Annotated in this window: 47 protein-coding genes and 1 pseudogene (2 of these 48 only partly in view); 19 read left to right on the top strand and 29 right to left on the bottom strand. The window is 57.9% G+C overall.

What is annotated here, in order from left to right; genetic code table 11:
* The 3 genes and pseudogenes from GF1_RS10805 to GF1_RS10815 all read right to left on the bottom strand — a co-directional run.
* Positions 1 to 31, bottom strand: the 5' end (the start) of a protein-coding gene (locus tag GF1_RS10805) for a formyltransferase family protein (protein ID WP_267926564.1). It extends 551 nt beyond the left edge of the window; 31 of the gene's 582 nt are visible here — the first part of the coding sequence; its start codon is at positions 29 to 31; its stop codon lies beyond the left edge, outside the window.
* Positions 32 to 379: 348 nt separating this feature from the next.
* A pseudogene (locus GF1_RS10810) lies at positions 380 to 955 on the bottom strand (IMP cyclohydrolase); the annotation flags it as partial.
* 21 nt (positions 956 to 976) lie between these two features.
* The gene (locus GF1_RS10815) at positions 977 to 1375 is read right to left on the bottom strand and encodes an RNA-binding S4 domain-containing protein (protein ID WP_267926566.1); all 399 of its coding nucleotides are present in this window, start codon (positions 1373 to 1375) and stop codon (positions 977 to 979) included.
* Positions 1376 to 1559: 184 nt separating this feature from the next.
* Here GF1_RS10815 and folE2 point away from each other — a divergent pair, with 184 nt between their 5' ends.
* Positions 1560 to 2303 (top strand): GTP cyclohydrolase FolE2, encoded by a 744-nt coding sequence (gene folE2, locus GF1_RS10820; protein ID WP_267926567.1) that lies wholly within the window; start codon positions 1560 to 1562, stop codon positions 2301 to 2303.
* 72 nt (positions 2304 to 2375) lie between these two features.
* Here folE2 and GF1_RS10825 read toward each other — a convergent pair whose 3' ends face one another.
* Positions 2376 to 3842: an NAD-dependent succinate-semialdehyde dehydrogenase gene (locus GF1_RS10825; RefSeq protein ID WP_267926568.1), complete on the bottom strand. Its 1467-nt coding sequence runs from the start codon at positions 3840 to 3842 to the stop codon at positions 2376 to 2378.
* A 255-nt stretch (positions 3843 to 4097) separates the two neighbouring features.
* Here GF1_RS10825 and GF1_RS10830 point away from each other — a divergent pair, with 255 nt between their 5' ends.
* The gene (locus GF1_RS10830; protein WP_267926569.1) at positions 4098 to 4511 is read left to right on the top strand and encodes a PilZ domain-containing protein; all 414 of its coding nucleotides are present in this window, start codon (positions 4098 to 4100) and stop codon (positions 4509 to 4511) included.
* A gap of 14 nt (positions 4512 to 4525) precedes the next feature.
* Here the strand turns inward: GF1_RS10830 and GF1_RS10835 are convergent, their stop codons facing one another.
* Positions 4526 to 6079, bottom strand: coding sequence for a GAF domain-containing protein (locus tag GF1_RS10835; protein ID WP_267926570.1), 1554 nt, complete (start codon positions 6077 to 6079; stop codon positions 4526 to 4528).
* 123 nt (positions 6080 to 6202) lie between these two features.
* On the opposite strand from GF1_RS10835, the gene GF1_RS10840 reads away from it, so the two are divergent.
* Together GF1_RS10840 and GF1_RS10845 are read left to right on the top strand one after the other, a co-directional pair.
* A complete protein-coding gene (locus GF1_RS10840) occupies positions 6203 to 7555 on the top strand; it encodes a replication-associated recombination protein A (RefSeq protein ID WP_267929138.1) in 1353 nt (450 codons plus the stop codon).
* Positions 7556 to 7741: 186 nt separating this feature from the next.
* Positions 7742 to 9160, top strand: coding sequence for a UshA-like (seleno)protein (locus tag GF1_RS10845; RefSeq protein WP_267929139.1), 1419 nt, complete (start codon positions 7742 to 7744; stop codon positions 9158 to 9160).
* Between the two features lie 102 nt (positions 9161 to 9262).
* On the opposite strand, the gene ltrA (GF1_RS10850) is transcribed toward GF1_RS10845, so the two are convergent.
* Both ltrA (GF1_RS10850) and GF1_RS10855 read right to left on the bottom strand, forming a co-directional pair.
* The gene (gene ltrA / locus GF1_RS10850) at positions 9263 to 10531 is read right to left on the bottom strand and encodes a group II intron reverse transcriptase/maturase (protein WP_267926063.1); all 1269 of its coding nucleotides are present in this window, start codon (positions 10529 to 10531) and stop codon (positions 9263 to 9265) included.
* A 787-nt stretch (positions 10532 to 11318) separates the two neighbouring features.
* On the bottom strand, positions 11319 to 12242 hold the full coding sequence (locus GF1_RS10855; protein WP_267926571.1) for a manganese-dependent inorganic pyrophosphatase: 924 nt from the start codon (positions 12240 to 12242) through the stop codon (positions 11319 to 11321).
* Positions 12243 to 12671: 429 nt separating this feature from the next.
* On the opposite strand from GF1_RS10855, the gene GF1_RS10860 reads away from it, so the two are divergent.
* Positions 12672 to 13655 carry a hypothetical protein gene (locus GF1_RS10860; protein WP_267926572.1) on the top strand — a complete coding sequence of 328 codons (984 nt, stop codon included), beginning with the start codon at positions 12672 to 12674 and terminating at the stop codon, positions 13653 to 13655.
* 379 nt (positions 13656 to 14034) lie between these two features.
* Here the strand turns inward: GF1_RS10860 and GF1_RS10865 are convergent, their stop codons facing one another.
* Positions 14035 to 14754, bottom strand: a complete 720-nt coding sequence (locus tag GF1_RS10865) for a Bax inhibitor-1/YccA family protein (protein ID WP_267926573.1) — start codon at positions 14752 to 14754, stop codon at positions 14035 to 14037.
* 111 nt (positions 14755 to 14865) lie between these two features.
* On the opposite strand from GF1_RS10865, the gene GF1_RS10870 reads away from it, so the two are divergent.
* Positions 14866 to 15642 (top strand): ATP-binding protein, encoded by a 777-nt coding sequence (locus GF1_RS10870; protein WP_267926574.1) that lies wholly within the window; start codon positions 14866 to 14868, stop codon positions 15640 to 15642.
* Between the two features lie 48 nt (positions 15643 to 15690).
* Here GF1_RS10870 and GF1_RS10875 read toward each other — a convergent pair whose 3' ends face one another.
* From GF1_RS10875 to GF1_RS10885, 3 genes are all read right to left on the bottom strand, one after another.
* A complete protein-coding gene (locus GF1_RS10875) occupies positions 15691 to 16437 on the bottom strand; it encodes an arginyltransferase (protein ID WP_267926575.1) in 747 nt (248 codons plus the stop codon).
* A gap of 117 nt (positions 16438 to 16554) precedes the next feature.
* Positions 16555 to 17904 (bottom strand): NADP-specific glutamate dehydrogenase, encoded by a 1350-nt coding sequence (gdhA, locus tag GF1_RS10880; protein WP_267926576.1) that lies wholly within the window; start codon positions 17902 to 17904, stop codon positions 16555 to 16557.
* The gene (locus GF1_RS10885; protein WP_267926577.1) at positions 17897 to 20896 is read right to left on the bottom strand and encodes a PEP/pyruvate-binding domain-containing protein; all 3000 of its coding nucleotides are present in this window, start codon (positions 20894 to 20896) and stop codon (positions 17897 to 17899) included. Before GF1_RS10885 ends, gdhA begins: the two co-directional genes overlap by 8 nt.
* Before the next feature lie 713 nt (positions 20897 to 21609).
* Here GF1_RS10885 and extKL point away from each other — a divergent pair.
* Positions 21610 to 22830, top strand: coding sequence for a multiheme c-type cytochrome (seleno)protein ExtKL (gene extKL, locus GF1_RS10890; RefSeq protein WP_267926578.1), 1221 nt, complete (start codon positions 21610 to 21612; stop codon positions 22828 to 22830).
* 73 nt (positions 22831 to 22903) lie between these two features.
* Here the strand turns inward: extKL and mobB are convergent, their stop codons facing one another.
* The 3 genes from mobB to mqnB form a co-directional block, all read right to left on the bottom strand.
* Positions 22904 to 23983 carry a molybdopterin-guanine dinucleotide biosynthesis protein B gene (mobB, locus tag GF1_RS10895; RefSeq protein ID WP_267926579.1) on the bottom strand — a complete coding sequence of 360 codons (1080 nt, stop codon included), beginning with the start codon at positions 23981 to 23983 and terminating at the stop codon, positions 22904 to 22906.
* Positions 23980 to 24825 (bottom strand): 1,4-dihydroxy-6-naphtoate synthase, encoded by an 846-nt coding sequence (locus GF1_RS10900; RefSeq protein WP_267926580.1) that lies wholly within the window; start codon positions 24823 to 24825, stop codon positions 23980 to 23982. Before GF1_RS10900 ends, mobB begins: the two co-directional genes overlap by 4 nt.
* 114 nt (positions 24826 to 24939) lie before the next feature.
* Positions 24940 to 25638 carry a futalosine hydrolase gene (mqnB, locus tag GF1_RS10905; protein ID WP_267926581.1) on the bottom strand — a complete coding sequence of 233 codons (699 nt, stop codon included), beginning with the start codon at positions 25636 to 25638 and terminating at the stop codon, positions 24940 to 24942.
* 130 nt (positions 25639 to 25768) lie between these two features.
* Here mqnB and queA point away from each other — a divergent pair, with 130 nt between their 5' ends.
* Positions 25769 to 26878 carry a tRNA preQ1(34) S-adenosylmethionine ribosyltransferase-isomerase QueA gene (queA, locus tag GF1_RS10910; protein WP_267926582.1) on the top strand — a complete coding sequence of 370 codons (1110 nt, stop codon included), beginning with the start codon at positions 25769 to 25771 and terminating at the stop codon, positions 26876 to 26878.
* 253 nt (positions 26879 to 27131) lie between these two features.
* Here the strand turns inward: queA and ltrA (GF1_RS10915) are convergent, their stop codons facing one another.
* The 4 genes from ltrA (GF1_RS10915) to GF1_RS10930 all read right to left on the bottom strand — a co-directional run bounded on the left by ltrA (GF1_RS10915) (position 27132) and on the right by GF1_RS10930 (position 33839).
* Positions 27132 to 28400: a group II intron reverse transcriptase/maturase gene (gene ltrA, locus GF1_RS10915; protein ID WP_267926583.1), complete on the bottom strand. Its 1269-nt coding sequence runs from the start codon at positions 28398 to 28400 to the stop codon at positions 27132 to 27134.
* An 822-nt stretch (positions 28401 to 29222) separates the two neighbouring features.
* Positions 29223 to 30491 carry a group II intron reverse transcriptase/maturase gene (gene ltrA, locus GF1_RS10920; protein WP_267926583.1) on the bottom strand — a complete coding sequence of 423 codons (1269 nt, stop codon included), beginning with the start codon at positions 30489 to 30491 and terminating at the stop codon, positions 29223 to 29225.
* An 822-nt stretch (positions 30492 to 31313) separates the two neighbouring features.
* On the bottom strand, positions 31314 to 32582 hold the full coding sequence (gene ltrA, locus GF1_RS10925) for a group II intron reverse transcriptase/maturase (protein WP_267926322.1): 1269 nt from the start codon (positions 32580 to 32582) through the stop codon (positions 31314 to 31316).
* 957 nt (positions 32583 to 33539) lie between these two features.
* Positions 33540 to 33839, bottom strand: a complete 300-nt coding sequence (locus GF1_RS10930) for an FmdB family zinc ribbon protein (protein WP_267926584.1) — start codon at positions 33837 to 33839, stop codon at positions 33540 to 33542.
* A gap of 339 nt (positions 33840 to 34178) precedes the next feature.
* On the opposite strand from GF1_RS10930, the gene GF1_RS10935 reads away from it, so the two are divergent.
* From GF1_RS10935 to rpsA, 6 genes are all read left to right on the top strand, one after another.
* Positions 34179 to 34655 (top strand): Ros/MucR family transcriptional regulator, encoded by a 477-nt coding sequence (locus tag GF1_RS10935; RefSeq protein WP_267926585.1) that lies wholly within the window; start codon positions 34179 to 34181, stop codon positions 34653 to 34655.
* Between the two features lie 143 nt (positions 34656 to 34798).
* Positions 34799 to 35587: a glutamate racemase gene (murI, locus tag GF1_RS10940; RefSeq protein ID WP_267926586.1), complete on the top strand. Its 789-nt coding sequence runs from the start codon at positions 34799 to 34801 to the stop codon at positions 35585 to 35587.
* Positions 35580 to 36272: a LolA family protein gene (locus tag GF1_RS10945; protein WP_267926587.1), complete on the top strand. Its 693-nt coding sequence runs from the start codon at positions 35580 to 35582 to the stop codon at positions 36270 to 36272. Before murI ends, GF1_RS10945 begins: the two co-directional genes overlap by 8 nt.
* Before the next feature lie 5 nt (positions 36273 to 36277).
* Positions 36278 to 38089: a RiPP maturation radical SAM C-methyltransferase gene (locus GF1_RS10950; protein ID WP_267926588.1), complete on the top strand. Its 1812-nt coding sequence runs from the start codon at positions 36278 to 36280 to the stop codon at positions 38087 to 38089.
* A gap of 14 nt (positions 38090 to 38103) precedes the next feature.
* Positions 38104 to 38628, top strand: a complete 525-nt coding sequence (locus GF1_RS10955) for a YfcE family phosphodiesterase (protein WP_267926590.1) — start codon at positions 38104 to 38106, stop codon at positions 38626 to 38628.
* Positions 38629 to 38879: 251 nt separating this feature from the next.
* Positions 38880 to 40049: a 30S ribosomal protein S1 gene (rpsA, locus tag GF1_RS10960; RefSeq protein ID WP_267926591.1), complete on the top strand. Its 1170-nt coding sequence runs from the start codon at positions 38880 to 38882 to the stop codon at positions 40047 to 40049.
* A gap of 8 nt (positions 40050 to 40057) precedes the next feature.
* On the opposite strand, the gene rlmB is transcribed toward rpsA, so the two are convergent.
* The 8 genes from rlmB to pal form a co-directional block, all read right to left on the bottom strand.
* Positions 40058 to 40870 carry a 23S rRNA (guanosine(2251)-2'-O)-methyltransferase RlmB gene (gene rlmB / locus GF1_RS10965; protein ID WP_267926592.1) on the bottom strand — a complete coding sequence of 271 codons (813 nt, stop codon included), beginning with the start codon at positions 40868 to 40870 and terminating at the stop codon, positions 40058 to 40060.
* On the bottom strand, positions 40870 to 41478 hold the full coding sequence (gmk, locus tag GF1_RS10970; RefSeq protein ID WP_267926593.1) for a guanylate kinase: 609 nt from the start codon (positions 41476 to 41478) through the stop codon (positions 40870 to 40872). Before gmk ends, rlmB begins: the two co-directional genes overlap by 1 nt.
* Positions 41471 to 41773, bottom strand: coding sequence for a DUF370 domain-containing protein (locus GF1_RS10975; RefSeq protein ID WP_267926594.1), 303 nt, complete (start codon positions 41771 to 41773; stop codon positions 41471 to 41473). Before GF1_RS10975 ends, gmk begins: the two co-directional genes overlap by 8 nt.
* Before the next feature lie 121 nt (positions 41774 to 41894).
* On the bottom strand, positions 41895 to 42791 hold the full coding sequence (locus tag GF1_RS10980; RefSeq protein ID WP_267926596.1) for a YicC/YloC family endoribonuclease: 897 nt from the start codon (positions 42789 to 42791) through the stop codon (positions 41895 to 41897).
* A gap of 303 nt (positions 42792 to 43094) precedes the next feature.
* Complete coding sequence (locus tag GF1_RS10985) at positions 43095 to 43940, bottom strand: DUF3786 domain-containing protein (protein WP_267926597.1); 846 nt, start codon at positions 43938 to 43940, stop codon at positions 43095 to 43097.
* Positions 43941 to 43954: 14 nt separating this feature from the next.
* Positions 43955 to 44494 (bottom strand): OmpH/Skp family outer membrane protein, encoded by a 540-nt coding sequence (locus tag GF1_RS10990; protein ID WP_267926598.1) that lies wholly within the window; start codon positions 44492 to 44494, stop codon positions 43955 to 43957.
* 150 nt (positions 44495 to 44644) lie between these two features.
* Positions 44645 to 45913 (bottom strand): group II intron reverse transcriptase/maturase, encoded by a 1269-nt coding sequence (ltrA, locus tag GF1_RS10995; protein WP_267926322.1) that lies wholly within the window; start codon positions 45911 to 45913, stop codon positions 44645 to 44647.
* Positions 45914 to 46783: 870 nt separating this feature from the next.
* Positions 46784 to 47311, bottom strand: a complete 528-nt coding sequence (gene pal / locus GF1_RS11000; protein WP_267926599.1) for a peptidoglycan-associated lipoprotein Pal — start codon at positions 47309 to 47311, stop codon at positions 46784 to 46786.
* A gap of 348 nt (positions 47312 to 47659) precedes the next feature.
* Between pal and glgP the strand changes: the two genes are divergently transcribed.
* From glgP to GF1_RS11015, 3 genes are all read left to right on the top strand, one after another.
* Complete coding sequence (gene glgP / locus GF1_RS11005) at positions 47660 to 49855, top strand: alpha-glucan family phosphorylase (RefSeq protein ID WP_267926600.1); 2196 nt, start codon at positions 47660 to 47662, stop codon at positions 49853 to 49855.
* Positions 49856 to 49925: 70 nt separating this feature from the next.
* Positions 49926 to 50351 (top strand): hypothetical protein, encoded by a 426-nt coding sequence (locus tag GF1_RS11010; protein WP_267926601.1) that lies wholly within the window; start codon positions 49926 to 49928, stop codon positions 50349 to 50351.
* A 90-nt stretch (positions 50352 to 50441) separates the two neighbouring features.
* Positions 50442 to 51731, top strand: a complete 1290-nt coding sequence (locus tag GF1_RS11015) for a radical SAM family protein (protein ID WP_267926602.1) — start codon at positions 50442 to 50444, stop codon at positions 51729 to 51731.
* Here the strand turns inward: GF1_RS11015 and GF1_RS11020 are convergent.
* Positions 51712 to 52743 (bottom strand): tRNA dihydrouridine synthase, encoded by a 1032-nt coding sequence (locus tag GF1_RS11020; protein ID WP_267926604.1) that lies wholly within the window; start codon positions 52741 to 52743, stop codon positions 51712 to 51714. The genes GF1_RS11015 and GF1_RS11020 overlap by 20 nt on opposite strands.
* 154 nt (positions 52744 to 52897) lie before the next feature.
* Between GF1_RS11020 and GF1_RS11025 the strand changes: the two genes are divergently transcribed.
* Both GF1_RS11025 and GF1_RS11030 read left to right on the top strand, forming a co-directional pair.
* Positions 52898 to 53305 carry a Fur family transcriptional regulator gene (locus GF1_RS11025; RefSeq protein ID WP_267926605.1) on the top strand — a complete coding sequence of 136 codons (408 nt, stop codon included), beginning with the start codon at positions 52898 to 52900 and terminating at the stop codon, positions 53303 to 53305.
* 262 nt (positions 53306 to 53567) lie between these two features.
* Complete coding sequence (locus GF1_RS11030) at positions 53568 to 54845, top strand: multiheme c-type cytochrome (RefSeq protein WP_353740461.1); 1278 nt, start codon at positions 53568 to 53570, stop codon at positions 54843 to 54845.
* A 136-nt stretch (positions 54846 to 54981) separates the two neighbouring features.
* Here GF1_RS11030 and tyrS read toward each other — a convergent pair whose 3' ends face one another.
* On the bottom strand, positions 54982 to 56196 hold the full coding sequence (gene tyrS / locus GF1_RS11035) for a tyrosine--tRNA ligase (RefSeq protein WP_267926607.1): 1215 nt from the start codon (positions 56194 to 56196) through the stop codon (positions 54982 to 54984).
* Positions 56197 to 56252: 56 nt separating this feature from the next.
* Positions 56253 to 57671: the 3' portion of a ribonuclease Y gene (gene rny, locus GF1_RS11040; protein WP_267929140.1), read on the bottom strand. It continues 105 nt past the right edge of the window; the window shows 1419 of its 1524 coding nt (coding positions 106–1524); the start codon falls outside the window, past its right edge — the gene reads right to left on this strand; the stop codon is at positions 56253 to 56255.

Consider the following 57671-nt stretch of genomic DNA (forward strand, 5'->3'; position numbering starts at 1 on the left):
TACCGGAGAGCAGCACTGCCATTTTCTGCATGTTCGCAAAATCTCCCTTGTCAATACTGACCAACGACCTGGTTCCTGGAAAGGGTGGTACGGAAAGCACCCCATAACCACCTCCCTTAAGCCGGAACCGGTTACCTGTCAGGCCGTTGAAAACCTGCTGCGCTTGCTAGTGCCTGTCCAGAAATGGTATTTTCGCCCGGTCTCTGCGTTATGCTCAAAAAATAATGCTCGGAATATTACACATATGCCTGCGCTTATTTTTTTCGCATTCCTTGATCTCGAACAAAAATCCTCATTTCTGGCCAGGCACTCGCTACGTTTTTAAAACGGTCTGCTATTCCCCTGAAAAATAGGGATTCGTCTCAACGTCAACCTGCTCCAGCCAGCGGGCGATGGCTGTGTCGTAACTGGAGGTCAGCTGGAACACCTTGACCGCCAGCTTGAAGCGAGTCTTCAGGGTGGTGTTGCCGGTGGCCCTGATCTCGGAGAGCACCTGAGCATAGTCGGCGGGATCGACGATCACGGTCACATCCCGAAAGTTCTTGGCCGAGGCGCGCAGCAGTGTCGGGCCGCCGATGTCGATGTTTTCAATGGCATCGGCCAGGGTGCAGTCGGGATCGGCCACGGTCTTTTCAAAAGCGTAGAGGTTCACGGCAACGATATCAATGGGTTTGATCCCATGCTCGGCGCACTGCTTCTGGTGCTCGGGGTTGTCACGCTGATAAAGGATACCGCCGTGTACCAGGGGATGGAGGGTCTTGACCCGTCCGTCGAGCATCTCGGGAAAACCGGTGAATTCAGACACATCAGTCACAGAAATACCACTGTCCCGCATCTTTTTGGCCGTGCCACCGGTGGAGAGGATCTCCACACCCAGTTCGGTCAGCTCCCTGGCAAAATCTTCAATGCCCGATTTGTCCGTCAGGCTGATCAACGCGCGTTCTACCTTCTTCATGGTTGTATAACTCCTCTTCTCCTAATCCTTTCGTAGAAATTGCCGAATCCGCCGCCGTTCCCGCTTGTCGGGACGTTTGGCGGGCCTGGCAGCAGGCGCCCGGATGAGTCGGCGCTCTTCGCGCTCCTGTTCCCGACGCTCGAGAGATTCCGGTGTTTCCTCGTACAGGGTCCGGGCGACACTGGCCGGTCCCCGGCGGCCGCTCAAACCCAGGATATCGACCGTGAACTCAAGCTCACCCCGGCGGATCACCAGCCGGTCACCCACGGCCACCGTCCGGGCCGGCTTGACCCGCTGACCGTTGAGATGAACGTGACCGCCGCTCACGGCCTTTGCGGCCAGTGATCTGGTCTTGAAAAAGCGGGCGGCCCAGAGCCATTTATCGATCCGTACCTTCTCTTTATCTGTTTCCCTTTTCACACATAATCCTCTGTAAGGTTCCAGAAACAGCAACGTACCATATTTTTTCTGTGGTATCAAACATACCGGACGGGTTCGGTCTGAAATCCCGGGCCCCGTCACCCGGACAGGCAGAAACAGGGAGGGGATGGTAGTGGATTCAGGTTGTCGTAAAAGAAAAAATGCGGTAAGTCAGGCTCCAGTTATGAAACTGCAAAATGTCGGCATAAAAGACTTCACCTGCCCTGTCCGAATCCGGGAGAAGGATGGTACCAGGCAACAGACCGTGGCCACCATCAGCCTCCAGGCGGCCATGCCACACCGGTTCCGGCAGTCCTGTGTCAGCGTGTTCACCGCGGCCCTGGCCAGGTACCGCAAGGACATGCATGCGAGTATCTTTCCGCAGCTTCTGGGCGAAGTACGCGATCAGCTCCAGGCCCAGACCGCGGAAATGCGCATGGATTTTCCCTTTTTCATTGCCAAGCGGGCGCCGGTCACCGAGACAAGCTCTCTCATGGAGTATGACTGCGCCTTCACCGGCCGCACCAACGACAGAAGAGAGGATGAGCTGCTGCTCACGGTCCGGGTGCCTGTGACCACGCTCTGTCCCTGCTCCAAGGAGATCAGCGAAGCTGGAGCCCATAACCAGCGGGCCGAGGTGACCCTGACCGTGCGGCCGAAAAAATTCATCTGGCTGGAAGAGTTAATCGAGCTGGTGGAACGATGCGGCTCCTGCGAGCTCTACGCCCTGCTCAAGCGACCGGATGAAAAATATGTGACCGAAGCGGCCTACCACAATCCCATGTTTGTCGAAGATGTGGTCCGGATGGTCTCCCAGGAAACCATGAAACTGGACGGTATCGACTGGTTTTCCGTCGGGGTGGAAAGTTTCGAATCCATCCACAAACACAGTGCCTATGCTTATGTGGACTCCGACGACCTGGAGTAATTCCGGCCAGGGCCGGGAAACAGGGCCCGGTCGGCAAACGATCCCAGGCCCCTTGCCCCTGGCTTGACCCGTCTAGGCCCCTGTCTCCAGTCCTCCCAGGCAGAGATACTTGATTTCCAGGTACTCATCGATGCCGTACTTTGAGCCTTCCCGACCAATACCCGATTCCTTGATGCCGCCAAAAGGGGCCGCCTCGCTGGACATGATACCGGTATTGATCCCCACCATGCCATACTCAAGGGCCTCGGCCACCCGCCAGACCCGTCTCACATCCTGACTGTAAAAATAGGACGCCAGACCATAGGGGGTATCGTTGGCCATGGCCACGGCTTCCTCCTCGGTATCAAAGGCAAAGAGCGGCGCCACCGGACCAAAGGTCTCCTCGTGGAAGATCCGCATCTCCGGCGTCACATCAAGGAGAATGGTGGGCTCGAAGAAAAAACCATTGCCCTGAATCCGTTTGCCGCCGCAGGCGATCCGGGCGCCCTTCTCCACTGCGTCCCGAATCTGTTCCTCAACCTTCATCACCGCACCCAGATCGATGAGCGGGCCCTGGTTGACCTGCTCATCAAAGCCATTGCCCACCCGGAGCTGCTCCTGGACCGCAGTGACCAGCTTTTCGGCAAAAGGTTCGTAGACTCCGCGCTGAACAAGCAGCCGGTTGGCGCACACGCAGGTCTGACCAGAGTTGCGATATTTCGAGGCCATGGCTCCGGCCACGGCCGCATCCAGGTCCGCGTCATCAAAGACCAGAAACGGCGCATGGCCGCCAAGCTCGAGCGATATCTTCTTGACCGTGGAGGCACAGGCCTGCATCAGCATCTTGCCCACCTCGGTGGAGCCGGTGAAGCTGAGTTTACGGACCGTGGGATTGTCCGTCATCTCGGCGCCGATTTCCCGGGCCGGGCCGGTGAGAACGTTGAACACCCCGGGCGGGATACCGGCCTCCTCGGCCAGCCTGGCCAGGGCCAGGGCGGAAAAGGGTGTCTCGGCCGCCGGCTTGACTACCACCGTACAGCCAGTGGCCAGGGCCGGCGCCACCTTGCGGGTGATCATGGCTGAGGGGAAATTCCACGGCGTGATGGCCGCACAGACCCCCACAGGCTCCTTGAGAACAATGATCCGCTTGTCCCGCTGGCCCATGGGAATGGTGTCGCCGTAGACCCGCTTGGCCTCTTCGGCGAACCATTCCACATACGAGGCCCCGTACAGGACCTCGCCCACCGCTTCGGCCAGCGGTTTACCCTGTTCCGTGGTCATGATGGTGGCCAGGTCATCCTGGCTCTCGACGATCAGGTCATACCAGCGCCGGAGAATGCGGGCCCGTTCTTTGGCTGCCTGCTGACGCCAGAGTCGCCAGGCCTTCTCCGCCAGGTCAATGGCCTGGGATGTCTCTTTCCGGCCCAGGGCCGGAACCTGGCCGATACACTCGCCGGTGGCGGGATTATGCACCTCAATGACGCTGCCATCCTCGGCATCAACCCACTTACCGCCGATATAACACTGCTGTCTGAAAAGTTCCGGTTTTTTTAAATTCATCGGTAATCCCTGTTATTCTTCCCACACCGCCGGCCAGCTGTTACTGACCGCGGACCTGTTATTTTAATTTGTGAGAGCAGGTAAATGTGGTACTCTTTAAAGAAGAAAGACTCTTTTTCCTGCCGTCAGCCCGACTCCAGAGGAGATCCGGTTGCCGCAATTAAAGGTACGGAACCGTTCATGGTACCATTTCATGACACCTTTTCAAGCTTTGCGTGAGCAAGCGAGCAGGCCAGCCCGGAGATTCGCCCTTTCATGAATACAGATCTGCGCCGATCAAAACGGGACAGCGTCTACCTTCCCATCTCCGTGTCGGCACAGGACGGCATCAGCGGCGGCCAGCTGGCCGGGCCGTTTTCCGGCCGGATCATCGACATCTCGCTCCACGGCGCCTGTCTGCTCATGACCCAGGTCATGCGTGGTTCCTACCATGTCTTTCACACCACCCGGGAAAACGATTCCTCCCTCCTGCTGCTCCATATCGATATTCCACCGGAAATCATCGACCTGGCCCTGCCGGCCCGACCTGTATGGCTGGACATTTTCCGCCAGGATCAGATCCGTGCCTTCAAGATGGGGGTCGAATTTCTGACCAGTCCGGACGGGGAACAGATGAAACGTCTGCAGCGGATAATGCAGCAGTACCGGCGGGATTCCGACATGTGGTAGCCCCTGCCTGTCAGCTACCTGGCAGAGACCCTGTCTCCATGGACCGCGTAGACACCAATCTCCTGATCCACTCCCCGCAGCCTGAGGGCGCCGGCATGTTCCACCGCCACGTGGGGCTCGATTTCCCGGCGAACGATGTCGGTGACATAGACCTGGCAGGCCGTTGATTCGGCAGCCAGGCGCTGGGCGATGTTCACCTGGCTGCCGATAACCGTGTAGTCAAGGCGGCGGGACGACCCCACATTGCCCAGGAACATCTCACCCCGGGTGATACCGATCCCCAGGTCCACGTTATCGAATTCCGAACAGCGGCTGGCCCACTGCGCCCGCAGACCACCAAAACGGCTCCTGATGGCCAGCGCGGTTCGCACCGCGCTCAGACAGGCGTTCTCCAGAAGGATCGGAGCCCCGAAGACCGCCAGGACCGCGTCTCCCATGAACTTGTCAACGGTTCCCCGGTGCTGAAAGATAGCATCGGTGAAAATCTGGAAAAAAGCATTGAGAAAGGAGCGCAGCTCGGTCAGTTCCATGTGCTGCACCAGGGCGGTGAAATTCCTGATATCGGCAAACAGCACCGTGACGTCACGAATCTCGCCCAGATCAAGCAGGTTGGAATCAGTGGCAAGGAGAAGATCGGCCACCTCCGGCGCCACGTACTGCTCAAAGAGGGTGCGCATCCGGATCTTTTCCGCCATGATCCGGGTGGCACGGACATTCTCCAGGGCCATGGTGGCCTGGCTGCAGATAACGGCCAGCATCTCGATATCCGCTTCGGTGTAGGGGGTGCCACTCTCGGTTCGGCTGATGTTGAGCACCCCCAGTACCCGGTCCCGCACCTTGAGGGGAAAAGAAATGGCGGCGACGATGTCTGGCCGCTTGAGGAGCGGGGCAAAAATCGAGTCGTTCTGGTTTTCCCGGTTGAGAAGCACAGGCCGGCCCCGGGCATAGACCCAGCCGGCGATCTGATCTCCAGGCAGGATACGGATGGAACGGGCCAGAACCTCATCCATGCCCCGGCAGGCGGCGATCCGCAGGCAGGCCTCTTCCTCGTCAAAGAGCATGACCGAAATCTGGGCCGCGCCGGTCTGTTCCACCACCACGTTGAGCAGGGAATCGAGCACATCCTCTTCGCTGGCAGACTGAAGAAACTTCTCCCCCAGACTGTACAGGGGTACCAGGGTCCGCAACCGGGTGTTTTCCTCCTGCAGCCGAACCAGGGCCATGGCCCGTTCCACCTGGGCCCGCAACTGCTCTCCGCGCACCGGTGTCTCAATGATCCCCGAGAAACCGGCATCCAGGGCCCGGCGCAGCAATCCCTCGCCCACTGGGTTGCCAATCAGCAGTCCGCTCAGATGGGGATGCTCGGTCCGGGTTGCCCCAAACCAGTCGATCCCTGAAGTGGCATCGAGTTCTGCCTCGACAAGGGCCAGGTAGATATCTTTCTGCTCACAGAGCAGCGTGGCCTCCCGGGCATCATGACACGGGGTCACCGCATATCCGTCCAGGGATTCGAGAAGGAGACCGGTGTCGGTGCCAGCTGCGGTCAGCAGCAGAATATCTGATTGCATAAAAACACTCGTGAACACGTAACCATGGTATATTATTTCATCTTACCACCGGGCATGGGGCAAGGCAAGCTGCATGGCCATAAGATATCCCTGCTTGACGCCTTTTCCAATCCAGCCCATAATATGGCCATGGCAAAATCCACCCTTACAGACATACCGCTGGCAGAGCGCATGCGGCCGGGCACCCTGGAGGAATTCGTCGGCCAGGAACACCTGGTCGGGCCGGGACGCCTGCTCCAGCAGCTCTTCGACCAGGGCCGGATTCCCTCCCTGCTCCTCTGGGGCCCTCCCGGTTCGGGCAAGACAACCCTGGCAACCATTCTCGCCTCCCGGGTCACAGCCGAGTTCATTTTTTTCTCCGCCGTTCTTTCCGGGGTCAAGGAGATCCGGAAAATCGTTGAGGAGGCCCGAAAACGCCAGGAAGCGGGACAGAGCACCATTCTCTTTGTCGACGAGATCCACCGCTTCAACAAAAGTCAGCAGGATGCCTTCCTGCCCCATGTGGAAAGCGGGCTGCTCGTCCTCATCGGGGCGACCACCGAGAACCCCTCCTTTCATGTCATCGCCCCCCTGCTCTCCCGCTGCCAGGTCCTGGTACTCAACCCCCTGGAACCGCAGCATATCAAGATCCTTGTCCAACGGGCACTCAGTGATCCCCGGGGTCTTGGCCACCTCCAGCTCACCATCGAGGAGGAAGCCCTGGACCTGCTGGCCCGGGCCGCGGACGGCGACTGCCGCCGGGCCCTGAACTGTCTTGAGACAGCGGCCACCCTGGTGAGCCGGGGAGAGAAGAAGGGCTCCACAACGCAGGCACAGGACAGTATTTCCCTGGAACTGGTGGAGGAGGCCCTGCAGCACCGCGCCCTGCGCTACGATACCGGCGGCGAGGAACATTACAATCTCATCTCGGCCATGCACAAGAGCCTGCGCGATTCCGACCCGGACGGGGCCATGTACTGGACAGCGCGGATGCTCGAAGCCGGGGAGGATCCGCTCTACATTGCCCGGCGGCTCATCCGCTTTGCCTCGGAAGATATCGGCAACGCCGATCCCCAGGCCCTGCAGGTTGCCCTCAACTGCCGGGAAGCCTACCACATGCTGGGCACACCGGAAGGAGAACTGGCACTCCTCCAGGCCGTAGCTTATCTGGCCACCGCACCCAAGAGCAACGCCATCTACCGGGCCCAGAAACTGCTTAAAAGAGATATCAGAAAAACCGGTTCCCTCCCTGTCCCCATGCATCTTCGCAACGCGCCCACCGGGCTGATGCGCGACCTGGGATATGGCAGCGGCTATCAGTATGCCCACGACCGACCGGACGGACTGGTGGACCAGGAACATCTGCCGGACCGGTTACAGGGTACGGTGTACTACGACCCCAGTAACCGGGGCTACGAGGCCATCATCCGGGACCGGCTGCTGAAATGGCGCAAAATCCTCAAACAACGGGCACAAACCCATGCAAAGAAAAAATAGCTGGCTTCTCCTGCTGTTCACCCTGCTTTCGGCCTGCCTCCTCCCGGTGGCCGGCCACACCCGGCAGGCGGCCGGGGGCAGCTCCTTTTCTTTTACAGCAACGACATCCGGGGCGAGACCGAGCCCTGCGGCTGAAAGTCCAAACAACTGGGCGGGCTGTCCAGAAAAAGCTACCAGCTGCAGGCACTGGCAAAACAGAAAAACAGGCCTTCGCTGTTCCTGGAAGGCGGCGCCCTGCTCTTTGACAGAACCTGGGTACCGAAACAGCTGCTGGAACCGGGAAAGATCACGGCCAGGGCCATTGCCCGGACCGAGGTGCTCATGGGCTGCCAGGCAGCGGGCATCGCCCCGCAGGACCTGGCCGCCGGATCCGATTTTCTCCGCACCCTGGAAAAGGAAACCGGACTGCGCTGGCTATCGGCCAACCTGGTCGACCCCGGAACCGGCCAGCCGCTCTTCACCCCTTTTCTCATCACCGAAGCCGGGACCCTGCGGATCGGGGTTGTAGGCCTCAGTGCTCCTCCCCCGGCGACTGTCGAACCGTCAGACGCCTGGCAGGTTGTTGACTGGCGCAAGATCCTGCCACCGCTGGTGCAAACCCTGGAGAAGGAAACCGACATGATCATCCTGCTCTCCAGCTATCCACCGGCGGAGAATGAAGAGATCGCCCGGAGCTTTGACGCCCTTCACATCCTGCTCCAGGCCGGACACGGGACCGCCAACATGGCCCCGAAGAACATCAACAACACCCTGATCCTCCAGACCGGCAGCCGCGGCAAGTACCTGGGCATGCTGGAAATCAACTGGAACAGCAGTAAAAAATGGGGCCGCAGCCTGAAAGAACTGCTCCGCGAGACCACCCGGCAGCAGGACCGCATCTCCTGGCAGATCGGCAGGCTGAAAAAACGCTACCCGGCCGACGTTCTGGCGACAAACAGCCGTTACCGGGAACTGGTGCGGCAACTCCGGGAGACAGAAGAAAAACTCAGACAACTGGAGCAGAGAAAAAAACAGGGAAGGCTGGAATTCTGCAGCTTCACCAACCGGTTCATCGCCCTCAAACCGAATATTCCGCAGGATCCCAGGGTCCAGGAGATCATAGATGAGGCCCGGCGGGCCGCCAACCGGTTGAACCGGGAGATCGCCCGGGCCGAACGGCGCCGGCCGGCAGCAAAGATGGCCATCTCAGCCCCGGTCCAGGCCCTGCGCTCCCTGTCCGGCTGGAAGACCTGCCGCACCTGCCATCCGCAGCAGACATCCTTCTGGCAGCAGACCGGCCATGCCAGGGCCTGGCAGAGCCTGGAGGAAAAGAACCAGCAGCATAACCCGACCTGTCAGAAGTGCCACGTCACCCTGCCCTCCTACAGCCTGGATCCGCAACTGACAAGGGCAATTCTCGTGCGGATGGATTCGGAGCTGAAAAACGTGGGCTGCGAGGCCTGTCACGGCCCGGCCCGGCGCCACGGCAACACTCCGGACCAGTTCAAACCCACCTTGCCCGGGGAGGCCACCTGCCGGCAGTGCCACCAGGGCGACCATGACGACAACTTTGTCTTTGCCGACAAGATCCAGCGGATCCGCTGCCCGACGACCAAAAATCCATAGACCGGACATCGAGTAGGGTGAGGCAAGGTAATTAAGCTTGCCTCATCCCTCTCACAGAACCGTACGTACGGGCCTCGTATACGGCTCCTGTTTATTTTTCCTTCATACTGAAACAGAAATTCCGGTCTGTACAGATGCGAGGTCAAAGAGCCCCATTTCCCCATGCAGGCAGCTGTTGGGAAGGGCATAATGGCTCAGTGGACTTGCTGCATTGGCCCAGGAGTTCATCTTGATACTTTTGAACTCTCCTCTATAGCCCAGCTGTCTCAGTCTGCGGTGTAGCCTGCACGGCTTTTTCCACAGCTTCAACTGAACAGCACGCAGCCGTCTTCTGATCCACCTCATCAGCCGAGAAAACTCACCCTTGCAGTTCGCTATCCGAAAGTAGTTGGCAAAACCCCTCAGCAACCGGTTGAGGTCGGCTATCACCTTCTCAAGGTTCACCGGGGAGTTACGCCGGGTCATCGCCTTGACCTTTGCCTTGAAGGCCCTCACCTTGCCTCGCTGTATTCGGGTCATCACGGAGTGGATACAAACTCCAAGAAATTTAATCCCTTTGAGGCTGTGGCTTATATGGGTCTTTTCCTGGTTGACGGTCAACAGCAGTTCTTCTTCAAGATAACGACTGGCCTGGTTCAGTGCATTTTCGGCTGCGCTCTTTGACTGGCACAGGATCAGGATGTCGTCCGCATAGCGGACGATGCGGTGGCCACGATTCTTCATAAACTGATCGAAGGAATCAAGGTATACGTTGGCAATCAACGGGCTGATAACTCCGCCCTGCGGACTGCCGACCTCGCTGGCCTGCCAACCATCTCCTGTCAGAACACCGCTTTTCAAAAACTTCTCCAGCAGACCAAGAATACTTCCATCGCTGACCCGGCGACGGAACGAGGCAAGGATCAGGTCATGGTTCAACGTGTCGAAGCATTTCGACAGATCCATGTCCACTACCCATTTCCGCTCGTACGTCCGGATGAACATCGTGGCTTTGCTGATTGCCTGGTGACAACTCCGACCAGGACGGTAGCCGTAGCTCGACGGATGGAAATCGCGGTCAAATATTGGTTGAAGTATATCCAGCAGGGCCTGCTGTACCACACGGTCACGGACTGCAGGTATGCCGAGTAGCCGTTTCCCGCCGTTCGGCTTCGGGATCTCCACCCGTCGCACGGCCAGCGGCTGGTAGCTCTTGTCCTGCAGTTCCGTCAGGAGATGATCGATATTGGTCGCAAGTGATCCGGCAAAATCATCGATGGACTGGCCGTCTATACCGGCAGCTCCTTTCGAGGATTTCACCTTGTAGAATGCCTTGACCAGGTTCTCCCGGCTCAGCATTCGATCATATAGGCTGTACCAGACGTCAACCATGCTCCTGTCCTGCGTTTCCCTTCCTCTATTTCCACGTGGAGACTTCGGTTCTTCAATGGGCGCGACCGCTTTCTATCCTCATGGGCAATATACGATCAACACTCCCATCTACTCCGATGAACGGCCAAAATCGGCAGAGGACCTGTCACGGCATACCGCCGATAGCGTGCCCCGTCCCGTCGGACGGCTTGTGTTCAGTCTGCCAGGTGTCCATAGATTCCGGAAAACCTTCAAATAAACTTCATCCCTTCGCAACAGATATGGCTTTTGGCTCATAACTGCCCCCAACGAACCAGGCCGTTGGGTCATCCCGGTTTTATCCTCCACACTGTTACCAGGCTTCACAGGCCGGAATTTCATCACTACTACGGAATCATCTGCCACCTCACACCGCTTCGATCCGCCTTGGATTTCTCCTTGTGCTTCTCTTTTTCCGCTTAATGCGGAAACAGTGCAAGGCTTCCCCGGTTAAGGCGAACTCCCTGTGAGCGACCACATCCTCAATCACGTATCAGGACTGACCAGGTATCGGGCTTCGCGCTATTTAGGACGCTTACCCTCCTGATACGCCGAATCAGGTTCGCTTGCGCTATGTGCCGCTCACTTCCTATCGCTTCCTTCAGACCCTGCCGTTACCAGCAACGCCCTTACGATTCGGATTGTCTTCCCCCTGGTCAGGGTGACGCCTGCTTAACACAGGCTGGGTTTGCCCGCCATGCCGGGCAAACAAAAAAAGGGGGATGGCCCGAGCCATCCCCCTTTCTTATTCCGCAGTTTGTCCGGGGAGTTAGCAGCCGAATGCCTTCTGCAGGTTCGGAATGGTCTGCTTCTTACGGCTCATCATGCCCTCGATCCACATGGAATCGCCTTCGAGCTTGGTGCCGAAAGCCTTCTCAATCAGGGCCGGATCATCGGAAACGACCAGCAGGTCGGTCCCTTCCTTCACGACATCGGTGAGCATCAGCAGGATGGTGTGGTGTCCGCCGGCCGCTTTCTGCTCCTTCATGGCATTGAGCAGGTCTTCGCGGATATCAGCAACCTGATCCAGGGTGGCAAGCTCCAGCTGACCACAGCCGACCTTGTTGCCGTTCATGTCAAAGTCCTTGTAGTCACGGTTGAGCAGGTCCTTGGCCGGAACGCCCTCAACACCACTCTTGGCCTTGAGCATATCCATGAACAGGCCGTCGGTATCCTCGACACCGGCGATCTTTTTGAGCTCTTCCACGGCCTGCTTGTCTTCATCGGTGCAGGTGGGCGACTTGAAGTTAACCGTATCGGACAGGATGGCAGCCAGCATCAGACCGGCAACCTTGGGATCAATGGCGACCCCTTCGATGTTGTAGAGCTGGGTCAGAACAGTGCCGGTGCAGCCCACGGGCTTGACGCAGCAGAAAATCGGATTATTGGTGGTTACATCACCGATCTTGTGATGGTCGACAATGGCAACAACCTCTCCGTCGCCGAGGTTGTCCGGGGCCTGGGCCAGATCGCTGTGATCAACCAGAGCGACCTTCTTGCCGGCGGCATCGGTCATGGTCTCGGGAACGGCAACACCGAAACGTTCGAGTACGACCACGGTTTCGGGGTTCAGCTCGCCCTGAACAACGGGAATGAAATCCTCACCCTTGGCCTTCATCAACTCGGCATAGGCAATGGCAGCGGTGACAGAGTCCGTATCCGGATTTTTGTGACCTACGACATAGACAGACATGGTAAAATCCTCCTTCGTTCGATGAATTAGTGTGTACGCAAAACGTAAAAATGACCTCCAGACATGCTGCCACTTCTCTGAATGAGAATTCATTATATGACAACATAAAACAGGTGAATCTTAGTCCTTTCCAGATGCAGCGTCAAGGGGAAAAAGGTTAGAATCCCGTTAAGATAAACCGCATCAAACAGACACATAATTAATTGTGAACCAGGAAAAGATCTGTCCGCCAATCCGGAGATCGATTTCCCCGTGCCCCTGGCGCAGCGGCTGTCAACCCGCCATTGCGGTCGCCTGTACCTGCAGGGGCCTGAAGGGTGATTTTTTTCCTTTTCCCTTCTTGGCCGGGATTTGCTACATTAGGGCGTAGCAGCACCTTGTATACTTTCTCCTGAATCCCGTTCAGGTCCCCATCGTTTCAGGTATCCCATGAGCGAAACCGAACCCGGAAAACAGAAGTCCTCCCGCCGGAAAAAATCCTCCCCATGGCCGATCATCTGGCTTGGTTGTCTTCTCCTGGCCGGACTTGCTGTCGCTCTTGGCTGGTACCTGATCAGGGAACAGAAAACCGCCACCCTGGTGGCGCGGCTCGAAGAACCTCTGGAAACACCCCCTGTGGAACAGGTACCAGAGCCACCTTCCCCGAAAACCCTGACAGTGCCGGAACCCCCGGCACCTGCCCTGGAATCCGGAGCGGCGCCACAACCACCCCGAACAGGGGAAGAAAAAATACAGATCCAGCCATCTCCAGCCGTCGAACTCCCGCCGCCAGCCCCTGTTCTGACAAAAGAGGAGCAGGAGTGCAGGGAACTTGCCCTGAGGCTGCACGATTTCTTCACCAGCCTGGACGAGAAGGAGTACATCAGGGAATTCCAGCTTGGCAAACCCTCCCAGGAGTATTTCCGCGCCCTGGCAGACAAGCTGCTCGACAATCCACCGGTGGTCTCCCGGGAATATGACGACCTCTACACCATGCTCAAGAACATGGCCCATTTCTTCCGGATCATCGGCAAAAACAACATCCTCCTTCTCAAGGCCATCTTTGACCGCGAAGGAGACCGGGTGGAAGACGTGGCCGCGGATCTCTACCGCTGGGCGACCCTCCAGTGCGAAAGCGACCGGTTCTCCTTTGTCCTGCCCCTGGACAAGCTCTATGAGTATGCCGGTTTTTTCCTCAACACCATCGGCGGGCGTTCCTATCTCTTCCGGCGCGACTCGCAGCTGCGGCTGCTGGTGAACTACTACTCCACCCTGATCATCGACTGGGCTAACCGGGAAGATGCCAACCGCTACGGCCTTGACATCCGGCAGATCCTGCCCCAGCTGATCCAGGAAATCGAAACCAGTAACCAGCTGGTGTACAAGGAGAGGTATCTCGACAGGCTCTATGAGCTCCTGGAACAGTACCAGTAAGGAAGAACACAGGGAGATTACTGTCCGGTAGAGAAGCCGGTGGTCCGGGCGCGGACAGGAGATGAAGACGGGACAGGGAGTACAGAAACCAAAAGAAAATCTGATTACCACTGAAATTCAGCCACCGATGAATGAAGGTGTCGGGGCTTGCTTGTTGCACGGGTGTCTGTGGCCTGGATGGCCACAGTCAAGCCCCCAGGGACGGGTTTATGGCGTCCCGTAAAACAAGCGAGGCCCGGCACCGGTTTCAATGCTGAAGATTGATGGTAATCACAAAAGAAAAAGGCCGGGAATTCCCGGCCTTTTTCCTGTATATGGCTCTGCTGACTGGCTGGTCAGCGAGCCAGCCAGTCAGTAGGAATAGAGTCGGAGACCAATTTCAGTCCCTGCTGCTGCCGAAAAAGCGAAGCAGCATGAGAAAGAGATTGATGAAGTCAAGATACAGGGCCAGGGCGCCGATGATGGCCCCCTTGCGGATGGCCGACTCGCCCTGCTCCATAATGCCCTGTTCGCCCATCAGCTTGATCTTCTGCACATCCCAGGCCGTCAGACCGACAAAGACCAGGACCCCGATGACCGAAATGGTCCAGTAAAGGCTGGAGCTGTTCAGGAAGATATTGACGATAGAGGCCAGAATGATACCGATCAGGCCCATGAACAGAAACGACCCCATGCCCGAAAGGTCCCGTCTGGTGACCATTCCGTAAACCGCCATGGCCCCGAACATGCCGGCGGTGATCAGAAAGGTCCCGCCGATGGAGGCCCGGGTGTAGGCCAGGAAGATGGTGGACAGGGTCAGGCCGTTGAGCACCGAATAGCCCAGAAAGAGCCCGGTGGCGGTCGTGGCCTGGATCTTGTCGATCCGGGCGGAAAGGAAGAAGACCAGTCCCAGTTCCGCGAGCAGCAGTATCATAAACAGGGGTGTGCCGATAATGGACATGGCCAGCCCGGACTGGGCGGTGAAAAACGCCACCAGGCCGGTCAGGCCGAGGCCGATGGCCATCCAGTTGAAGACCTTGGCCAAAAATATGGTCGAGGCCTCCTGCCGCGCTTGCGCTACAGTTATTGTGCTGGTACCGTACTGCGTATCAGTTTGCATGGTGAATAAGCTCCTTAAATGTACACATCGTTTTGTTGCAGGAATATTACACTCTGTGGAACTATTTTAACCACTCCTGCACGAAAGGCAACAAACAGTTTCAGGTGACGCATGAAGATAGCTATCAGCGGTAAGGGCGGAGTCGGCAAAACAACCATCATGGCCCTGCTGGCCCGGGAATTGCGCCGGACCGGACGGGAGGTTCTGATCATCGATGCCGATCCGAGCCCGCATATGGCCGAGACCCTCGGCATCAGGGACATTGAGCGGGCCCGGCCCATTGCCGACATGACAAAACTGCTGGCCGAGCGGGCCGGCAAGACCCCTGGTTCCCCCTTCTACCAGCTCAATCCCCAGGTGGACGACCTGCTCAGGGATTTCATGATTGAACAGGACGGATTAAAGCTCATGGTGCTTGGCGCCGTGCAGACCGCCGAAGGCGGCTGCGCCTGTCCGGAAAACCATGTTCTGCGCAAGATGCTCAAGAAGCTGCTGCTGACCGCCAACCAGGCCGTGCTCCTGGACATGGAGGCCGGGGTGGAGCATCTGGGTCGGGGCACGGTGGCCGGCGCTGACCAGCTGCTCATCGTGGTGATCCCGTCCCGCTCCAGCATCCGCACGGCCCTCAAAATCCGCAAGCTGGCCGAGGATGTCCAGATTCCGCGGATCTCCTTTGTCGGCAACCTGGTCCGGGACGAAGAAGATAAAACCTTCCTGCGCCAGGGGTTGGGCGAGGAACCGGTGGCCTTTTTCCCCGATGCCGCCGCCATCCGCCGGGCGGAAAGGGCCGAGAAGCCGATCATCGATATCGAAGACGAACTGGACAGGGCTCCGCAGCAGCTCCTCGAGGCCATCCTCAATGGTTGCGGAGAATCAGGCGACGTGTGACTCCACCCTGCCCCCGCGTCCTCAGGGAAAAGAGGTCCTGCCCCTCCATCAGGTCTTGCCGGGATCGTTTTCCTGCCAGCAGCCGTCCCTTAAAATCTGGTGCGGTTTGAAGGAGGCCTTGTAGCGCATGGCCTGGACCTGTTCTATCCAATAGCCGAGATAGAGGGTGGTGATGCGGTGACTGCGACAGAAATCGATCAGGTAGAGGATATTGAAGGTGCCTGGACTGCGCCGGCTTTCCTCGGGATCAAAGTAGAAATAGACTGCGTTAAGCCACTGATCCGAGGCATCGACAACGGCCACGCCGAGAAGGCGGTCACCGATCCGGTAGCGGATCTCGAAACAACGGGTCAGCGAAGTGAGAAAAAATCCGGAGTAGTAGCTCTGCCCGTCACTCCTGCCGTCGGGAAAACGGACCTGGAGGAAACGGTCCAGCAGGGCCAGGTTCTCCGCGCTCATGGTCAGCGGTGCCACCCCGGCGGCCACATCCTGGTTCTTTTTCCACACCCGTTTCTGGTTCCGGTTGGGCCGAAACAGGAGCGGGTCCAGACGGATGGGCACGCAGCTGCTGCAACCTGGACAGCGCATGCAGTACATGCAGTTACCGTTGCGGCGGAAACCGTTTTCCAGGAAACGGCCCATGGTTGCATCGTCAAGGGGACCGAACAGGGCCTGATGGTATACCGCCTGATGCTCGAGTCCGTACGGGCAGCGTGTGGAGATATCGACGAAATACCTCTCCAGTTCCGCACCGATTCCCGTGTTGCGGCTGCCTGTATTTTCCCGAACCGTCATGCCTCTTTTCCCATCGCCCCGGGAGGGCAACGCACAGCCTGGGACGAAAATATGATTCACGATCAAAAGATTTCAGGCGATGGTATCGCTTAAGGGGATACCATCGCCTGCGCCCGTCTAAACCAGCCCCTGGTCCAGCATGGCATTGACCACCTTGGTGAAGCCGGCGATATTGGCTCCGGCCAGGTAGTTTTCCTTCATGCCGTACTCCTCGGACGCGTGGAGACAGGTCCGGTGAATGGAGTGCATGATCTGCCGCAGCCGGCTATCCACCTCTTCCCTGGGCCAGCCCAGCCGCATGGAGTTCTGGGCCATCTCCAGCCCGGACACCGCGACGCCGCCGGCATTGGCCGCCTTGCCCGGACCGTACATCACGTTGTTGTCGAGAAAGACATCGATGGCCCCGGGAGTGGACGGCATGTTGGCCCCCTCGCTGACCAGGGTCACCCCGTTGTTGACCAGGTTCTGGGCATCACGCTCGCACAGTTCATTTTCTGTCGCACAGGGCATGGCGCAGTCAGCCTTGTGACTCCAGAGCGGATTATGGTCAAGGGAGGGATCATGTTCAGTATACACAGCCTGGGGATATTTCTCCACGTATTCACGAATCCGGCCCCGGCGGATGTTTTTCAGCTGCTTGACAAAGGCCAGCTTGTCCGCATCGATCCCTTCTTCATCATAGATATACCCCGAAGAATCGGACATGGTCACCACCCTGCCCCCCATCTCCAGGATCTTTTCCGTGGTGTACTGGGCCACATTGCCTGATCCTGAAACCAGACAGGTCCTGCCCTCCAGGGTCTGGCCCCGCTCCTGGAGCATTTCCGAAGCAAAATAGACCACCCCGTAGCCAGTGGCCTCGGGCCGGATCAGGCTGCCACCCCAAGCCAGGCTCTTGCCGGTCAAAACCCCGGTAAACTCGTTGGAAAGTTTTTTATACATTCCGAACAGGTAGCCAATCTCCCGGGCCCCGACCCCGATATCACCGGCCGGAATATCGGTGTTGGGGCCGATATGGCGGAACAACTCGGCCATGAAGGCCTGGCAGAAACGCATGACCTCGCCGTCCGAGCGACCCTTGGGGTTGAAATCCGAGCCCCCCTTGCCGCCCCCCATGTTGAGGGTGGTCAGCGAGTTTTTGAAGACCTGCTCAAAGGCAAGGAACTTGATGATGGACAGGGTCACGGAGGGATGAAAGCGGAGCCCACCCTTGTAGGGACCGATAGCGCTGTTCATCTCCACCCGGAACCCCCGGTTGACATGGACCTGTCCCTGATCATCCATCCAGGGGACCCGAAACATGATAACCCGTTCCGGCTCGGTGATCCGGTCGACCACCGCCTGTTTTCGATATTCCGGGTTTCGTTCCAGTACGGGACGAACACTTTCCAGCACCTCCTGTACAGCCTGATGGAATTCAAGCTCATGGACATCGCACTGGTAGACCCGTGGTTTTACCTCATCCATTGTTTTCTCCTTGTGTCATATTATCACCTGCAGCAAGTACCACCGCCCTGGCGCTACGCCCGTCCACTTTCAACTCAAAAGGCGCAGCGGCGCGAACGTGACGTACATAGCCGGTTTCCCGTACAGTCTCGAGCCCGTGGATCCAGGTCCAGTCGACACCCCCCTGTTCTCCCGCCTTCCCACCGGCGCAGTCACTGTTCTCCACCATCAGATAGGGAATACCAAGGGACGTGATGTTCTGAAAAAAATGGGACCCCTGGGACGGTTCGGCCTGAAGGCCGCAGCCCTGGAGTTCGACAATGATCCCGACCCCGGAGATGTCCCCCCAGAGGACCGGAATACCCAGCCAGGGATCGGCGGTCCCCCAGCGTCCCGGCCCGATCAGCAGGTAGGGACGCTGCTCCCGGTGCAGCTCCCGGTTGATACGGCCAACTTCTGCGGCGATCTCCCTGGTGGCGGCGGCATCGAACTTCTCAGGGATCACGTAGACGATATCTGCAATGCCGGTGTAGAGACCATGCCCCAGGGCCTGGGACGAGCGGAGTATTGCCTCCTTCCATTCCCGGTCGGATATCTGCACTCGACGGCTCTCGCCGGTGGTGACAATGGGACGGATCTGGAGAAAATAGAACACGCTTCTGGCCGGGTCTTCGTCCAGGTCCACGGCAAATTCTATTTCCACCTCGCAGCCCATGCCCTCACGGCCAAAGGCGAGCAGTTCCCTGAGAATTTTCGGCAGCGGATAATGACCGTACTTGAGAATGGAGGCAAAGGTCAGGACCTTGGGACCGGGGAGATCGGCGTCCCGGATACGGTGTTCGTCCGGGAAATAGGTGGACGAGAGGATGCGGACCGGAAATTCATCGGCAGCCTCATCGATACTGCGGCGAACCAGATTATTCCTGCGCAGGGAGAACAGGGCATTACGGGAACAGTCCAGGCTGTAGAACCAGGTCTGGCCGTTCTGCAGCATGTCGTCCACGGTGGAAAACTGGGGCAGGTGTTCAGGCCAGGCCGGGGAAAAGCGCAGACACCGTTCGCCCTCGACAACGGTCTTGCCGAACCCGAGCGCCACGTGGACGATACCGTCCTCGGGGCGCATGGGCGCTATCGGATAGTAGTTGAAGGACTGGGCCACGCCGGAGATGGCGGGATAGTAGTAATCACCATAGCGGCGGCCGGCTACCTGCTGGATAATGACCGCCATGGAATCCTTGCGGGTCTGGCCGATGGAGCGGGAAAAGGCCCGCGGTCCCTCGAACCAGGTGGAGGCGTAGACCAGCTTGACCGCCCGCACCAGCTGACGCAGCCGCTCTTCGAAATCCTCACTGTCGTTGATCAGCATGAAGGTATTGTAGAGCCCGGCATAGGGACGGAACTGCGCATCCTCAAGCATGCTCGACGAACGGACCGACAGGGGATAATGGATCCGGGCAAGCCAGGCCCGCAGATCTTCCTCAAGCCAGTCGGGCAACCTGGCCTGGAGGAACTGCTCTGCCACCAGCGAGTCATCGGGTTCGTCGGGCGGTGAGAGGCGATTGATCCGGACGAAATCGTCAAAACCGTCGTTGGTTATGACGCAGGTCTGGGGAATGGTCACCGGCATGGCGGCCAGGGCCGATTTCTGGTGAATAGCCTGCTGGAGTTCCGAGGCGACAAAGGCGATCCCCCGGGCCTTGCCGCCCATGGAACCGTGACCTATGCGGACGAAATCGGTGATATCCGGGTCAAAACCGTTGCGGGAAAACTGGGCTACCACCCCTTTCTGGCGCAGTTTACGCAGGGCATGGACCTTGGAGACCAGGTCCTCGCGCAGATCTTCCCCGTTCTCGATCCCGGAAAAATGGTGTTTATGCAGCCTGGATGCCAGGGCGATCTCGGCCCGGGCCATGACCCAGTTGGAAAAATGGTTATGGGCCGCATGGTAGCGCAGCGAAGCTTCGGGCACCGTGCGGAGCATGTTTTCAAACTGGCGCAGGGACGAGGCCCGGCCCAGTACCGTTCCGTCGGGCATGCGGAAGACAAAGTCGCCAAACCCCAGATAGGTGAGGAAAAAATTATGAATTTCCTCACGCAGATTGCTGGAACTCTTACTGATAAACCCGGCCGGGATCATGCGGGCCAGGGCATTGTTTTTCTCTTCGGTACTGAGCATGAGAAGAGCCAGGTCCTTCATCTCCCGGCGCAGGATACGAACCAGCTCGAACCCGGCTCCGTCGGTCAGCTTCCCGCCCATGGGGAAACGGACATCGGAGATAACGGCAAAGATGTAGGGTCGGTAGCGGACAAAGAGCTCCATGGCCTCTTCGAACGAGGAGGCGCACAGGATCTTGGGCCGGGCCCGCATCTTCAGGAGCCGATGCTGTTCGTTGAGACCTTCGGCCAGGACCGACTGGGTCTGAAGGACCACCTCGTTATAGAGAATGGGCAGGATGGTGGAACGGTGCAGCGGGGAATCTTCGACCAGGAGGATGATACGGACCATGGCTCTCCTGGTGTCATAATCCACGTTCACCCGGTCCTCGGTATTCTTGATGATGGCCAGCAGCAGGTCGGAATCACAGCACCAGACATAGGTGTTATCGATGGCTGAGTCATTACCGTTCATGCCGCCGGGCAGGGTATCGCGTACCGAATGGGCCAGGAGGATAACCGGCAACTCGGGATGGTGTTTCTTGACCTGGTCACCGAAACTGTAGCCATCCATGCCGCCGAGATGGGGCATGGTCACCACCAGGTCGAAACGGTCGGACTCCAGCAGTTTCAGGGCCTGTTCACCGGTGGGGACCCGGGTGATGCGGGGCGGCTCGCTCAGGTTGAGCCCGTGGTATTCGTTGATGATCCGCGAGGCCAGGCTGCCGTCCTCTTCCATGATGTAGGCATCATAGGGGCTGGAGACCAGCAGGATCTCCCGCACCTTAAACGCCATCAGTTCATGGTAGATCTTGAAATGCGGATCAAATCCGCTGATATACTGACCACCTGACACCATTATATCCTTACCCCGGGGAGTAAAAAATCAACCTGTCCCCGACCCCCGACGGGCTCCTGACATTCTCTTACTACAGCCCATTTGCATCTGTCGAACGTTTTTCAACCGGATCCATATTTTTCTCTTTCCGCAACAGCCGTTACAAATGAAAATGTGATTACCATCAATCTTCAGCATTGAAACCGGTGTCGGTCTCTCTTGTTTCACGGGACGCCATAAACCCGTCCCTGGGGGCTTGACTGTGGCCATCCAGGCCACAGACACCCGTGCAACAAGCGAGGCCGACACCTTCATCCATCGAAGGCTGAATTTCAGTGGTAATCAGAAATAAAAATGTGATTATCACCTGAGCTCAGCTGTCACCCAGCTGAGGAGTAACATCGCTTCTTCTCTCTACCTGTAGAAAAAATTGATTGCTCAGAGATACGCTCTTACAAGTAACTCTTTCCAGGGCAGAGCGGCGATATTCCTTCTTCAGGCTGAGTTCCAGTGGTCATCAAAAATGAAAATGAGATTTTTTCCTTGATCCGGGAAGCGAAATAGAGAATGATTATTATATCCTGTTTTGAATCACCACGGATCCTGTCCGTTGACATATTTTGCATTATCAGCATGTCCTATAAAACATCCCGAACAACCGAAAGGAGGTGAGAAACAGTAATATCGCGGGAGCCTGAACAGAAGACAAATATGGAAAATTCAGGAGGAGAGATATGCGAAATGCATTGCAACGGACCCTGCTGCTGCTTCTTTGTGCCTGTGTGGTGATCTGGGCCCAAAATGCACCGGCAAAAGAAGCACAGACCATTGACGAACTGGTCGCCATGTTCGATGATTCAAAATGCGCTCAGTGCCACGAAGAGATCTATGCCCAGTGGCAGTCGTCCTGGCATGCGCAGGCCGTGGTTTCATCACTCAAGGGCATGCGCAACTTCATCGCCATCGGCCTGGCCAAAGAATGGAAAACCAAACCCAGCAAGGCCCAGCTTCTCAAATGTCTTGACTGCCATGCTCCGGCAGTGAACTATGCCTCGGAAAAACTGGCTGTGGAGATCAGCCAGCTCATCGTGACCGCCTTTGAGAAAAAGGACAGCCCGGCCGGCAAAAAGGCCCGGACCCAGCTGGCCAAACTCAAGGTCGGCTGCCTTTCCTGCCACAACATAAAAGCCACTGCCGTGACCCGTGGCCTGCACGGACCGCCGATCAAGGGTGCCATCTACGGGCCCGAAGGTGTTTTGGCCGAGGACGACGACGGACATGACTCCATCGAGACAGTGGACATGAGCCGATCGGCCTTCTGCATGCAGTGTCATGGCCGGTACAAGGCGCCGGACGGCGAGACCATCCAGTGCAACACCCTTTCCGGCAGTTACCAGAACACCTACATCAGCCAGGGTGGCAGCCGCAGCTGTCAGGACTGCCACATGAAAAATGGTCATACCTTCCCGGGCGGCCATGACCTCGACACCGTCAAGGAGGGGCTCTCCTTTGACGTGGAGGTCACCCCCTACCAGCACCTGCCCGGCAAGATCAAGGGCGTCAAGGACAATAAGGCCTGGGTACCCAGCGTGGTGGTAACCGCGAAAATAACCAACAATACCGGTCATCGCGTCCCCGACGGCTGACTCTGGTCCGGCAAAGTGGTCCTGGAAGTGATCGCAAAGGATGCAGAGGGCAAGGAACTGTTCAAGGCTGACAAGACGTGGTTTGAAATCGGCGTGGACCTGGATCGCGACATGCGTTACGGGGCATGGCAGATCAAGGAGATAATCGACCTGACCCTGCCACCCATGGAAACCCAGAAGGAACGGTACCTCATCCACTTTGACACCGATACCGAGGAAGTGCTCCTGGAAGCCCGACTCTGGTACTATATCAGTGGCGGCAAGGGCGACGTGATCTATTCTCAGACCAGGAAACTGGTTTTTGACTGATTTTTAAAAAAAGACACGCCTACGACCGGAGCGGGCCTGCGGGCCCGCTTTTCTTTTGCCGGCCCGGATACCGCTACGAGAGACCCTTGAGTTCGTCCGGGGTATTGACGTTGCGCCAGCAGGAATGCAGGGCTGGCGGCGGCGAGGGGGTGACAATCCCGGGCACTCCGGCGAGCATGCTGATCCGCAGCGAGCCGCCCAGGGCGAGTTCCTCAAGGAGCGGCCGGCAGCGGAAATCATAGAGGGCCAACAGCGGCTCCACCCGGCCGTCCTGTTCGAGATCCGGCAGGATGGCCCGGGTACCCGGGCACCGCTGATCAAGCAGCCACTGCAGGGCCTCGGGCCGGATAGCGGGTTGATCGCAGGCCGTGATGAGCCAGGAGACCGCCGGCTGCCAGCGCAGCACCGACAGCACCCCGGCTAACGGCCCTGCCAGTCCCGGAGCGTCCGGGATCCTGGGAAGATGAGCAAGGGACTGCGGCAGGTCGCCGCGGCCCGAGATGACCACCTGGTCAACACACTTTTCCAGCAGCCAGACTGTCCTCTCCACCCAGGTCGCGCCATCCTTTTTTATAAGATGCTTGGGCTGTCCCATGCGACTGCTGCGACCTCCGATCAGAACGCAGCCCCAGACCGGCGGCCGTCGCCACTGGCTTGCCAGCCAGCCGTCGATCCACTTCAGCACCCGCTCCGGGGTGGCCTGCTCCCGGTCAAGGGTTTCCAGGATACGCCCTCTGTTCCTGGCCGGTGGAGCTCCGGTCTCTCCGGAGAGCCACAGTTTCGGAACCTCGGTGGTCCCGTGCCCCTCCACCAGGACAAGATCATAACGCAGGCAGAGCCGCCGGAGCAGCCCGTGGAGATCGCCGGCCGAGTGGATCCGGCAGAAACTGAGGTCTCCCAGGACCCAGACATCGGCCCCGGCCTGGAAAAACCGGTCACTGTCCTTACCAGGCCTGTCCACCTGAACCTTGATGGCATCGTGCTTGAGCACAACCAGCTGTAGTCCCCGGGCCAGCAGCGACGGGATCAGCGCCTCGATCAGGGTGGTCTTACCCGAGCCGGAACTGCCGCATATCCCCAACACCGGCAACTGGTCCAGGGACATCCCGACGTTGTTCTGCCTGCGCCTGTCGTCTGTCTGCAACACACTCATCGGCTTCTCCAGGGCGGAACCGGTGTGTCCGGAAACAGGCCGATCCTTCGGCCCCGCCGGAGCAGCTCCTCGACCGCCTCCCTGCCCTCTTCTCCCATCTCCACCGAAAAATCATTGACATAGAGCCCGATATGGCTCCTGATCACCTGGTCATCGAGTTCCCGGGCATGTTCCTTTATATAATCGCGGCACCGGTCCCCATGGGTCCGGGCCCAGAGGACACTTTGCCGGATCCCGTCCTCCACCGCGGCAAGCACCTCTTCGGGCAGGCTCCTGCGGGCAGCGATACAGCCAAGGGGTACCGGCAGCCCGGTTTCCTCTTCCCACCAGGCCCCGAGATCCTGGACACAGTAGAGACCGTGCTCAACATAGGTGAACCGGCTTTCATGGATAATCACCCCGGCGTCCAGCCGACCTTGGCTGACCTGCTCCATGATCCGGTCAAATCGCAGGACCTCAAGCCGGTGGCATTCCGGAGCAAAGAGGCGCAGGAGCAGAGCCGCGGTGGTGTACTCGCCGGGAATACCGATACGCCACTCTTTCCCGGGCCGGCCGGGCCCGGGCGAGGAGGTCACCAGCAGCGGGCCGCAGCCACGGCCCAGGGCGGCCCCGGAATCGAGCATGACATAGTCACCGAGCACATGGCCCAGGGCATGGAATGAGAGCTTGGTCACATCCAGTTTCGCCGCCATGGCCCAGCGGTTCAGGGTTTCCACATCCTCCAGCCGGGGTTCTGAAAACCGGCAGCCGCCAAGCGGAATGAGACCATGGACCAGACCATAAAATATAAAGGTGTCGTTGGGACAGGGAGAATAACCAATGGACAGGGTATGAGAACTCACGGATGCGGTTCGCCGGGTTGTCCCCAGCTGGTGTTGCCAGTTGAGGAAACAGTGTATACGTTATATCGCCTGCATTACCTGCCAGACCTGTGCGGGCTGCAAGCGACCGTCACTTCACTTGCCTTCAGGCGGTGGAGCGCACTGGATGCCGGAGGCGGTGCCCAGGGCGGATGCGATATCCGCTGCCGCCCGCCCGGCCCGTTCACAGGCCTCGGCCAGCTTCCAGTTATCACGATTCCGGTCTTCCACCATGTTGCTGATGCAGCGGATTTCCAGACAGGGCAGGCCGAACTCCTCACAGACCCGGGCCACGGCCGCCCCTTCCATGTTTTCGCACAGACCGTCATACTGCCGAGCCAGGAGAGCGCCGCGGGCGGCGGTGCCACTGGCACAGGAGACCGTGACAAAGGTTCCCGTATACCACGACTGGCCACCATGCTCCAATATTTTCTCGGCCTTCGCGAGCAGGGCCGGATCGAGCCGGAAGCTATCGGCCACCACCAGTCCGGCCGCCCCGAACCGTTCGACCCGGTCCTCCAGGCAGATTCCAAGATCACCGAGGACCTCGCTCCGGGCCAGGCAGAGGTCAAGGAGCCCGGGCTGTGCCAGGTACGGCCGCCCCATATAGGCCCCGGCCACCCCGAAATTGATCACCCCCTGGACATCGTCCTGGTGGTGGAGGAAAGAGGTGAGCTTAAGAGCGGTCTCCACCACCCCGATGCCGCTGACCAGGCGGGCCACCGGCGCATCTGCCTGCCAGGCGGCAGCAAAAGCGTCCATCTCAAAAGAGGTTGCGGCACAGACCAGATACATTGATTAAAGTGTTTTTCAGCCCGGAACAAGTTGACGGGAAAGCTATTTTCTCCATGCAATTTCGGCCAGTGTAAAGTAGCTTACACGCCTTTGCAAGAAATTCAGCCCGTTCACGAAAGCCAGAGAAACCATGCAACCCCAGTTTCGTCTCAGTTCCTATGATTACGACCTGCCGCCCGAGCGTATAGCCCAGCATCCGGCCGCCCGGCGGGATCAGTCCCGGCTCCTTGTCCTGCACTGCCCGGACGGCAGGACAGAACACACCCGGTTTGAAGCCATCGGCAGCTACCTGCGGCCGGGCGACCTGCTGGTGGTCAACAATACAAAAGTCTTCCCTGCCCGACTCCTGGGACACAAGGAAACCGGCGGCAAGGTGGAAATGCTCCTGCTCCATTATCCGCGCTTTCCGGATTGCGATACGTCAGCGCAGTCGATCACCATCGAAGCCGAGGCCATGGCTCTGGTCAAGAGCTCGCGGCGTCCCCGGCCGGACACTCTTCTTATCTTTGGCGACCAGCTCCAGGCCAGGGTTCTCTCCCTGCACGACAACGGCAAGGTCAAGGTCAGCCTCCGCCTTCACCTTGAGGCAGGGCAGGATCCGGAGGAGGTGCTGGCCTCCTGCGGTCAGATACCGCTGCCACCCTATATCCACCGTCCAAAAGGCACCACCCCTGAAGACACCCACCGCTACCAGACCAGGTATGCCGAACGCACCGGCTCGGTGGCCGCGCCCACGGCCGGGCTGCACTTCAGCGACAGGCTTTTAAAGGAGCTCCTGGCGGCAGGGGTCTCCATGGCCACGGTCACTCTCCATGTGGGATACGGCACCTTTGCGCCAGTACGAAGTGAGGACATCCGTGAACACCAGATCCATGCCGAATACGTGGAGGTCTCCGCTGACACCGCGGCGGCGGTGAACCGGACCAGGGATGAGGGCGGAAGGATATGGGCCGTGGGAACGACCAGTGTGCGGACCCTGGAATTTGCCGCCGCAGCCAGCGGCCGGGTCGAGCCCATCCAGGGGTTGTGCCAGCTATATATCTATCCCGGCTTCCGATTCCAGGTGGTGGACAACCTGGTCACCAATTTTCACCTGCCCCGCTCGTCGCTCCTTTTCCTGGTGGCTGCCCTGGCCGGACGGGAACAGATACTTGAGGCCTACAACGAAGCGGTGGAAAAGGAGTATCGCTTTTTCAGCTACGGCGATGCCATGGCCATCATAACCAGAGCTTTGCCCTGAGGATCCCACCGGAATTTCTGACGAAAACAAACCAGCATAGCTGGACAAAACCTGCCACCCACAACGAAGCATGAAAGTTGGTCACTCGGAGTCCCGCATGGCTCGCTTACCGGGCATGGGTGGATTCGAACTCTGCCGGAGACTCTTTCATATAAAGAAATCGAGTAGGGTGAGGCAAGTTAATTACGCTTGCCTCATCCCTCTCACAGAACCGTACGTACGGGTCTCGTATACGGCTCCTGTTTATTTTCCTTCATATTGAAACAGAGATTCCAGTAGATACAGCACCAAGATCAAAGAGACCCAAGCCCCGGTGTAAATATCCGTTGGGCAGGGCATAATGGCTCAAAGGACTTGCCGCATTGGCCCAGGAGTTCATTTTGATCGCATCAAACTTCCCCCTGTATCCAAGCTGCCTCAGCCTGCGGTGAAGCCGATTGGGCTTCTTCCACAATTTCAGCTGGATGGCTCGCAGTCTTCTCCGAATCCATCTCATCAGCCTTGAAAATTCTCCTGTGCAGTTCGCTATCCGGAAGTAGTTGGCAAATCCCCTCAAGAGCGGATTGAGATCTGCAATCACTTTCTCAAGATTCACCGGGGAATTACGCCGGGTCATTGCCTTGACCTTTGCCTTGAAAGACTTAATCTTGCCTCGCTGGATTTGCGTATACTGAGAGCATACGGATACTCCCAGAAAGTTTACGCCCCGACTGCTGTGGCAGATATGGGTCTTTTCACGGTTGACAGTCAGCAGCAATTCTCCTTCAAGATAGTGCCGTGCCTGCTCAAGAGCATTCTCGGCCGCTTTCTTTGATTGGCACAGAATCAGGATATCGTCCGCATAGCGGACTATTCGGTGGCCACGATTCTTCATGAATTGATCAAAAGAATCGAGATACACATTGGCTATCAGAGGGCTGATCACGCCGCCCTGTGGACTGCCGATCTCGCTAGCCGTAAATCCCGAATCCGTCATTACACCGCTCTTCAGAAACTTCTCCAGGAGACCGAGGATACTCCCGTCCCTGATCCGGCGACGAAAGGCGCTGAGGATGAGATCATGGTCCAAGGTGTCAAAGCATTTGGACAGATCCATATCAACTACCCACTTTCGATCGTAGTCACGGATAAACATCGTCGCCTTGGATATCGCCTGATGACAACTGCGGCCTGGGCGATAGCCATAGCTCGACGGGTGGAAATCCCGATCGAATATCGGCTGGAGAATGTCGAGCAGTGCCTGCTGCACTACACGGTCACGGACTGCTGGAATACCGAGCAACCGAACTCCTCCGGTTGGCTTGGGTATCTCTACCCGGCGCACGGCCAGTGGCTGGTAACTCTTTTCCCACAGTTCCTTCAGGAGACAGTCGATGTTGGCTTCGGCTGATGCGGCAAAGTCCTTGATGGACTGGCCGTCTATTCCGGCAGCTCCCTTCGCAGACCTCACCTTCCCAAACGCCTTGTGCAGAGCGTCCCTGCTCAGCATCCGGTCATACAGACTGTACCAAACGTCAACCATGCTCCTGTCCTGCGTCCCCATCCCTCCACTTCTGCCTGGAATCCCCGGGTCTTCACCCAAATGAGAGCGCCTTCTATCCCAATGGGCAATGTACGCTCAACTGTTCAGGTTACTCCGATGAACGGCCAAAATCAGCAGACGGCCTCTCACAGCATACCGCCGAAAATGTGCCCCGCCCCGTCGGGCAGCTTGTGTTCTGACTCCAGACCTCCATGATCTTCAGGGAACCTTCAAATAAACTTCATCCCTTCGCAACTGATACCGCTTTTGGCAAATACCAGCCCCTGTCAAACAACGCTGACAGGTCATCCCGGTTTTATCCTCCACGCTGTTACCAGGCTTCTCCGGCCGGGATTTCATCACTACTACGGAATCATCTGCCACCTCCCACCGCTTCGGTAGGCCTTGGATCTCTCCTTGAACCTTCCTTAACTCTCGTACTGCAAGTACGCTAGGAGGCTTCCCCGGTTAAGGCGAACTCCCGGTGAGCAATCCCATCCTCAATCACGCCAAAGGTCTGACCAGGTATCGGGCTTCACGCTATTGTGCACGCTTACCCACCTATGACGCCGAATCAGGTTCACTTACGCTATGTACCGCTCACTTCCTATCGCTTCCTTCAGACCCTGCCGTTGCCAGCAACGCCCTTGCGATTCGGATTGTCTTCCCCCTGGTCGGGGTGACGCCTGCGTTCCGCAGGCTGGGTTTGCCCGCCATGCCGGGCAAACATCGAGTAGGGTGAGGCAAGTTAATTACGCTTGCCTCATCCCTCTCACAGAACCGTACGTACGGGTCTCGTATACGGCTCCTGTTTATTTTCCTTCATATTGAAACAGAGATTCCAGTAGATACAGCACCAAGATCAAAGAGACCCAAGCCCCGGTGTAAATATCCGTTGGGCAGGGCATAATGGCTCAAAGGACTTGCCGCATTGGCCCAGGAGTTCATTTTGATCGCATCAAACTTCCCCCTGTATCCAAGCTGCCTCAGCCTGCGGTGAAGCCGATTGGGCTTCTTCCACAATTTCAGCTGGATGGCTCGCAGTCTTCTCCGAATCCATCTCATCAGCCTTGAAAATTCTCCTGTGCAGTTCGCTATCCGGAAGTAGTTGGCAAATCCCCTCAAGAGCGGATTGAGATCTGCAATCACTTTCTCAAGATTCACCGGGGAATTACGCCGGGTCATTGCCTTGACCTTTGCCTTGAAAGACTTAATCTTGCCTCGCTGGATTTGCGTATACTGAGAGCATACGGATACTCCCAGAAAGTTTACGCCCCGACTGCTGTGGCAGATATGGGTCTTTTCACGGTTGACAGTCAGCAGCAATTCTCCTTCAAGATAGTGCCGTGCCTGCTCAAGAGCATTCTCGGCCGCTTTCTTTGATTGGCACAGAATCAGGATATCGTCCGCATAGCGGACTATTCGGTGGCCACGATTCTTCATGAATTGATCAAAAGAATCGAGATACACATTGGCTATCAGAGGGCTGATCACGCCGCCCTGTGGACTGCCGATCTCGCTAGCCGTAAATCCCGAATCCGTCATTACACCGCTCTTCAGAAACTTCTCCAGGAGACCGAGGATACTCCCGTCCCTGATCCGGCGACGAAAGGCGCTGAGGATGAGATCATGGTCCAAGGTGTCAAAGCATTTGGACAGATCCATATCAACTACCCACTTTCGATCGTAGTCACGGATAAACATCGTCGCCTTGGATATCGCCTGATGACAACTGCGGCCTGGGCGATAGCCATAGCTCGACGGGTGGAAATCCCGATCGAATATCGGCTGGAGAATGTCGAGCAGTGCCTGCTGCACTACACGGTCACGGACTGCTGGAATACCGAGCAACCGAACTCCTCCGGTTGGCTTGGGTATCTCTACCCGGCGCACGGCCAGTGGCTGGTAACTCTTTTCCCACAGTTCCTTCAGGAGACAGTCGATGTTGGCTTCGGCTGATGCGGCAAAGTCCTTGATGGACTGGCCGTCTATTCCGGCAGCTCCCTTCGCAGACCTCACCTTCCCAAACGCCTTGTGCAGAGCGTCCCTGCTCAGCATCCGGTCATACAGACTGTACCAAACGTCAACCATGCTCCTGTCCTGCGTCCCCATCCCTCCACTTCTGCCTGGAATCCCCGGGTCTTCACCCAAATGAGAGCGCCTTCTATCCCAATGGGCAATGTACGCTCAACTGTTCAGGTTACTCCGATGAACGGCCAAAATCAGCAGACGGCCTCTCACAGCATACCGCCGAAAATGTGCCCCGCCCCGTCGGGCAGCTTGTGTTCTGACTCCAGACCTCCATGATCTTCAGGGAACCTTCAAATAAACTTCATCCCTTCGCAACTGATACCGCTTTTGGCAAATACCAGCCCCTGTCAAACAACGCTGACAGGTCATCCCGGTTTTATCCTCCACGCTGTTACCAGGCTTCTCCGGCCGGGATTTCATCACTACTACGGAATCATCTGCCACCTCCCACCGCTTCGGTAGGCCTTGGATCTCTCCTTGAACCTTCCTTAACTCTCGTACTGCAAGTACGCTAGGAGGCTTCCCCGGTTAAGGCGAACTCCCGGTGAGCAATCCCATCCTCAATCACGCCAAAGGTCTGACCAGGTATCGGGCTTCACGCTATTGTGCACGCTTACCCACCTATGACGCCGAATCAGGTTCACTTACGCTATGTACCGCTCACTTCCTATCGCTTCCTTCAGACCCTGCCGTTGCCAGCAACGCCCTTGCGATTCGGATTGTCTTCCCCCTGGTCGGGGTGACGCCTGCGTTCCGCAGGCTGGGTTTGCCCGCCATGCCGGGCAAACATCGAGTAGGGTGAGGCAAGTTAATTACGCTTGCCTCATCCCTCTCACAGAACCGTACGTACGGGTCTCGTATACGGCTCCTGTTTATTTTCCTTCATATTGAAACAGAGATTCCAGTAGATACAGCACCAAGATCAAAGAGACCCAAGCCCCGGTGTAAATATCCGTTGGGCAGGGCATAATGGCTCAAAGGACTTGCCGCATTGGCCCAGGAGTTCATTTTGATCGCATCAAACTTCCCCCTGTATCCAAGCTGCCTCAGCCTGCGGTGAAGCCGATTGGGCTTCTTCCACAATTTCAGCTGGATGGCTCGCAGTCTTCTCCGAATCCATCTCATCAGCCTTGAAAATTCTCCTGTGCAGTTCGCTATCCGGAAGTAGTTGGCAAATCCCCTCAAGAGCGGATTGAGATCTGCAATCACTTTCTCAAGATTCACCGGGGAATTACGCCGGGTCATTGCCTTGACCTTTGCCTTGAAAGACTTAATCTTGCCTCGCTGGATTTGCGTATACTGAGAGCATACGGATACTCCCAGAAAGTTTACGCCCCGACTGCTGTGGCAGATATGGGTCTTTTCACGGTTGACAGTCAGCAGCAATTCTCCTTCAAGATAGTGCCGTGCCTGCTCAAGAGCATTCTCGGCCGCTTTCTTTGATTGGCACAGAATCAGGATATCGTCCGCATAGCGGACTATTCGGTGGCCACGATTCTTCATGAATTGATCAAAAGAATCGAGATACACATTGGCTATCAGAGGGCTGATCACGCCGCCCTGTGGACTGCCGATCTCGCTAGCCGTAAATCCCGAATCCGTCATTACACCGCTCTTCAGAAACTTCTCCAGGAGACCGAGGATACTCCCGTCCCTGATCCGGCGACGAAAGGCGCTGAGGATGAGATCATGGTCCAAGGTGTCAAAGCATTTGGACAGATCCATATCAACTACCCACTTTCGATCGTAGTCACGGATAAACATCGTCGCCTTGGATATCGCCTGATGACAACTGCGGCCTGGGCGATAGCCATAGCTCGACGGGTGGAAATCCCGATCGAATATCGGCAGGAGAATGTCGAGCAGTGCCTGCTGCACTACACGGTCACGGACTGCTGGAATACCGAGCAACCGAACTCCTCCGGTTGGCTTGGGTATCTCTACCCGGCGCACGGCCAGTGGCTGGTAACTCTTTTCCCACAGTTCCTTCAGGAGACAGTCGATGTTGGCTTCGGCTGATGCGGCAAAGTCCTTGATGGACTGGCCGTCTATTCCGGCAGCTCCCTTCGCAGACCTCACCTTCCCAAACGCCTTGTGCAGAGCGTCCCTGCTCAGCATCCGGTCATACAGACTGTACCAAACGTCAACCATGCTCCTGTCCTGCGTCCCCATCCCTCCACTTCTGCCTGGAATCCCCGGGTCTTCACCCAAATGAGAGCGCCTTCTATCCCAATGGGCAATGTACGCTCAACTGTTCAGGTTACTCCGATGAACGGCCAAAATCAGCAGACGGCCTCTCACAGCATACCGCCGAAAATGTGCCCCGCCCCGTCGGGCAGCTTGTGTTCTGACTCCAGACCTCCATGATCTTCAGGGAACCTTCAAATAAACTTCATCCCTTCGCAACTGATACCGCTTTTGGCAAATACCAGCCCCTGTCAAACAACGCTGACAGGTCATCCCGGTTTTATCCTCCACGCTGTTACCAGGCTTCTCCGGCCGGGATTTCATCACTACTACGGAATCATCTGCCACCTCCCACCGCTTCGGTAGGCCTTGGATCTCTCCTTGAACCTTCCTTAACTCTCGTACTGCAAGTACGCTAGGAGGCTTCCCCGGTTAAGGCGAACTCCCGGTGAGCAATCCCATCCTCAATCACGCCAAAGGTCTGACCAGGTATCGGGCTTCACGCTATTGTGCACGCTTACCCACCTATGACGCCGAATCAGGTTCACTTACGCTATGTACCGCTCACTTCCTATCGCTTCCTTCAGACCCTGCCGTTGCCAGCAACGCCCTTGCGATTCGGATTGTCTTCCCCCTGGTCGGGGTGACGCCTGCGTTCCGCAGGCTGGGTTTGCCCGCCATGCCGGGCAAACACAAAAAAAACCTGGCCAAAGCCAGGTTTTGAAAAGAGCAGAGCCTTTAACAGGCCGTTGAAAAACTACTGCGCCGGGTGATACTGCGTCAAAATTCGGTTCAGGTAAGCGAGCCTGCGAGACTCTGAAATGCTCATGTACTTCTATATGTACACTGCGCTTTCCCGCCTCAATTTCCTTGGCTCATCTTTACTCGCTACGTTTTTCAACAGCCTGTCAAGGAGCGAGGTCAGGCGGAGGCGGCTGACGCAGGGCAGTTCTTGCAGCCCCCGCCGCCCTCCTTGCCGCAGGCCGGGGCAGAGCTCTCCTTTTTCTCGGATGAACCGCCGTTTCTGCCGTTACCATTGGAAGGACCGGCATAGCCGTCCTTGTACCAGCCACCGCCCTTGAGATGGAATGCGCTCATGGAGACCAGTTTCTTGACGCTGCCGCCGCAGTCCGGACACTCGGAAAGCGGATCGTCACTGATGCGCTGCTGGACCTCGAACACCTTGTCGCAGGCAGAACATTCATACTCATAGATAGGCATTGGAAACACCTCTCAATAATAATATTTTCAATAGGATACAGCCTAGCAACCTGTTTCTCCCCAGATACTGACAAGTACCATAATCCTGCCTCATCCCCCTGTCAACCCCTGCCCCTGTTCCCTTGCAGCTCCAGTGGTGCGCCAGCCTCCCGAACCGGTCTCCACCGGCCCGCGCCGATGCCGTGCTTTTCACCACAGTGAATTTCATCTAATAATTCAGCGAGATGCGCCGCAGCCCCTATAAAACATCACTGTATTGCATAATTATCTCTTTTTCTCTAATAAAATGTTTGCATTGCCTGAATTTTTACTATATTATCCCGCAGACGTTTGCAGAGGATGCGTCAGCACCTCAGATATTTACTAAGAGAGGATAAGCAAATGACTAAAACACTTGTGGAAATGACTGCTGAAATTATTCAGTCTCAAATCAGCACCCGGGAGATGAGCACCGACGAAATCAAGGTGGCTCTGAACGAAACCTTCCAGACTTTGAAGGGGTTACAGGAGGCGGAGATCTCCGGCCAGGACGCAGGCGACGACGAAAACAAGCCGGTCATGGATCCGCGGAAATCTATCCAGCGCAACAAGATTGTCTGCCTTGAGTGCGGCCAGGAGTTCAAAATGCTTTCGCCAAAGCATCTCAAATCCCATGGTCTCACCTCCAAGGAGTACAGGAAAAAATATGGATTTTCCGCCCGCCAGCCCCTCTGCGCGAAATCCCTTTCCGAGCGGCGTTCCAAATCAGGTAAAGAACGCGGCCTGCCGGAGAACTTGAGAAAGGCGATAGCTGCCCGGACTAAAAAGAAAAAATAAAGAAGTTCTCCAGTAATACCGTCTTGACGTAAAAAGGTCAGACCTGCTCTGACCTTTTTACGTTACTGTATCAACCCCCATTGTTCTGTCACATAACAGGTACGCACCTGTTTATCGGGACAGAATTCCAGCATCTTTCCCCCATGATTGGTATATTTGACTCCGGTGTCGGCGGAATGACAGTGGCCCGGGCCATCGAGCAGCACTGTCCAGGCCTGCCCCTTATCTACTTTGGTGATATCGCCCGGACCCCCTATGGTTCCAAGAGCCGGAGCACCATCATTGACTATTCACGTCATAACACCGAACTGCTCCTGGAACACGGGGCCAGCATCATTGTCATTGCCTGCAACTCGGCGGCCAGCGTGGCCACCGGTGTCCTCAGGGAGCAGTACCCGGTACCGGTCCTGGACGTGGTCGGCCCGGCGGTGGACCAGGCCGTTCAGGTCAGCAGAAGCGGCCGGATCGGTGTTATCGGCACCCGGGCCACGGTCAGAAGCGGGATCTACGAACGGTCTATACAGGCACAGCTCCCTTCGGCCACCGTCCTGAGCCAGCCCTGCCCCCTGCTGGTACCGCTGGTCGAGGAAGGCTGGCTTTCAAGGCGGGAGACCAAGATGATTCTCCGCCGCTACCTTTATCCCCTGCGCCTCCGACAGATCGACACCCTGGTTCTGGGCTGTACCCATTACCCGCTGCTCAAGCACCTGATCGGGCCGCGTATCGGCCGGCGGGTTCAGCTCATCGATTCTTCCCTTGCAGTTGCCCAACATTTGCACCATTATCTCCAGGACCATCCGGACCTGGCCGAGAGGGTGCGCCGGAGCGGGCAACAGAGCCGGTTCCTGGTCTCCGACTGTACCGGAGCGATCCGGCAACTGGCCGGGAAGATCTTCGGCCGCCCCATAGATCTGGAGACGATCCATGTATAGATTTTTTTTGCTTCTGCTCCTTGTCGTCGTACCCCTCTCCACCACCGCGCTGGGTGCCCCCTCCACAAAAAACGACGCTGTCCGGGACGCCCGGGCCTTGCAGGAGCGCTATCAGCGGTTGACAAGCCTCTGTTTTGATTTCACCCAGATCACCCGGACCGGCGGCCGGGAGAGGTATGGACGGGGTGAGGCCGTCTTCTTACGCCCGGCCGGCCACAAGAGCGTCATGCGCTGGGACTACCTGCAGCCGGACCGCCAGGTCATTGTCAGTGACGGCCAGACCCTCTCCATCTACACGGAAAAGGATAAACAGATGATCGTCACCCCGGCCAGCGCCCTGGAGTCCGACATCACCTATGGTTTTTTCGCCGGCACCCGGAACCTGCTCGACGACTTCAACGCCCTGCCTCCGGACACCCGGTATGTATCTTCCCTGCCCGGGCCGGCGCTGCGCTCCATCCGCCTGGTGCCCCGCCGTCCCCATCCGCAGATAAAGGAAGTACAGATATGGTTTGACAGGGATCACCTGATCCACCGGATCATCATCGAGGATCATTTTGACACGGTTACCGAACTGACCTTCGCCAACATCAGGACCGATGAACTGCGGCCGGACGATACAGAGGCCCTGCAGCAGATCATTCACCTGTCGATCCCGCCCGACACGGAAATCATTACCCAGTAAAGCCCATGCGCGTGCTGCTTGTCTCCATGCCGTGGGCGATTTTCAACCGCCCATCCATCCAGCTCGGCACTCTCAAGAGTTACCTCCAGTCCCGGGGGATCGAGTGCGTCACCAGCCACCCCTTCCTCGATGTCGCCCGGCTCATCGGTACCGACAGCTACCGGCTCATCGCTGAAAATTCCTGGGCCGGGGAAGCGCTCTACTCCGGCCTGCTCTTTCCCGAGCACCGCAGCCAGGCCGAAAAGCTCTTTAACCGGGAAATGCGCGGCTCGCTCCAGGCCGATTTCCACGCCATCACCCGGCTGCTTGAGCACCAGTTCACCTCCTGGCTCAAGACGCAGGAGCTCGAAGGTTTTGACCTGATCGGTTTCGCGGTCTGCTTCGCCCAGTTGCCGCCCAGCCTCTACGGTGCGGCCCGCATCAAGGAGATCCACCCCGATATCCCCATTGTTTTCGGAGGCTCCACCTGCACCCCGGCCATCGGCAGTACTCTTCTCGAGGTCTTCCCCCAGGTGGACCATGTTATCACCGGTGAGGGCGAGCGTCCCCTGGAGGACCTCTGCCGCCTGCTGGCCGGGGAGGAAAAGGAGGGCCGGGACAATATTCTCAGCCGTGTCAACCTCCCTGCCGATCCGGAAGAGATATCCGCCCTTAAAAACCGGGAGATCAGGGAGCTCGACCAACTGCCTGTCCCTGATTTCGATGACTACTTCCAGGACCTGCGTCAATCCGGCATGGTCTTCATCCCCACCCTGCCGGTGGAGTTTTCCCGCGGCTGCTGGTGGAACAAGTGCACGTTTTGCAACCTGAACCTGCAGTGGTGCGGCTATCGCTGCAAATCGGCCGCCCGCATGGAGGCGGAAATCCAGCATCTCAAGACCAGGTACCAGTGCCTGGACTTCACCTTCACCGACAACGCTCTGCCGGTGCGCGAGGCGGATCGGTTTTTCAAATCCATGGTCAGCGGTGGAGACGACCTGCGTTTTTTTGCCGAGATCCGGGCCATGCAGAAACAAAAGACCTACCACCTCTATCGTCGGGGCGGGCTGGAAAGCGTCCAGGTGGGTATCGAGGCCCTGTCCTCCACCCTCCTTAAGCGGATGAAAAAGGGGGTCCGGGTCATGGATAACGTGGCGGCGATGAAATATGCCGCCGCAGCCGGAATGAAGCTGGACGGTAACCTGATCCTGGAATTTCCCGGCTCCACCGGGGCCGAAGTCCAGGAAACCCTGCGGGTACTTGACGCGGTCCTGCCCTACCGTCCTCTGCAGGCCGCCGGTTTTTTTCTCGGCCTTGGCAGCCCGGTTTGGGCCAGTCCTGCCGATTACGGAATCAGGGCCATCACCAGTCATCCCAAAAACCGGCTGCTCTATCCGGACAATATCCTGAACCGGCTGGAAATGCTGATCAAGTCCTACCGCGGTGACCGGCAGGCCCAGAGAAAACAGTGGCAGCCGGTGCGGGACAAAATAGCCCGATGGACCGCCTTCCATGAAAACCGGGACCCCAGCCGTCCTCCGCTCAGCTGGCGTGACGGGGGCAGTTTCCTGATCATCCGCCAGGAACGACCCGATCCGAAGGAGAAGCAGAAACAAAAGACCTATCATCACCGGCTGCGGGGCCTGTCACGCCAGATCTATCTGGCCTGCGACCGCCCGGTGACGAGAAAGGAGTTGCTGCACCGTTTCCAGCAGGTTACAAAAGAGCAACTCACAGCCTTCCTGGACGATCTTGAAAAAAAACAGCTGCTCTTCCGGGAAGATGACACTGTCCTGGCCCTTGCCTTCAGGGAGCGCGCGGCCAGCAGCCAATCCTGAGCCATGAACAGACCATGCTGATAGCCATTGTATCTGATTCCCACGACATGATTCCCAACCTGCACCGGGCGGTCTCGCTTGCCAACCGCGAGGGAGCCGAAATCATGATCCATTGCGGCGACCTGATTTCGCCATTCATGCTTTCCCAGCTCCGTCGGTTCCAGGGGCAGGTCCATCTCATCTACGGCAACAATGCCGGCGACCAGCATCTCATCTCCTCGCGGTGCCAGACCATGTTCGAGAATATCCGCCACCACGGTGTCCAGGGCGAAATAGAGGTCGACGGCCTGCGGATCGGTTTTATCCACTACCCGGAAACCGCCATGGGCCTGGCCTGTACCGGAAAATACGACGTGGTCTGCTGCGGGCACAACCATGAGTACCGGGTGGAGCGGGTCGGCAACTGCCTGCTGGTCAACCCCGGTGACCTGCTCGGCAAGGACGAGGTTCCCGGATTTATTCTCCTGGACACCGTCACCCTGGAAACCCGGCGCCTGGATGCCGGCGAGCAGCTTGTTTTTGACGACGACCTGCTGTAGAGTGCCCCTTCCAGACCTTGTCCGGACCAATTTACATAAAAGTCTCGTCCCATCCTCCGGGGGGGACAACAGCTTTCATGTTTCGTTGTGCAGGCCGTGGGAGCCTGCATGGGTGTTAGACAGAACCATGGAAAATGGTTGGAGGCCCGGATGGGCTGAAAGCCGGGAATCCCGACCTGGAAGCCATGTGCAGTTCCGGTCCATGGTTTTCCCATCTCATTTATTTCTTATTACAGATTGTGGTACGCATCATGAGCGACGAACGTTTTGAAGATCTCTTCCAGGAAAAAACCGTCACCAAGCAGAAACTTTTTCCCGGCGACAAGGTAGAGGCCGTGGTTGCCGGCACCAGCGGGGAGAATGTCTTTCTCGATGTCGGTGCCAAGAGCGAAGGCGTGATCAGCGCCGCCGAGTTGCGCAACGAGGATGGCGAGCTCACCGTCAAGCCCGGGGACACCCTGGCGGTCTTTCTCCTGGCCGTGCGCAACGGCGAGATGGTCTTCACCACCCGTATCGGTTCCGGTCAGGCCTCGGTCCAGGAACTGGAGGATGCCTTTCATTCAGGGATCCCGGTGGAAGGCAGGGTCACCGGCGAGATCAAGGGCGGCTTCCAGGTCACGGTGGCGGGCCAGCGGGGCTTCTGCCCCTATTCGCAGATGGATATCCGGCGGATCGAGAACCCGGATGAATACGTGGACAAGACTTTCTCTTTCAAGATCATCGAGTTCGGTAACCGGGGCCGCAATATCATACTCTCGGCCCGGGCGGTCATGGAAGAGGAACGGGCCCGGCAGCGTGAAGCCCTTGAGCAGAGCCTGGAAGAGGGCATGCAGGTTGAAGGGACGGTGTCGTCCATCCGCGAATTCGGCGCCTTTGTCGATATCGGCGGAGTGGATGGCCTGATCCCGATCTCCGAACTCGCCTGGGGGCAGGTGGAGCGGGTCGAGGATATACTGGAGCAGGGCCAGAAGGTGCAGGTGGTGGTCAAGAAACTGGACTGGGAGCGCGACCGGATCTCACTGAGCCTCAAGGAGACCCTGGAAAATCCCTGGGAGCGGGTGGAAGAGAAATATCCCGTCGGCTCGGTGCATGTGGGCCGGGTTTCCAGGCTGGCTAACTTCGGCGCCTTTATCTCCCTGGAACCCGGGGTGGACGGACTGCTGCACATCTCCAAGCTGGGAGCCGGACGGCGGATCAACCATCCGCGGGAGGTCCTGGAACCGGGCCAGGAGATCACGGTCAAGATCGACGGTGTGGAACGGGAAAAACAGCGGATATCCCTGGTTCCGGAGGACTTTACCGACTCAGCCGGGACAGAGAAAAAAGAAAAAGAGTCCGGCCGGGAACCGTCTTTCCGGCCACAGGCCCCCGGCTCCATGGGGACGCTTGGCGACCTGCTCAAGGCGCAGCTGAAAAAATAGAACCTGGATCAACCGGCCCCCTCCTGCTGCCGCTTGATCTCGAACATGATGATTCCAGCGGCCACCGAGGCGTTGAGGGAATCGAAATCGCCGGCCATGGGAATGGTGATCAGGTGATCGCACTCCTTCCGGACCAGAGGCCGGATTCCCTTGCCCTCGCTGCCGATCACCAGGGCGACCGGGCCGGTGCAGTCGGTCTCATAGATGGAGCCGGCCTCCGATCCGACCACGGCACCGTAGATCCACAGACCGCGCTCCTTGAGCAGGGCCAGGGTATCGCGCAGGTTACCCACCTGGGCGATCTGCAGATGGGTCACGGCACCGGCCGAGGTCCGGGCCACGGTGCCGGACAGGGGCGCGGACCGGTCCCGGGTCAGGATGACCGAACCGAATCCGGCCGCCAGGGCGGAACGGAGGATGGAGCCCAGGTTCCTCGGATCCTGGATGGAGTCGAGCACCAGGAGACGGGGCGAACTCTGCTCCTCAAGGGATGCCAGTAATCTCTCCAGCGGTACCAGGGTCGCCTGGGTCTGCCGGGCCACCACGCCCTGGTGGCGGCAGGACGGGGCAACCCCCAGCCGGTTTCGCTCGACAAAACGGAGTCGAACCCCCTGGCGTCGGGCCGTCTCGATGATGGCCTGGATCTTCGGCCCGCCCTTGCCCTTGACAACCAGGATCTCCTCGATGTTGCCCGGTGAACGCAGGGCTTCCTGGACCGCATTGAGTCCCCAGATACGTTCCTGGTCCACCTCCTGGGATTGCTGCTTTCCACCGCCCGGACCGGGCCCGCGCATCTTCTTTGCCGCTTTTCCTTTTACCATCAGATGATACCGGGGACCTGGGTCCCGTCTATCCGCCGCCGTCGGCGGCTGCGCTCGGCAATGATAATAGCCCGCAGGCTTTCCACCGCCTCATCCAGCCGGTCGTTTATGACCAGATAATCATACTCCGACGCCGCCTCCATCTCGATCTCCGCATTCCTGAGCCGCAGGGCGATGGTCTCCTCGGTTTCCGTGCCCCGGCCCCGCAGCCTGCGGGCCAGTTCGTCCAGGGACGGGGGAGCGATGAACACCGTCACCGGCTCCGCGGTCCGGCGGATCTGCCGGGCCCCCTGGACATCGATATCCAGGACCACGTCCAGACCCTGTTCCAGCCGGGCCACGACCTCGTCCCGGCCGGTCCCGTAAAAATTGCCGTGGACCTCGGCCCATTCCAGAAAACCCGACGGTTCCCGGTCCCGGATGGCGATAAACTGCTCCCGGGTAACGAAATGGTAGTCCCGGCCGTTTTCTTCTCCCGGCCGGGGCGGCCTGGTGGTATGGGAAACCGAAAAAACCAGCCCGGGCAGGTCGCCCATGACCTTTCTTAAAATGGTGGTTTTGCCGCAGCCCGAAGGCGCGGAAATGACAAGTATGAAGCCCTTACTCATCGTTATTCTCCTGGAACCGGCCCAGGATCCGGACCGGGTTCTGTTGTTCGGCGGCCAGGGCGGCAAAACGCTGATTAATGGTTTCCGGCTGCACCGAAGAGAGCACCAGGTGGCCGGAATCGAGAATGATGATGGCCCGGGTCCGCCGTCCTTCGGTGACGTCGATGAGCTTTTTTTCCCGCCGGGCCTCTTCCTTGAGTTTGCGTATGGGCGAGGAGCCCGGGTTCACCACCGCCAGGATACGGCTTATCTTGACCGCATTGCCAAAACCGACATTTATGAGTCTTCCATCCATGATACAGCTTAAAGTTGACAGAGAACAGTTGACATACCGTTACCCTGCATGATCATTGTTGACATCTGATTTTGACCGACATCCAAATAGATACGAGAAACTGTCAACCGTTGACACTCCGCTACTCGATATTCTGGATCTGTTCGCGCAGTTTCTCGATTTCGTTCTTCATCTCCACGCTGAGATGGGCGATTTCGCTGTTGCTTATCTTGGAAGCCAGGGTATTGACCTCGCGCAGGAACTCCTGGAGGAGAAAATCCAGCCGCCGGCCCACCGGTTCATCAAGCTCAAGAAAATGGCGGAACTGGTCGATGTGACTGTGCAGCCTGACGGTTTCTTCGGTCACGTCGCACTTGTCGGCCATGATGGCGGTTTCCTGGGCCAGACGCATGGGATCGATGTCCATGCTGCCCAGGAGCTTTTCTATCCGCTGCCGCAGTTCGTTCTGGCGCTGGAAGAGAATTTCAGGGATCTTCGCTTCAATGGTCTCCAGGATGCGGGCAAAACGGTCCAGGCGCCCGAGAAGCTCCTCCTTGAGGGCCTGCCCCTCGACGGAGCGCATCTGATCACACTCGGCAAGGGCCCTGGACAGGGCCTGCCGGGCCAACGGCCATTCCCGGTCCAGATCCGGTCTCTGCTCTTCCTGGGTGATCAGGTCCCGCAGGGTCAGCATGTGACTGAGGCCGACCGGAGACCGGCCGTTGCCGTTGCTGAGGTCAAATTCCTCGCCGAGGCGGGCGAGACAGTCATAATACTGGCGGGCCAGATCCATGTTCACATTGAGCACCGTCTCGCTCAAGGCTTCTCCCCGTACCTGGAGACTCACCTCCACCCGGCCCCTGTCCTGGTGACGGGCCACCAGTTTCTTGACCCGTTCTTCCAGGCCGGCAAAGGGCCGGGGCAACTGGACCCGCTGGTCCAGATAGCGATGGTTGACGGTCCGGACCTCGGCGATCCAGGTCCGGTCGTCCGCAGTGGTCTCACCGCGTCCGAAACCGGTCATACTTCGTGGCCGCATAATCGTTCCTTTTTCTGTTTGATTAGTGAAACGTTCAATTTAGGTGAAAAAAAGTTGCTGTCTCGCTGCCCGGAGCCGGTCTGGCAGCAGCGCTACCCTTTCGGTGCAGAGCAGTCGGACAGGAACAGGTTCCGATGGAGATACCCGCCGGACACCTCTGGAGCGGGCAATAAAAAAAGGCCTCCCGGAAGGGCGGCCCGCTATCCCGGCGACAACCGGGTACAACAGCAGCATCGGCGGTCTACCCGGATTCCGTAACCATGGGCAGGGCAACCTCCATACCGTCAGGACCTGGAGCTCCGCCTAACCGGCTGCGGCCCGGTTCTGGCCGCTGTCCAGCTCGGCGATCCTGTCCGCCAGCCGTTCAGCCGCAAAAACCAGGGACTCAACATCGAGAAAGTCCAGGACATGGTGGTCGAAGAGTACCTTGACCTTGGCCTCGAAGCCATCTTCCGGCTCCTCGTCCCAGAACAGAAGGTAGTGGGGTACATGGGGCAGCACGAGAATAACCATGTTCACCGAACCGCTCTGTTCCCCCTCCCCGGGCTGGCCGCCAAGAAGGCTGCAGATCCGGGCCAGGTCACCCGGCCGGCCGGCGAACCGGTCTGCCAGGCGATTTTCGCAATACGTTGCCAGGGTCCGAACCTTGGAGATGGTGTTGGGCAGGCTTTCCAGGCCGATCCAGGTGTTGTCCGGCTTTCTGCCCCCACCGTAGGCAACATAGTTGTAGAGCAGAATCTGATCCCTGGGATCGACCAGCTCGTCGCCGTCCATCAGGACCCGGTCCACCCCCAGCTCCACCCGCCGGCCAAGGTAGTCAAAGACCAGGCTGTCGGGCCGGGTCGCATCCCAGGATGCTCCCAGTCTTTCGGCCAGGGTGGAAAAATCCAGATCCCGAACCTTGGACTTGAGATGGGTTACCAGGGCCATGTCGCGTTCGTCCTGTCCCTTCTCCACCCGTTCCAGTCCTCCCCGGTCCCCGGCCGCGGCCCTGAACTCCTCCGGCAGGGAGGACGGATCCAGATAGGGACAGGTCGTGGGATCCAGCCCGCCCATGGTGACCGCGACCGCAAAGGCCAGGCAGGCGGGATGGCCGCACTCACCACAGTTGGTGGCCGGGGTATACTTGAGAAATTCGTGCGGGGTCATACCGGGATGGCGGGTTATTTCTTCAGTTTCTTGTTCAGGGCCTGAATCGTATCCTTCGTCATATCGCTATCTTCCGAGTAGTAGAGCACTGCGTTCCTGGGCAGGACAATCGTATAGCCCTTCTGCCTGGCTACTTCCTCGACCACCTGTTCCAGCGTCTTGAGGATGGGACCGTATTTTTTCTCCCGCAGCCGTTTGAGTTCCATATTGGCGTCGTCCTGCTTGAGCTGGAGGTTACGCCGTTTTTTATTCAGTTCGATGACCTTTTCCTGTCTGATATCATCGCTCCAGACCGAGGATTTCTTTTCGATCTCCTTCTGCAGAGTCAGGAGTTCCTCCTCCTCCTGCCTGAACTGCTTCTGCAGCTCCTTGAGCTTCTCTTCCATGACACTCTGCGCTTCCTTGCCGGCATCGGAGGCCTGGAGTACCTTCTGGACGTTGACCACCCCGATCTTTGTCGCGGCCGCCTGAACCGCCTGCCCCGTCAACATGACCAGGGCCATGCCACATACCACTGCAATCGCAACACCGTAAATCTTAGCTTGAATCTTCATTTATGCTCCTATGGCAAAAAAAAACCGTTCACCGCCAATCAATACCGGCGGCCCAAATCGAGTAGGGTGAGGCAAGTTAATTACGCTTGCCTCATCCCTCTCACAGAACCGTACGTACGGGTCTCGTATACGGCTCCTGTTTATTTTCCTTCATATTGAAACAGAGATTCCAGTAGATACAGCACCAAGATCAAAGAGACCCAAGCCCCGGTGTAAATATCCGTTGGGCAGGGCATAATGGCTCAAAGGACTTGCCGCATTGGCCCAGGAGTTCATTTTGATCGCATCAAACTTCCCCCTGTATCCAAGCTGCCTCAGCCTGCGGTGAAGCCGATTGGGCTTCTTCCACAATTTCAGCTGGATGGCTCGCAGTCTTCTCCGAATCCATCTCATCAGCCTTGAAAATTCTCCTGTGCAGTTCGCTATCCGGAAGTAGTTGGCAAATCCCCTCAAGAGCGGATTGAGATCTGCAATCACTTTCTCAAGATTCACCGGGGAATTACGCCGGGTCATTGCCTTGACCTTTGCCTTGAAAGACTTAATCTTGCCTCGCTGGATTTGCGTATACTGAGAGCATACGGATACTCCCAGAAAGTTTACGCCCCGACTGCTGTGGCAGATATGGGTCTTTTCACGGTTGACAGTCAGCAGCAATTCTCCTTCAAGATAGTGCCGTGCCTGCTCAAGAGCATTCTCGGCCGCTTTCTTTGATTGGCACAGAATCAGGATATCGTCCGCATAGCGGACTATTCGGTGGCCACGATTCTTCATGAATTGATCAAAAGAATCGAGATACACATTGGCTATCAGAGGGCTGATCACGCCGCCCTGTGGACTGCCGATCTCGCTAGCCGTAAATCCCGAATCCGTCATTACACCGCTCTTCAGAAACTTCTCCAGGAGACCGAGGATACTCCCGTCCCTGATCCGGCGACGAAAGGCGCTGAGGATGAGATCATGGTCCAAGGTGTCAAAGCATTTGGACAGATCCATATCAACTACCCACTTTCGATCGTAGTCACGGATAAACATCGTCGCCTTGGATATCGCCTGATGACAACTGCGGCCTGGGCGATAGCCATAGCTCGACGGGTGGAAATCCCGATCGAATATCGGCAGGAGAATGTCGAGCAGTGCCTGCTGCACTACACGGTCACGGACTGCTGGAATACCGAGCAACCGAACTCCTCCGGTTGGCTTGGGTATCTCTACCCGGCGCACGGCCAGTGGCTGGTAACTCTTTTCCCACAGTTCCTTCAGGAGACAGTCGATGTTGGCTTCGGCTGATGCGGCAAAGTCCTTGATGGACTGGCCGTCTATTCCGGCAGCTCCCTTCGCAGACCTCACCTTCCCAAACGCCTTGTGCAGAGCGTCCCTGCTCAGCATCCGGTCATACAGACTGTACCAAACGTCAACCATGCTCCTGTCCTGCGTCCCCATCCCTCCACTTCTGCCTGGAATCCCCGGGTCTTCACCCAAATGAGAGCGCCTTCTATCCCAATGGGCAATGTACGCTCAACTGTTCAGGTTACTCCGATGAACGGCCAAAATCAGCAGACGGCCTCTCACAGCATACCGCCGAAAATGTGCCCCGCCCCGTCGGGCAGCTTGTGTTCTGACTCCAGACCTCCATGATCTTCAGGGAACCTTCAAATAAACTTCATCCCTTCGCAACTGATACCGCTTTTGGCAAATACCAGCCCCTGTCAAACAACGCTGACAGGTCATCCCGGTTTTATCCTCCACGCTGTTACCAGGCTTCTCCGGCCGGGATTTCATCACTACTACGGAATCATCTGCCACCTCCCACCGCTTCGGTAGGCCTTGGATCTCTCCTTGAACCTTCCTTAACTCTCGTACTGCAAGTACGCTAGGAGGCTTCCCCGGTTAAGGCGAACTCCCGGTGAGCAATCCCATCCTCAATCACGCCAAAGGTCTGACCAGGTATCGGGCTTCACGCTATTGTGCACGCTTACCCACCTATGACGCCGAATCAGGTTCACTTACGCTATGTACCGCTCACTTCCTATCGCTTCCTTCAGACCCTGCCGTTGCCAGCAACGCCCTTGCGATTCGGATTGTCTTCCCCCTGGTCGGGGTGACGCCTGCGTTCCGCAGGCTGGGTTTGCCCGCCATGCCGGGCAAACACAAAACCGGGAAAGAGCAGGGCCCTTTCCCGTAAACTCATGGTTCTCGTACCAGCGCTACTACACCACCCGAAAGCACGCACATTCTTTCCCGGGTGATTTCAGCAAGGTGGTTACCCCGCGATCAGTCAGCATCCACCGGTCAGTCGACAATAACAAAGTCGTCCCGCCGGTTCTGGGCCCAGGACAGTTCGTCGTGACCGTAGAGGAGCAGTTTTTCCTCTCCCCAGCTGACTGTACTCATCCTGTCTGGAGAGACCCCGAGATTTTCCAGGTATTTCTTGGCGCTCTGAGCCCTTCTTTCCCCAAGGGCCAGGTTGTATTCCCTGGTTCCGCGCGGGTCACAGTTTCCTTCGATGCGGATCCTGATCTCGGGATTGGCCTTGAGAAAGTCGGCATTCTTTTCGATCCGCTCCACCTGGTCCCCACGAATGGCCGATGAGTCGAAATCAAAATAAATCGGCAGCATGGGGGCCGATGTCCGGGCCTCCAGGATGGTATCCTCTGGTGACACCTCGGTCTCCAGGGGTTCTGCCGGCCCCATGGCCTCACTATCCATGGTTGCGGTCACTTCAGAACCTTTCTGGTTTTTACTGCCGCATCCACCCAGGACAAAGGCTGTGGATACCAGCAGAAGTACTGTCAGGAAAAACGTTTTACCGGTGCGCATGACACGGTCCTCCGCCACTCTATTTTTATGCACAGAAATATTCCCGGGGGCCGGTCCGGCTCCATGGCTGAGTCCAGTACAGGCCCCGCCGCCCGAATCGGGGAGAAATTCCCCTGGCGGGAGCCGGGATGCGATCCTGAAGAGCTCCCCTCCAGGACCTGTTTCACTCCCCCATAATGAACTGTCACCGCCCTTTTTTGTCAAGGATAATTCCCGGCTGAAAAACCCATAATTTCAACATTTTTTTCCCGGACAATGAAATCGCTTGCAAATCCATATCAGCCCATCTAAATTTGATTGTTTCGTACACCTGGACATTTCAAAAAACTTCACACCCAAGCGGAAACCGTGACTCCAGAAAAAGCCATTACAATTCAGTCGGTCGAGGAACTGGTCTGCAAAAATCAGTTCGGTACCTTCTTCGGGGTACCCCAGGATGTGTTTGACCGGGTATGGAACAATCTCTGCGGGCCAGACGGTAACTCCGTGGTATATATCTCCATGGAAATCGGCGCCGATCCCGACACCTTCCATCCGGTGCTTGATTTTCTTCTGGAAAACGATTTCACCACCAGCGGCGACGACCAGACCAGGCATTTCATCAACAAATATCTCCACGGCCCGCGCAAGATTCCCAATTACAGCGGCGGACTCGGTGTCCTGGCCGGAGATACCCTGAAGAGCTTTGCCGACCTGCAGATACCGGTCCTGGCAGTGAGCCTGCTCTACCGGGAAGGCTATTTTTCCCAAATCGTCGATTTCAATGTCGGCCAGATCGACCAGGCGACCCACTGGTCTCCCGAACAAACCCCGACCCTGTTCCTCCTCCGGGACCCTGACGAGCCCGAAAAACCCCTGGAAATCCCGGTTCCCTTCTACAACGAGTATGACCAGCCGACCATGGCCCGGGCCCAGGTGTGGATGAAACTGGAGGCCGGGGAGGAGCTGGACTATTTCGTGCCCGAGTTCCTGCTTGATTACGCGGTGCCCTCTTCACCCCCCTGGGTCCAGGAAGCGGCCAAGCGGCTCTACAACGCCAAATCCACCATCATGAAGGCCAACCAGCGGCGGCTGCTGGGCTCGGGTATCCTGCCGCTCATGGAACGACTCGGCTTCACCGCCCGGACCCTGCACCTGAACGAGCAGCACGGGGTGGCCGTCACCCTGCACCTGATCCTGAGGGAGTTGGAACAACGTCTGGGGCCGGATTACCACCAGAAGATGAGCGACAGCGATATCCTGGCCGCCGCCGACCAGGTAGCCAAGCGGCTGGTCTACACCATTCACACCCCGGTCAAGGCCGGCCACGACCGGTTCTCCCGTGAACTCTACGCCGGGATCAGCCATTCCACCTGCCAGCGGATCCTCGACCTGCTGGCCCGGGATGAGCAGTCGCCAAACGAATACAACTTCACGGCCATGGCCATGCGGGTGAACCGGGCGGTCAACAGTGTCAGCCGGCTGCACCGCGATGTAACCCGTCGGCAGTTCCCCGACTTTGCCGACAAGATCACAGCCATCACCAACGGTGTCCACCACCTGACCTGGATTTCCGAGGAACGGGCCCGGGTCTTCGATGCCCAGCCAGGCCTGGAAGACTGGCGCGACGATCCCGGCTGTTTTGCCAAGGCCGCACTGGAAAATGATTCCGGATTCCGAAACAACCTCGCCCGGGCCTGGAAACGGGATAACCAGACCCTGGTGGACCATATCAACACCATGCTGGCCGAACACCGGATCCAGATGACCACCACCTGGATCGACCCGCCCAACTACCTTTCCTACCTGCATGAAGAAGGTGTCCTGCAGCCCGGGGTGTTCACCATCGGCTTTGCCCGCCGGTTTTCCACCTACAAGCGGGCCAACCTGATCTTTGATGACCTGTCCACCCTGGTGGATATTCTCATCAAGGGCCGGTACCGGATCAACTTCGTCTTTGCCGGCAAAGCCCACCCGCAAGATGAGCCGGGCAAGACCGTACTCAAGGTGATCCTCGACAACCAGAAGGATCTCTTTATCCGCAGCCAGGGTCTGGCCCGGCTGGTTTTCATTCCCGGCTATGATATGCACGTCGCCAAGATGATGGTCTCCGGGGTCCATGCCTGGCTCAACAACCCCAAACGGCCCCTGGAAGCCAGCGGCACCAGCGGTATGAAGGCGGCCATGAACGGCGTACCCAATATCTCGGTCATGGATGGCTGGTGGGTGGAGGGCTACCACGGGGGCGCCACGGGCTGGAAATTCGGCCATGAGGGGCCCATCGACGAACAGAGCCTGAGCGAGAGTCCCGATGCCCTGCTCTACCGCGAGGACTCCCTGGCCTTCTACCGGCTCCTGCCGGAAATACTCGACATGTTCTATAACCGTCCAGACGAGTACCTGGACCGGGCCATCCAGAACCTGAAAAGAAATGTGCCCATCTTCAATACCCACAGAATGGCCGCTGAATACGTGAAAAAATATAACCTCAGGCTCACCGACGAGACCGCAAATCGCATAGATCACTTCGCCAAGCTGTACCACAGTGATCCGGAAAACGGTTGAGCAGCCGACCAGACCACAGTACACTGTGGCCAGATAAGCCGGCAACAGTTACCCAGAAGGAGAATACATCATGGCAAAAGCCCATATAAGCCCCAATAACGCGGCCAACAAAACCATTGACGCCATTGATCGTAAACGGGAAAAGGAACGGCGTTTCATGCTGCGCAAGGCCCGGGACAACGCCCATGAACTGGCGACAGCCCTGGTCCAGCGGCTCATCGATGAGCACATCATCGAGACCAACTCGGACCGGTCCATCCGGGAATCCATGGAGAAACAGCTCCAGTCGCTGATGGACATGGATGAGTTTGACCTGCAGTTCAAGGTAGCGCCCATCCGGACCCTTACCCAGGACCCCAATTTCGTCACCCTCTGCATCACCCAGTACATCATCGAGGACCTGATCGATCATCCCCATATCCAGGATATCTTCGGCGATGATCTCGATGTTTACCGGGCCGTGGACTCCATCCTGTCAAGAATCCGCCCCCGCTGACCCGGTCAGCGGACCCGCCGGGTGCCAGGGGCACCCGTCCTGGGCCAGCTGACCTGAAACCGTTTACTGTTCCGTTATTTTTAACTCCCCATGCCCAGTCGCTCCCGGAACACGCCTCCCTCGCTTGTCTTTGCCAACAGCCGGGGTGAAATCCTCGATTACGACGGTCTGCAGATGGCCGGGGCCGCCGCAACCAGCTTTTACGCCCCGGAACCAGGCGACCTGATCCCGCTGCCCGAAGGGAGCGAACTCTTTGTCCTGCCGGGCCGAAGGCCGGTGGGCATCGAACCGGAGACCGGGGAGCCGGCCCTGCTCGACACCAATCCCTATGAACCCGGAGAGACGGTCCAGGCCGTGGCCGCCTTCATGGCCCCGGCCCACACGGCCATCTACACCGCGGCCTACCAGAGCACGGACAAGGCTCCGCTTTTGCCGCTCTTTGCCTACACCGCGGTGGGCTGGCGGGACGGACAGTTCTGGGTGGCGGCCTTTCGCAGCGACAGGGACCGAAGGCAGGACGCGGATCAGTTTGACCAGAAAACCATTAATCGCAAAACCAGAAAACTGCTCAGAACCCATCCGGACAACCGTCTTATCCAGCATCTCGGCAAATGCTGCCTGACCTATGGCTGCCCGGCGGCGCGCAACTATTTTCTCGGCCGCTGGGAAGCGCCCCTGCCCTGTTCACCGGTATGCAACGCCGCCTGCCTGGGCTGCATCTCCCTCCAGCCCTCGGGCTGCTGCCCGGCAACCCAGGATCGGATCAAGTTCACTCCCTCGCCGGCCGAGCTTGCTGAAATCGCGACTGCGCATCTGAACAAGGCACCCCGGCCCGTGGTCAGCTTCGGCCAGGGCTGTGAGGGGGAACCGCTGCTCCAGGCCGCCACCATGGAACAGGCCATTCGCAAAATCCGGGCCCGTACCGACCGGGGGACCATCAACCTCAACACCAACGCCAGCCTGCCGGACGCCGTGGCCAGGCTGGCCGAGGCCGGGCTCGATTCCATCCGCGTATCCATGAACTCGGCCCGGGAGGAATACCACAGCCGCTATTATCGCCCCAGAGGATTCGATTTCCAGGACGTCTGCTGCTCCATCACGGAAATGAAATCACGTGGCCGGCACGTGTCACTCAACTATTTCATCCTCCCCGGTTTCACCGACGATCCCGAGGAGTTCGAGGCCCTGTGCGAATTGATCGAAGAGCGGCGGCCTGATCTTATTCAGCTACGAAACCTCAACATGGATCCCGAGCATTACCTGCAAAGCATCGGCTTCACCCCCTCGGGGCCACCACTGGGCATCCGGCACTGGCGCGACGAACTGAGGCGCCGTTTTCCCTGGCTGCATCTGGGCTACTTCAATCCGCCGCTTCGCTGAGCAGTTCCGGACTGACCAGCCGCTCTCCCATCTCTTCCATACCCCGGGGATCGTTCTGCCGGAAAAACTGCTCGGCCCGGGAAATCGCCTCGGCAAAGGACGTGCTGGCCTGCACCGAGGTAGCCAACAGATGGCCGAAACTGTAGTTGAGGGCGAAATAATGGGTGAACTCCTTGAGCCGACCCAGGCGCCGCTCCGGCCGGAACCGTTCCAGGAGCGCGGTGGCGAAATGGCTGTACATGGCCGGCAGGGTCATGGCCGGTCGGGGAAGATCCAGGCCATATATCTCCCGGGCCAGCTCGGCAAACAGCCACGGCTTCTGCGGCGCAGCCCGGCCGATCATCAGTCCGTCGGCCCCGCTCAGCTCCAGGCAGGCCCGGGCGTCCTCCACCGAAAAGATACCGCCGTTGGCTATCACCGGGATGTCCAGCCACTCCTTGACCCGACCGATCCATTCCCAACGCGGTTTGCGACAGAACTGTTCGCCCCGGAGCCGCGCATGGACGGTCAGGTAATCTATCCCCTCCCCGGCAAGCATCAGGCAGAAATCCCGCAGTCCACGTTCATCCAGGGTCTCGCCAAGACGGATCTTGGCCGACAGCACCAGTTCGGTATGGCGTCGAACCTCGCGGACCAGAGCCCGCACCCTGTCGGGTGCAGCCATGAGCGAACTGCCGCCCCCTGCCTGCCTGACCCGCGGCGCCGGACAGCCGAGATTGATGTCCACCCCGTCGGCCCCGAAACGATGGAGGGCCTCCAGGGCCGGCCCGGCCTCCTCCGGCCTGGTGATGAACAGCTGGTAGCACAGCGGGTTTTCCTGCCCGGTGCGGACGAGCCAGGGAGAAACCGTGGGATTTTCCACCGGCAGCCGCCTTGCGGAAAGCATTTCCGTGTACAGCAGGCCAACCCCGCCACACTCACACAACAGGGTGCGAAGAGCACTGTGTGTCAACCCGGCCATGGGAGCAAGGAGAAGGGGAGGATCAAATTTCAGGTCACGTATTTCGAGCATAATTGTTGTCCTGGAAGGAAAAAAAAGGTTGAACCAGAATTCATATTCATTGACATTCTCTCAGACCTTCGTATAATGCACCACTGAGAATGATTATTCAAACTATCCTTTTGAAAGCTATATCCAACAAACCTCAGAATATACTCAAGAGCCAATGAATGCACCAGCAGGCATGATTCGCCTTACCACCCAGCGACAGATAATTCTGGAAGAACTCTCCAAAGTCACAAGCCATCCGACGGCGAGCGAACTCTACGACATGGTTCGCAAGCGGCTGCCGCGAATCGGCCTGGGCACGGTGTACCGTAACCTGGAACTGATGGCGGAAAACGGTATGATCCTCAAGCTGGAGGTCGGTGGCACCCAAAAACGATTTGACGCCACCACGGACCCGCATTATCATATACGGTGTTCCTCCTGTGGCAAGGTGGATGATATCGATGTGCCGGTTATCAAGGATCTGGTGGATGCGGCCTGCGCCTCGTCTTCCTACCAGATCCTCGGCCATCACGTGGAGTTCACCGGGATCTGTCCAGCCTGCCAGAAAGCCGGTAACGACTGAAAAAGATATAAAAGATATCTGCTGAAAACAGGTACCGCTTCACGCAGCTGCTGTCTTTTCCAGCATCACCAGGGTGGAGACAGAACAGGGTATGTGTATCTGTTTTTTCACGATAAATCTGAAAGGCTGTCCTTTTCTTGACTCAGGTCAAGGATGGGATGGCCTTTTTTTTGGTACATAATTCCTGTTTTTTTTCCTGGAAACGATGTAGTTTTATGAATCATTTCCATCCATTTAAAAAAGGAGGTATCCCATGAACAAAATGACCTATGCGTTACTGGGCGCGGCAGCAGGAGCGCTGCTGCTGTCCGGATCCGCACTGGCCGGTGACAGCTGTATCGACTGTCACACCAAAGTATCCCCCGGGATGGTTCAGGACTGGAAGGTCAGCATGCATGCTGACAACGATGTCACCTGTTCCACCTGCCACGGTGAGGATCACAAATCAGCTGCTGACTACAAGCTGGCCAAACTGCCGGACGAAAAAGTCTGTGCCGAGTGCCATCAGGAGCAGTACGACCAGTTTGCCAGGGGCAAGCACAACCACGGCTGGACCTCTCTCAACGCCATCCCGGCGACCCACATGGCTCCCGATGAGCTGATCGAGGGTGGCCGCGGCTGCGGCGGCTGCCACAACATGGGCATCAAGACCGAGGCCCAGAAGGAAGAACAGCGCAAAAAGGGCTACCGCTACCAGAACAACTCCTGCGACGAGTGCCACACCCGTCATTCCTTTTCCAAGAAAGAGGCCCAGAATCCCCGCGCCTGCCAGCAGTGCCACATGGGTTATGACCATCCCCAGTGGGAGATGTGGTCCAGTTCCAAGCATGGTGAGCGCTATTTTGCCAAGGAGGCCGGATTTCTGCCTGAAGGCGCCGCCGCCCCCACCTGCCAGACCTGCCACATGCCCGACGGTGACCATGAAAACCGCACTGCCTGGGGTTTCCTCGGCGTCCGTCTGCCTCTGCCCGATGATCCGCAGGCTGCCGCAGACCGGGTGACCATTCTCAAGGCCCTCGGTGTCCTGGATCCGGAAACCGGCAAACCGACTCCGATCCTCGATGCAGTCAAGGCCGTGGACATGGCCCGGCTCTCCCAGGAAGCCTGGCAGAAAGAGCGGGACAAGATGCTCAAAATCTGCGCCCAGTGCCATTCCGAGAGCTATGCCCGCGAGCAGCTGGAGATGGGTGACTCCATCATGACCAAGTCCGACCGGCTCATGGCCGAGGCCATCGAGACCGTGGCGGCCCTGTACAAGGACGGCATCATCAAGAAGCCGGCTGGCTATCCACATAACTACCCGTTCCTGCTGACCTTCATGCATACCAACGGTGCGGCCTGGGATCAGGACCTGGACAAGCTGTCCTACATCGACCAGGTACTGTGCCAGATGTACATGAAGCATCGCATGCGGGCCTACCAGGGCTTCTTCCACGTCAACCCGGATTACGCCTACTGGTACGGCTGGAACGAGCTGACAAAAGACCTGGGCGAGATCAAGGAACTGGCCAGAACCATGCGGGCAACCCATGGAAAATAACGGGCCGATCTCCTGATCAGACCGCTTAAACGTCAAAGGCGGCAGTCCCTCTGGGGCTGCCGCCTTTTTTGTTTGCTTATGGGGCGAATTTGATATCTCAGAGATTACACCGGCCGACAAGCGACCGGATGCACGGTCAGCTGAAAACCACCTGGCAGAACTTCCTTTTTCCCACCTTAAGCAGAACTTTCCCACGGGCAGGGATATTGGTATCCACCGACGTGACCTTGTCACCATCCACAGAAACCGCGTTCTGCTTGATCATCCGCCGTCCGTCTGAAGTGGATTTGACAAGTCCCGCTTCAAGCAGCAGCCTGGGCAGCCAGATCTCCTCCTCATCCACCTGCAGTCTGCATTCAGGAATCTCGTCTGGCAGCTCATGCTTCTTGAATACCTGATCAAAGTTCTTTTCCGCAGCAGCCGCCGCCTCGGGGTCATGAAAACGGGCGGTCAATTCACGTGCCAGCTGCATCTTGACGGCCTTTGGATGGATCCGGCCGGCCGCCATATCCTCTTTCAGGGCCTGAATCTCTTCGGTGGACAGGTCGGAGAGCAGCTCGTAATAGCGAAACATCAGCTCGTCGCTGATGGACATGATCTTGCCAAAGATATCATCCGGGCTGTCGGTGATGCCGATATAGTTGCCGAGCGACTTGCTCATCTTGTTGACCCCGTCGAGCCCTTCAAGCAGCGGCATGGTCAGCACCACCTGGGGCTCCTGGCCCCGGCTGCGCTGCAGGTCCCTGCCCATGAGCAGGTTGAAGAGCTGATCCGTACCACCCAACTCCACGTCCGCTTCAAGGGCCACGGAGTCATAACCCTGGATAAGGGGATAAAGAAATTCATGGATTGAAATGGGCCGGCCGCTTTCAAACCGTTTCTTGAAGTCATCCCGCTCCAGCATCCTGGCCACAGTGAGCTGCGAGGCCAGGCGGATCATGTCATAGGAAGAGAGCTCGCCGAGCCAGGTGGAGTTGAAGACCACCTTGGTCCGGGTGGGATCAAGGATCTTGAACACCTGTTCCTTGTACGTTTCGGCATTGCGTTCCACGTCTTCCCTGGTCAGCGGCGGCCTGGTGTCGGACTTGCCGGTGGGATCGCCGATCAGGCCGGTGAAATCACCGATCAGGAAATAAACCTGGTGGCCAAGCTGCTGAAAATGGCGCAGCTTCTGCAGGAGCACCGTATGGCCGAGATGCAGATCAGGCGCCGTGGGATCAAAACCGGCCTTGATCTTGAGCGGCTGACCTGTTTCCACGGACCGGGTCAGTTTCTTCACCAGGTCGTCCCTGGAGATCAGGTCCACCGTACCTCGCTCGATGAGCGCTATCTGTTCTTCAACGGATTTCATACCATTCAATCCAGCGTGGATTCTCCACCACTCCGGGCCCGCGCGGCACCAGGTGGTTATTTTGCGTATTCAACAGCCCGGGTTTCCCGGATAACCGTCACCCTGATCTGACCGGGATAGGTCAACTGTTCCTCAATCGATTTGGCGATATCGCGGCTCATGAGCGTTGCCTCCTCGTCGCGGATCTTGTGACTGTCGACGATGATGCGCAGATCACGCCCGGCCTGGATGGCGTAAGATTTCTCCACCCCGTCAAAGGCGTTGGCAATGGCCTCCAGGTCTTCGAGCCGTTTGACGTAGGACTGCAGCATCTCCTTGCGGGCCCCGGGCCGGGCGCCGGAGAGGGCGTCCGCCGACTGAACCAGCACATCGAGCACACTCCTGGGCGGCAGGTCCTCATGGTGGGCACCGATGGCATAGACGATATCATCGGCCTCGCCATATTTCTTGGCCAGGTCGCGGCCGATGATCGCGTGGGAGCCCTCGACCTCATGGTCCACGGCCTTGCCGATATCGTGCAGCAGTCCGGCCCGCTTGGCCTTCTTCACATCGAGGCCGAGCTCGGCGGCCATGACTCCGCAGAGAAAGGCCACCTCAAGGGAATGCTGCAGGATGTTCTGCCCATAGCTGGTCCGATACTTGAGGCGCCCGATCAGGTTGATCAGGTCCACATGCATCCCGTGCGCCCCGACATCAAAGGTCGCCTGTTCCCCTGCTTCCCGGATGGAGACTTCCAGCTCCTTGGTGACCTTGGCCACCACCTCCTCGATCCGGGCCGGATGGATCCGGCCATCGGATATCAGCTGCTCCAGGGCCAGCCGGGCAATCTCCCTCCGGATGGGATTGAAACCGGACAGAATAACAGCCTCAGGCGTATCGTCAATGATAATATCAATTCCGGTGGCCGCTTCAATGGCTCGGATATTTCTCCCCTCCCGGCCGATGATGCGTCCCTTCATCTCATCGTTTGGCAGCGGCACCATGGAAACGGTCTTGTCAGCCACATAGTCGCCGGCGTAGCGGGATATGGCCAGGGCGAGGATATTCTTGGCCCGCCGGTCGGCTTCCATCTTCATTTCGTTTTCAATCCGCACCAGCCGCTTGGCCGCGTCCATCCGGGCCTCGCTTTCAATGGACTCCATGAGGAGTTTCTTGGCCTCTTCCCGGTCAATTCCAGCGATTTTTTCCAGCTTGTAGCGCTGGGTGTCGATCAGTTCGTCCAGCTCTTTCTGCCGGTCGACCAGCTCTTTTTCCCGCTGCCGACACTTCTCTTCCCGATCCTGGAGCTTGGATTCCCGCCGTTCCAGGGAGCGAAGCTCCTCCTGGACCTCATCGAGCTTGCGGTTGAGCCGCCGCTGCTCATCCTTGAGTTCTCCCCGGCTGGCCTTGATCTCCCGCTCGGCCTCCTGCTTGATATGCAGGGCCTCTTCCTTGGCCTGGAGGATGGCCTCCTTCTTGATCCGCTCGGCCTCACC

Origin of the sequence: Desulfolithobacter dissulfuricans (genome assembly GCF_025998535.1) — a bacterium.
Lineage (GTDB): Bacteria > Desulfobacterota > Desulfobulbia > Desulfobulbales > Desulfobulbaceae > Desulfolithobacter > Desulfolithobacter dissulfuricans.

Excerpts from the sequence above, each read along its gene's own strand:
- folE2 (WP_267926567.1), top strand. The coding sequence starts at position 1,560 with ATGAAACTGCAAAATGTCGGCATAAAAGACTTCACCTGCCCTGTCCGA.
- GF1_RS10825 (WP_267926568.1), bottom strand. The coding sequence starts at position 3,842 with ATGAATTTAAAAAAACCGGAACTTTTCAGACAGCAGTGTTATATCGGC.
- GF1_RS10830 (WP_267926569.1), top strand. The coding sequence starts at position 4,098 with ATGAATACAGATCTGCGCCGATCAAAACGGGACAGCGTCTACCTTCCC.
- GF1_RS10835 (WP_267926570.1), bottom strand. The coding sequence starts at position 6,079 with ATGCAATCAGATATTCTGCTGCTGACCGCAGCTGGCACCGACACCGGT.
- GF1_RS10840 (WP_267929138.1), top strand. The coding sequence starts at position 6,203 with ATGGCCATGGCAAAATCCACCCTTACAGACATACCGCTGGCAGAGCGC.
- ltrA (WP_267926063.1), bottom strand. The coding sequence starts at position 10,531 with ATGGTTGACGTCTGGTACAGCCTATATGATCGAATGCTGAGCCGGGAG.
- GF1_RS10855 (WP_267926571.1), bottom strand. The coding sequence starts at position 12,242 with ATGTCTGTCTATGTCGTAGGTCACAAAAATCCGGATACGGACTCTGTC.
- GF1_RS10860 (WP_267926572.1), top strand. The coding sequence starts at position 12,672 with ATGAGCGAAACCGAACCCGGAAAACAGAAGTCCTCCCGCCGGAAAAAA.
- GF1_RS10865 (WP_267926573.1), bottom strand. The coding sequence starts at position 14,754 with ATGCAAACTGATACGCAGTACGGTACCAGCACAATAACTGTAGCGCAA.
- GF1_RS10870 (WP_267926574.1), top strand. The coding sequence starts at position 14,866 with ATGAAGATAGCTATCAGCGGTAAGGGCGGAGTCGGCAAAACAACCATC.
- GF1_RS10875 (WP_267926575.1), bottom strand. The coding sequence starts at position 16,437 with ATGACGGTTCGGGAAAATACAGGCAGCCGCAACACGGGAATCGGTGCG.
- gdhA (WP_267926576.1), bottom strand. The coding sequence starts at position 17,904 with ATGGATGAGGTAAAACCACGGGTCTACCAGTGCGATGTCCATGAGCTT.
- GF1_RS10885 (WP_267926577.1), bottom strand. The coding sequence starts at position 20,896 with ATGGTGTCAGGTGGTCAGTATATCAGCGGATTTGATCCGCATTTCAAG.
- mobB (WP_267926579.1), bottom strand. The coding sequence starts at position 23,983 with ATGAGTGTGTTGCAGACAGACGACAGGCGCAGGCAGAACAACGTCGGG.
- mqnB (WP_267926581.1), bottom strand. The coding sequence starts at position 25,638 with ATGTATCTGGTCTGTGCCGCAACCTCTTTTGAGATGGACGCTTTTGCT.
- queA (WP_267926582.1), top strand. The coding sequence starts at position 25,769 with ATGCAACCCCAGTTTCGTCTCAGTTCCTATGATTACGACCTGCCGCCC.
- ltrA (WP_267926583.1), bottom strand. The coding sequence starts at position 28,400 with ATGGTTGACGTTTGGTACAGTCTGTATGACCGGATGCTGAGCAGGGAC.
- ltrA (WP_267926583.1), bottom strand. The coding sequence starts at position 30,491 with ATGGTTGACGTTTGGTACAGTCTGTATGACCGGATGCTGAGCAGGGAC.
- ltrA (WP_267926322.1), bottom strand. The coding sequence starts at position 32,582 with ATGGTTGACGTTTGGTACAGTCTGTATGACCGGATGCTGAGCAGGGAC.
- GF1_RS10930 (WP_267926584.1), bottom strand. The coding sequence starts at position 33,839 with ATGCCTATCTATGAGTATGAATGTTCTGCCTGCGACAAGGTGTTCGAG.
- GF1_RS10935 (WP_267926585.1), top strand. The coding sequence starts at position 34,179 with ATGCGTCAGCACCTCAGATATTTACTAAGAGAGGATAAGCAAATGACT.
- murI (WP_267926586.1), top strand. The coding sequence starts at position 34,799 with ATGATTGGTATATTTGACTCCGGTGTCGGCGGAATGACAGTGGCCCGG.
- GF1_RS10945 (WP_267926587.1), top strand. The coding sequence starts at position 35,580 with ATGTATAGATTTTTTTTGCTTCTGCTCCTTGTCGTCGTACCCCTCTCC.
- GF1_RS10950 (WP_267926588.1), top strand. The coding sequence starts at position 36,278 with ATGCGCGTGCTGCTTGTCTCCATGCCGTGGGCGATTTTCAACCGCCCA.
- GF1_RS10955 (WP_267926590.1), top strand. The coding sequence starts at position 38,104 with ATGCTGATAGCCATTGTATCTGATTCCCACGACATGATTCCCAACCTG.
- rpsA (WP_267926591.1), top strand. The coding sequence starts at position 38,880 with ATGAGCGACGAACGTTTTGAAGATCTCTTCCAGGAAAAAACCGTCACC.
- rlmB (WP_267926592.1), bottom strand. The coding sequence starts at position 40,870 with ATGGTAAAAGGAAAAGCGGCAAAGAAGATGCGCGGGCCCGGTCCGGGC.
- gmk (WP_267926593.1), bottom strand. The coding sequence starts at position 41,478 with ATGAGTAAGGGCTTCATACTTGTCATTTCCGCGCCTTCGGGCTGCGGC.
- GF1_RS10975 (WP_267926594.1), bottom strand. The coding sequence starts at position 41,773 with ATGGATGGAAGACTCATAAATGTCGGTTTTGGCAATGCGGTCAAGATA.
- GF1_RS10980 (WP_267926596.1), bottom strand. The coding sequence starts at position 42,791 with ATGCGGCCACGAAGTATGACCGGTTTCGGACGCGGTGAGACCACTGCG.
- GF1_RS10985 (WP_267926597.1), bottom strand. The coding sequence starts at position 43,940 with ATGACCCCGCACGAATTTCTCAAGTATACCCCGGCCACCAACTGTGGT.
- GF1_RS10990 (WP_267926598.1), bottom strand. The coding sequence starts at position 44,494 with ATGAAGATTCAAGCTAAGATTTACGGTGTTGCGATTGCAGTGGTATGT.
- ltrA (WP_267926322.1), bottom strand. The coding sequence starts at position 45,913 with ATGGTTGACGTTTGGTACAGTCTGTATGACCGGATGCTGAGCAGGGAC.
- pal (WP_267926599.1), bottom strand. The coding sequence starts at position 47,311 with ATGCGCACCGGTAAAACGTTTTTCCTGACAGTACTTCTGCTGGTATCC.
- GF1_RS11010 (WP_267926601.1), top strand. The coding sequence starts at position 49,926 with ATGGCAAAAGCCCATATAAGCCCCAATAACGCGGCCAACAAAACCATT.
- GF1_RS11015 (WP_267926602.1), top strand. The coding sequence starts at position 50,442 with ATGCCCAGTCGCTCCCGGAACACGCCTCCCTCGCTTGTCTTTGCCAAC.
- GF1_RS11020 (WP_267926604.1), bottom strand. The coding sequence starts at position 52,743 with ATGCTCGAAATACGTGACCTGAAATTTGATCCTCCCCTTCTCCTTGCT.
- GF1_RS11025 (WP_267926605.1), top strand. The coding sequence starts at position 52,898 with ATGAATGCACCAGCAGGCATGATTCGCCTTACCACCCAGCGACAGATA.
- GF1_RS11030 (WP_353740461.1), top strand. The coding sequence starts at position 53,568 with ATGACCTATGCGTTACTGGGCGCGGCAGCAGGAGCGCTGCTGCTGTCC.
- tyrS (WP_267926607.1), bottom strand. The coding sequence starts at position 56,196 with ATGAAATCCGTTGAAGAACAGATAGCGCTCATCGAGCGAGGTACGGTG.